At 54.6% G+C, this 55,022-nt stretch carries 62 protein-coding genes (2 of these 62 cut by a window edge); 23 read left to right on the top strand and 39 right to left on the bottom strand.

What is annotated here, in order from left to right:
- The 8 genes from BMW84_RS03560 to BMW84_RS03525 form a co-directional block, all read right to left on the bottom strand.
- A protein-coding gene (locus tag BMW84_RS03560) for an acyl carrier protein (protein ID WP_019911228.1) crosses the window boundary here: on the bottom strand, positions 1-86 show its 5' end (the start). 148 nt of this gene lie to the left of the window's left edge; only the first 86 of its 234 coding nucleotides appear in the window; its start codon is at positions 84-86; its stop codon lies beyond the left edge, outside the window.
- Positions 87-208: 122 nt separating this feature from the next.
- Positions 209-958: a 3-oxoacyl-ACP reductase FabG gene (gene fabG, locus BMW84_RS03555; RefSeq protein WP_091064526.1), complete on the bottom strand. Its 750-nt coding sequence runs from the start codon at positions 956-958 to the stop codon at positions 209-211.
- Between the two features lie 31 nt (positions 959-989).
- Positions 990-1,931: an ACP S-malonyltransferase gene (gene fabD / locus BMW84_RS03550; protein ID WP_091064525.1), complete on the bottom strand. Its 942-nt coding sequence runs from the start codon at positions 1,929-1,931 to the stop codon at positions 990-992.
- 78 nt (positions 1,932-2,009) lie between these two features.
- The gene (locus BMW84_RS03545) at positions 2,010-2,999 is read right to left on the bottom strand and encodes a beta-ketoacyl-ACP synthase III (protein ID WP_139209583.1); all 990 of its coding nucleotides are present in this window, start codon (positions 2,997-2,999) and stop codon (positions 2,010-2,012) included.
- A gap of 8 nt (positions 3,000-3,007) precedes the next feature.
- Entirely contained in the window at positions 3,008-3,997 is a 990-nt protein-coding gene (gene plsX, locus BMW84_RS03540) for a phosphate acyltransferase PlsX (protein WP_091068023.1), read from the bottom strand.
- A complete protein-coding gene (gene fapR / locus BMW84_RS03535; RefSeq protein ID WP_091064520.1) occupies positions 3,981-4,577 on the bottom strand; it encodes a transcription factor FapR in 597 nt (198 codons plus the stop codon). Before fapR ends, plsX begins: the two co-directional genes overlap by 17 nt.
- 482 nt (positions 4,578-5,059) lie before the next feature.
- A complete protein-coding gene (gene rpmF, locus BMW84_RS03530; RefSeq protein ID WP_090574082.1) occupies positions 5,060-5,233 on the bottom strand; it encodes a 50S ribosomal protein L32 in 174 nt (57 codons plus the stop codon).
- Between the two features lie 54 nt (positions 5,234-5,287).
- Positions 5,288-5,809: a YceD family protein gene (locus BMW84_RS03525; protein ID WP_091064517.1), complete on the bottom strand. Its 522-nt coding sequence runs from the start codon at positions 5,807-5,809 to the stop codon at positions 5,288-5,290.
- Between the two features lie 206 nt (positions 5,810-6,015).
- On the opposite strand from BMW84_RS03525, the gene BMW84_RS03520 reads away from it, so the two are divergent.
- The gene (locus BMW84_RS03520; protein ID WP_091064514.1) at positions 6,016-7,254 is read left to right on the top strand and encodes a nucleotidyltransferase; all 1,239 of its coding nucleotides are present in this window, start codon (positions 6,016-6,018) and stop codon (positions 7,252-7,254) included.
- Here BMW84_RS03520 and BMW84_RS03515 read toward each other — a convergent pair.
- The gene (locus BMW84_RS03515; protein WP_175498752.1) at positions 7,244-8,272 is read right to left on the bottom strand and encodes a SepM family pheromone-processing serine protease; all 1,029 of its coding nucleotides are present in this window, start codon (positions 8,270-8,272) and stop codon (positions 7,244-7,246) included. The genes BMW84_RS03520 and BMW84_RS03515 overlap by 11 nt on opposite strands.
- 152 nt (positions 8,273-8,424) lie before the next feature.
- Here BMW84_RS03515 and BMW84_RS03510 point away from each other — a divergent pair, with 152 nt between their 5' ends.
- Positions 8,425-9,681, top strand: coding sequence for a nucleoside recognition domain-containing protein (locus tag BMW84_RS03510; RefSeq protein ID WP_091064511.1), 1,257 nt, complete (start codon positions 8,425-8,427; stop codon positions 9,679-9,681).
- Here the strand turns inward: BMW84_RS03510 and coaD are convergent.
- The 8 genes from coaD to BMW84_RS03470 form a co-directional block, all read right to left on the bottom strand.
- Positions 9,653-10,171, bottom strand: coding sequence for a pantetheine-phosphate adenylyltransferase (gene coaD, locus BMW84_RS03505; RefSeq protein ID WP_091064508.1), 519 nt, complete (start codon positions 10,169-10,171; stop codon positions 9,653-9,655). The genes BMW84_RS03510 and coaD overlap by 29 nt on opposite strands.
- The gene (gene rsmD / locus BMW84_RS03500; RefSeq protein WP_091068019.1) at positions 10,155-10,754 is read right to left on the bottom strand and encodes a 16S rRNA (guanine(966)-N(2))-methyltransferase RsmD; all 600 of its coding nucleotides are present in this window, start codon (positions 10,752-10,754) and stop codon (positions 10,155-10,157) included. Before rsmD ends, coaD begins: the two co-directional genes overlap by 17 nt.
- A gap of 428 nt (positions 10,755-11,182) precedes the next feature.
- Positions 11,183-11,491, bottom strand: a complete 309-nt coding sequence (locus tag BMW84_RS03490; protein WP_091064505.1) for a hypothetical protein — start codon at positions 11,489-11,491, stop codon at positions 11,183-11,185.
- Positions 11,492-11,660: 169 nt separating this feature from the next.
- On the bottom strand, positions 11,661-11,753 hold the full coding sequence (locus BMW84_RS25000) for a YjcZ family sporulation protein (protein WP_254772930.1): 93 nt from the start codon (positions 11,751-11,753) through the stop codon (positions 11,661-11,663).
- Positions 11,754-11,953: 200 nt separating this feature from the next.
- Complete coding sequence (locus BMW84_RS03485; RefSeq protein WP_091064504.1) at positions 11,954-12,376, bottom strand: hypothetical protein; 423 nt, start codon at positions 12,374-12,376, stop codon at positions 11,954-11,956.
- Between the two features lie 97 nt (positions 12,377-12,473).
- Positions 12,474-12,755: a holin gene (locus tag BMW84_RS03480; RefSeq protein WP_175498658.1), complete on the bottom strand. Its 282-nt coding sequence runs from the start codon at positions 12,753-12,755 to the stop codon at positions 12,474-12,476.
- Between the two features lie 6 nt (positions 12,756-12,761).
- On the bottom strand, positions 12,762-13,568 hold the full coding sequence (locus tag BMW84_RS03475) for a glucosaminidase domain-containing protein (protein WP_091064502.1): 807 nt from the start codon (positions 13,566-13,568) through the stop codon (positions 12,762-12,764).
- Between the two features lie 247 nt (positions 13,569-13,815).
- Positions 13,816-15,456: a diguanylate cyclase domain-containing protein gene (locus BMW84_RS03470; RefSeq protein WP_175498657.1), complete on the bottom strand. Its 1,641-nt coding sequence runs from the start codon at positions 15,454-15,456 to the stop codon at positions 13,816-13,818.
- A gap of 138 nt (positions 15,457-15,594) precedes the next feature.
- On the opposite strand from BMW84_RS03470, the gene BMW84_RS03465 reads away from it, so the two are divergent.
- The 3 genes from BMW84_RS03465 to BMW84_RS03455 all read left to right on the top strand — a co-directional run bounded on the left by BMW84_RS03465 (position 15,595) and on the right by BMW84_RS03455 (position 17,494).
- Positions 15,595-15,879, top strand: coding sequence for a hypothetical protein (locus tag BMW84_RS03465; RefSeq protein ID WP_091064498.1), 285 nt, complete (start codon positions 15,595-15,597; stop codon positions 15,877-15,879).
- Positions 15,880-16,055: 176 nt separating this feature from the next.
- A complete protein-coding gene (locus BMW84_RS03460) occupies positions 16,056-16,433 on the top strand; it encodes a PilZ domain-containing protein (protein WP_091064497.1) in 378 nt (125 codons plus the stop codon).
- 179 nt (positions 16,434-16,612) lie between these two features.
- The gene (locus BMW84_RS03455) at positions 16,613-17,494 is read left to right on the top strand and encodes a sulfurtransferase (RefSeq protein WP_091064495.1); all 882 of its coding nucleotides are present in this window, start codon (positions 16,613-16,615) and stop codon (positions 17,492-17,494) included.
- Positions 17,495-17,591: 97 nt separating this feature from the next.
- Here the strand turns inward: BMW84_RS03455 and BMW84_RS03450 are convergent, their stop codons facing one another.
- The 3 genes from BMW84_RS03450 to BMW84_RS03440 form a co-directional block, all read right to left on the bottom strand.
- The gene (locus tag BMW84_RS03450) at positions 17,592-18,335 is read right to left on the bottom strand and encodes an N-acetylmuramoyl-L-alanine amidase (protein ID WP_091064492.1); all 744 of its coding nucleotides are present in this window, start codon (positions 18,333-18,335) and stop codon (positions 17,592-17,594) included.
- Positions 18,336-18,347: 12 nt separating this feature from the next.
- A complete protein-coding gene (locus BMW84_RS03445; RefSeq protein ID WP_175498656.1) occupies positions 18,348-20,072 on the bottom strand; it encodes a vWA domain-containing protein in 1,725 nt (574 codons plus the stop codon).
- Positions 20,073-20,329: 257 nt separating this feature from the next.
- Entirely contained in the window at positions 20,330-21,004 is a 675-nt protein-coding gene (locus BMW84_RS03440) for a stalk domain-containing protein (protein WP_254772852.1), read from the bottom strand.
- A 166-nt stretch (positions 21,005-21,170) separates the two neighbouring features.
- Between BMW84_RS03440 and BMW84_RS03435 the strand changes: the two genes are divergently transcribed.
- Positions 21,171-22,427 carry an MFS transporter gene (locus BMW84_RS03435; RefSeq protein WP_091064488.1) on the top strand — a complete coding sequence of 419 codons (1,257 nt, stop codon included), beginning with the start codon at positions 21,171-21,173 and terminating at the stop codon, positions 22,425-22,427.
- A 33-nt stretch (positions 22,428-22,460) separates the two neighbouring features.
- Positions 22,461-22,820 carry an MmcQ/YjbR family DNA-binding protein gene (locus tag BMW84_RS03430; RefSeq protein ID WP_091064486.1) on the top strand — a complete coding sequence of 120 codons (360 nt, stop codon included), beginning with the start codon at positions 22,461-22,463 and terminating at the stop codon, positions 22,818-22,820.
- A gap of 97 nt (positions 22,821-22,917) precedes the next feature.
- On the opposite strand, the gene BMW84_RS03425 is transcribed toward BMW84_RS03430, so the two are convergent.
- The gene (locus BMW84_RS03425) at positions 22,918-23,667 is read right to left on the bottom strand and encodes an SDR family NAD(P)-dependent oxidoreductase (protein ID WP_091064483.1); all 750 of its coding nucleotides are present in this window, start codon (positions 23,665-23,667) and stop codon (positions 22,918-22,920) included.
- Between the two features lie 273 nt (positions 23,668-23,940).
- Here BMW84_RS03425 and BMW84_RS03420 point away from each other — a divergent pair, with 273 nt between their 5' ends.
- Positions 23,941-24,537, top strand: a complete 597-nt coding sequence (locus BMW84_RS03420; RefSeq protein WP_091064481.1) for a TetR/AcrR family transcriptional regulator — start codon at positions 23,941-23,943, stop codon at positions 24,535-24,537.
- 48 nt (positions 24,538-24,585) lie between these two features.
- On the opposite strand, the gene BMW84_RS03415 is transcribed toward BMW84_RS03420, so the two are convergent.
- From BMW84_RS03415 to BMW84_RS03365, 11 genes are all read right to left on the bottom strand, one after another.
- Positions 24,586-25,596 carry a LacI family DNA-binding transcriptional regulator gene (locus BMW84_RS03415; RefSeq protein WP_091064478.1) on the bottom strand — a complete coding sequence of 337 codons (1,011 nt, stop codon included), beginning with the start codon at positions 25,594-25,596 and terminating at the stop codon, positions 24,586-24,588.
- 4 nt (positions 25,597-25,600) lie between these two features.
- Positions 25,601-26,464: an amidohydrolase family protein gene (locus BMW84_RS03410; protein ID WP_254772851.1), complete on the bottom strand. Its 864-nt coding sequence runs from the start codon at positions 26,462-26,464 to the stop codon at positions 25,601-25,603.
- A 390-nt stretch (positions 26,465-26,854) separates the two neighbouring features.
- On the bottom strand, positions 26,855-27,946 hold the full coding sequence (locus BMW84_RS03405; protein ID WP_091064473.1) for a GerAB/ArcD/ProY family transporter: 1,092 nt from the start codon (positions 27,944-27,946) through the stop codon (positions 26,855-26,857).
- Positions 27,947-27,958: 12 nt separating this feature from the next.
- Positions 27,959-28,183: a hypothetical protein gene (locus BMW84_RS03400; protein ID WP_091064471.1), complete on the bottom strand. Its 225-nt coding sequence runs from the start codon at positions 28,181-28,183 to the stop codon at positions 27,959-27,961.
- An 11-nt stretch (positions 28,184-28,194) separates the two neighbouring features.
- Entirely contained in the window at positions 28,195-29,412 is a 1,218-nt protein-coding gene (locus tag BMW84_RS03395) for a Ger(x)C family spore germination protein (RefSeq protein ID WP_091064468.1), read from the bottom strand.
- Complete coding sequence (locus BMW84_RS03390) at positions 29,412-31,022, bottom strand: spore germination protein (protein WP_254772850.1); 1,611 nt, start codon at positions 31,020-31,022, stop codon at positions 29,412-29,414. The genes BMW84_RS03395 and BMW84_RS03390 overlap by 1 nt, the downstream gene beginning before the upstream one ends.
- A gap of 145 nt (positions 31,023-31,167) precedes the next feature.
- Positions 31,168-32,073: a class I SAM-dependent methyltransferase gene (locus tag BMW84_RS03385; protein ID WP_091064466.1), complete on the bottom strand. Its 906-nt coding sequence runs from the start codon at positions 32,071-32,073 to the stop codon at positions 31,168-31,170.
- An 86-nt stretch (positions 32,074-32,159) separates the two neighbouring features.
- Positions 32,160-32,561, bottom strand: coding sequence for an Rrf2 family transcriptional regulator (locus BMW84_RS03380; RefSeq protein ID WP_091064464.1), 402 nt, complete (start codon positions 32,559-32,561; stop codon positions 32,160-32,162).
- Between the two features lie 126 nt (positions 32,562-32,687).
- Positions 32,688-33,644 carry an ABC transporter substrate-binding protein gene (locus BMW84_RS03375; RefSeq protein WP_091068007.1) on the bottom strand — a complete coding sequence of 319 codons (957 nt, stop codon included), beginning with the start codon at positions 33,642-33,644 and terminating at the stop codon, positions 32,688-32,690.
- A 118-nt stretch (positions 33,645-33,762) separates the two neighbouring features.
- Positions 33,763-34,344 carry an LOG family protein gene (locus BMW84_RS03370; protein WP_091064461.1) on the bottom strand — a complete coding sequence of 194 codons (582 nt, stop codon included), beginning with the start codon at positions 34,342-34,344 and terminating at the stop codon, positions 33,763-33,765.
- On the bottom strand, positions 34,341-35,060 hold the full coding sequence (locus tag BMW84_RS03365; RefSeq protein ID WP_091064458.1) for an MBL fold metallo-hydrolase: 720 nt from the start codon (positions 35,058-35,060) through the stop codon (positions 34,341-34,343). The genes BMW84_RS03370 and BMW84_RS03365 overlap by 4 nt, the downstream gene beginning before the upstream one ends.
- A gap of 103 nt (positions 35,061-35,163) precedes the next feature.
- Here BMW84_RS03365 and BMW84_RS03360 point away from each other — a divergent pair, with 103 nt between their 5' ends.
- The gene (locus BMW84_RS03360) at positions 35,164-35,865 is read left to right on the top strand and encodes a DinB family protein (RefSeq protein ID WP_091064456.1); all 702 of its coding nucleotides are present in this window, start codon (positions 35,164-35,166) and stop codon (positions 35,863-35,865) included.
- Between the two features lie 91 nt (positions 35,866-35,956).
- Here the strand turns inward: BMW84_RS03360 and BMW84_RS03355 are convergent, their stop codons facing one another.
- A complete protein-coding gene (locus BMW84_RS03355) occupies positions 35,957-36,292 on the bottom strand; it encodes an antibiotic biosynthesis monooxygenase (RefSeq protein ID WP_091064453.1) in 336 nt (111 codons plus the stop codon).
- A gap of 212 nt (positions 36,293-36,504) precedes the next feature.
- Here BMW84_RS03355 and BMW84_RS03350 point away from each other — a divergent pair, with 212 nt between their 5' ends.
- The 3 genes from BMW84_RS03350 to BMW84_RS03340 all read left to right on the top strand — a co-directional run bounded on the left by BMW84_RS03350 (position 36,505) and on the right by BMW84_RS03340 (position 39,597).
- Positions 36,505-37,479 carry an iron-hydroxamate ABC transporter substrate-binding protein gene (locus BMW84_RS03350; protein WP_091064452.1) on the top strand — a complete coding sequence of 325 codons (975 nt, stop codon included), beginning with the start codon at positions 36,505-36,507 and terminating at the stop codon, positions 37,477-37,479.
- A 103-nt stretch (positions 37,480-37,582) separates the two neighbouring features.
- Positions 37,583-38,593: a FecCD family ABC transporter permease gene (locus tag BMW84_RS03345; protein ID WP_091064450.1), complete on the top strand. Its 1,011-nt coding sequence runs from the start codon at positions 37,583-37,585 to the stop codon at positions 38,591-38,593.
- A complete protein-coding gene (locus tag BMW84_RS03340) occupies positions 38,590-39,597 on the top strand; it encodes a FecCD family ABC transporter permease (RefSeq protein ID WP_091064449.1) in 1,008 nt (335 codons plus the stop codon). The genes BMW84_RS03345 and BMW84_RS03340 overlap by 4 nt, the downstream gene beginning before the upstream one ends.
- Before the next feature lie 80 nt (positions 39,598-39,677).
- Here the strand turns inward: BMW84_RS03340 and BMW84_RS03335 are convergent, their stop codons facing one another.
- The gene (locus tag BMW84_RS03335; RefSeq protein ID WP_091064446.1) at positions 39,678-40,418 is read right to left on the bottom strand and encodes an SDR family NAD(P)-dependent oxidoreductase; all 741 of its coding nucleotides are present in this window, start codon (positions 40,416-40,418) and stop codon (positions 39,678-39,680) included.
- 134 nt (positions 40,419-40,552) lie between these two features.
- Between BMW84_RS03335 and BMW84_RS03330 the strand changes: the two genes are divergently transcribed.
- Positions 40,553-41,446, top strand: a complete 894-nt coding sequence (locus tag BMW84_RS03330; protein ID WP_091064444.1) for a LysR family transcriptional regulator — start codon at positions 40,553-40,555, stop codon at positions 41,444-41,446.
- On the opposite strand, the gene BMW84_RS03325 is transcribed toward BMW84_RS03330, so the two are convergent.
- Positions 41,439-41,885, bottom strand: a complete 447-nt coding sequence (locus tag BMW84_RS03325; protein WP_091064441.1) for an Lrp/AsnC family transcriptional regulator — start codon at positions 41,883-41,885, stop codon at positions 41,439-41,441. The two genes, BMW84_RS03330 and BMW84_RS03325, sit on opposite strands and share 8 nt — an antisense overlap.
- A 129-nt stretch (positions 41,886-42,014) precedes the next feature.
- Here BMW84_RS03325 and BMW84_RS03320 point away from each other — a divergent pair, with 129 nt between their 5' ends.
- The 6 genes from BMW84_RS03320 (at position 42,015) to BMW84_RS03295 (ending at position 48,379) form a co-directional block, all read left to right on the top strand.
- Positions 42,015-42,770: an MBL fold metallo-hydrolase gene (locus BMW84_RS03320; RefSeq protein ID WP_091064439.1), complete on the top strand. Its 756-nt coding sequence runs from the start codon at positions 42,015-42,017 to the stop codon at positions 42,768-42,770.
- A gap of 219 nt (positions 42,771-42,989) precedes the next feature.
- Positions 42,990-44,000, top strand: coding sequence for a lysylphosphatidylglycerol synthase domain-containing protein (locus BMW84_RS03315; RefSeq protein ID WP_091064437.1), 1,011 nt, complete (start codon positions 42,990-42,992; stop codon positions 43,998-44,000).
- Positions 43,990-45,192 (top strand): glycosyltransferase family 4 protein, encoded by a 1,203-nt coding sequence (locus BMW84_RS03310; RefSeq protein ID WP_091064434.1) that lies wholly within the window; start codon positions 43,990-43,992, stop codon positions 45,190-45,192. Before BMW84_RS03315 ends, BMW84_RS03310 begins: the two co-directional genes overlap by 11 nt.
- 142 nt (positions 45,193-45,334) lie before the next feature.
- The gene (locus BMW84_RS03305; RefSeq protein WP_091064432.1) at positions 45,335-46,462 is read left to right on the top strand and encodes a tyrosine-protein phosphatase; all 1,128 of its coding nucleotides are present in this window, start codon (positions 45,335-45,337) and stop codon (positions 46,460-46,462) included.
- A 461-nt stretch (positions 46,463-46,923) separates the two neighbouring features.
- On the top strand, positions 46,924-47,946 hold the full coding sequence (gene trpS, locus BMW84_RS03300) for a tryptophan--tRNA ligase (protein ID WP_091064431.1): 1,023 nt from the start codon (positions 46,924-46,926) through the stop codon (positions 47,944-47,946).
- Positions 47,930-48,379 carry an aminoacyl-tRNA deacylase gene (locus tag BMW84_RS03295; RefSeq protein WP_091064428.1) on the top strand — a complete coding sequence of 150 codons (450 nt, stop codon included), beginning with the start codon at positions 47,930-47,932 and terminating at the stop codon, positions 48,377-48,379. The genes trpS and BMW84_RS03295 overlap by 17 nt, the downstream gene beginning before the upstream one ends.
- A gap of 72 nt (positions 48,380-48,451) precedes the next feature.
- On the opposite strand, the gene BMW84_RS03290 is transcribed toward BMW84_RS03295, so the two are convergent.
- From BMW84_RS03290 to BMW84_RS03280, 3 genes are all read right to left on the bottom strand, one after another.
- Positions 48,452-49,684 (bottom strand): aminopeptidase, encoded by a 1,233-nt coding sequence (locus BMW84_RS03290; RefSeq protein ID WP_091064426.1) that lies wholly within the window; start codon positions 49,682-49,684, stop codon positions 48,452-48,454.
- An 86-nt stretch (positions 49,685-49,770) separates the two neighbouring features.
- Positions 49,771-50,121 (bottom strand): hypothetical protein, encoded by a 351-nt coding sequence (locus BMW84_RS03285; RefSeq protein ID WP_091064424.1) that lies wholly within the window; start codon positions 50,119-50,121, stop codon positions 49,771-49,773.
- A gap of 75 nt (positions 50,122-50,196) precedes the next feature.
- Positions 50,197-50,964 carry an exodeoxyribonuclease III gene (locus tag BMW84_RS03280; protein ID WP_091064421.1) on the bottom strand — a complete coding sequence of 256 codons (768 nt, stop codon included), beginning with the start codon at positions 50,962-50,964 and terminating at the stop codon, positions 50,197-50,199.
- A 132-nt stretch (positions 50,965-51,096) separates the two neighbouring features.
- Between BMW84_RS03280 and BMW84_RS03275 the strand changes: the two genes are divergently transcribed.
- Together BMW84_RS03275 and BMW84_RS25200 are read left to right on the top strand one after the other, a co-directional pair.
- Positions 51,097-52,233, top strand: coding sequence for an MFS transporter (locus BMW84_RS03275; RefSeq protein ID WP_091064420.1), 1,137 nt, complete (start codon positions 51,097-51,099; stop codon positions 52,231-52,233).
- A gap of 44 nt (positions 52,234-52,277) precedes the next feature.
- Positions 52,278-53,243 (top strand): SRPBCC domain-containing protein, encoded by a 966-nt coding sequence (locus BMW84_RS25200; RefSeq protein WP_368086699.1) that lies wholly within the window; start codon positions 52,278-52,280, stop codon positions 53,241-53,243.
- Positions 53,244-53,275: 32 nt separating this feature from the next.
- Here the strand turns inward: BMW84_RS25200 and BMW84_RS03260 are convergent, their stop codons facing one another.
- Positions 53,276-53,854, bottom strand: coding sequence for a TetR family transcriptional regulator (locus BMW84_RS03260; protein WP_091064418.1), 579 nt, complete (start codon positions 53,852-53,854; stop codon positions 53,276-53,278).
- A 160-nt stretch (positions 53,855-54,014) separates the two neighbouring features.
- Between BMW84_RS03260 and BMW84_RS03255 the strand changes: the two genes are divergently transcribed.
- Both BMW84_RS03255 and BMW84_RS03250 read left to right on the top strand, forming a co-directional pair.
- The gene (locus BMW84_RS03255; RefSeq protein WP_091064415.1) at positions 54,015-54,857 is read left to right on the top strand and encodes an SDR family oxidoreductase; all 843 of its coding nucleotides are present in this window, start codon (positions 54,015-54,017) and stop codon (positions 54,855-54,857) included.
- Positions 54,858-54,966: 109 nt separating this feature from the next.
- On the top strand, positions 54,967-55,022 hold the start of the coding sequence (locus BMW84_RS03250; RefSeq protein ID WP_091064414.1) for a phosphotransferase. Its footprint extends 751 nt past the window's final position; the window shows 56 of its 807 coding nt (coding positions 1-56); it begins with the start codon at positions 54,967-54,969; its stop codon lies beyond the right edge, outside the window.

Raw genomic sequence — 55,022 nt, 5'->3', positions numbered from 1 at the left:
AAAGACGCTTCTAATGTTACCTCAGCCTCATCGGCACCCAAGCGGTCGATGACAATGCGTTTTACACGCTCCAATACATCGGACATCCGGTTCACCTCCTCTTTTGGTATTATACGAGATATGAAGTCAAAATACCATAGAGCGCAAAAAACGCTTTCCGGAGCTTCACTCTCTCCCCCCGCAACCCTTTTTTACAAATGCTGTGGAGTTACATGTACATGCCGCCGTCTACGTGAAGCGTCTGGCCGGTCATGTATGCCGCCCCTTCCGAGGCCAGAAAAACTACCGAGTTCGCAATGTCCTCCGGCCGCCCAAGCCGGGCTAAGGGAATTCCCTTTTCCAGCTCGCCGCGGACTTCATCGGACAACTGACGGGTCATATCGGTATCAATGAACCCCGGTGCCACGCAATTGACGGTAATGCCTCTGGAAGCCAGCTCGCGCGAGGCGGATTTCGTCAAACCGAAAATCCCCGCTTTGGCTGCGGCATAATTGGCTTGGCCTGCATTGCCGATTGCGCCTACCACCGACGAAATGTTGATGATCCGGCCGTAGCGCTGTTTCATCATTGGTCGCGTGGCGGCTTTCAGGCAGTTGAACACGCCTTTCAGATTCGTTTCGATCACCTGATCGAACTCTTCTTCTTTCATGCGCATGATGAGGTTGTCGCGCGTAATGCCCGCATTGTTGACGAGTATATCAATTTTGCCCCACTTCGCGATGACTTCCTTCACCAGCTGCTCGGCTTCCGCGCTGCTGCCCACATTGCCCTGCAGGGCGATGCCTTCCGCACCGAGCTCGGCGATCCGATCCACCGTCTCCTGCGCGGCTGCCGCGCTTCCCGCATAATTGACGGCCACGTTCACGCCTTGCTCGGCAAGCGCGAGCGCGATGGCGCGGCCGATGCCGCGCGATCCGCCGGTCACCAGGGCGACCTGGCCTTTAAGTGATGAGAACATGCAGTTTCTCCTTTCGCATCTCAGCCCATTATTATTCGTTCGCGGCCGCTTCGTCAAGCGCCTGCAGGCTTGCCAGACTGTTGACGTTGATCACTTTGACGGTTTTGTCGATCTTGCGGATCAGGCCTGCCAGCACACTGCCGGATCCGATCTCCACGAACGTATCGACGCCTGCGGCAATCAACCGCTCCACAGAATCCTGCCAGAGCACCGGCGAATACACTTGCTTCACGAGCAGGCTGCGAATCTCTTCCGGATCGGTAACCGGCTCCGCTGTCACATTCACGACCACGGGCACGGATGGCGCGCGGAAGGTCACTTTTTGCAGTTCAGCTTCGAGACGCACCGCCGCTTCTTTCATCAGCGAAGAATGGAACGGACCGCTGACTTCAAGCGGGATCGCCCGTTTGCCGCCGGCTTCCTTTACGCGTTCGACAACGGCATTTACGCCTTCCGCCGAGCCCGAAACGACGATTTGTCCCGGGCAGTTGACGTTAGCCAGCTCTACCGGCGTGCCGGCAGCGGCAATATCGCTGCACAGTGCGGCAAGCGCATCGCGCTCCGCCCCAAGTACTGCCGCCATTGCGCCTTGTCCGCCCGGCACCGCTTCTTCCATGAAGCGTCCGCGCAGGCGCACCAGACGAACGGCGTCTTCGTATTCGAGCACGCCGGCGGCAACCAGCGCGCTGTATTCGCCAAGGCTGTGGCCAGCTACATAAGCGGGCGTTAGTCCGTGCCCCTTCAGCGCCTCCAAATAAGCTACGCTGGCGGTAAGCAGCGCAGGCTGCGTATTTGCGGTCTGCTTCAGATCGCTGTCCGGTCCTTCAAACACAAGCCGGCTCAGCTCAAAACCAAGCGCCGCGTCGCCTTTTTCAAAGATTTCCCGGCTTTGCGGAAGCGCGTCGTAAACATCCTTGCCCATTCCGACGGCTTGAGCGCCTTGGCCCGGAAACACAAATGCGATTGTACCCATTGAGTATATACCCCTTCCACTAAACGTAAACGGTCGGACCGCGCGAAAACATCCGTACGCGGGCCGTTTCCGGCCAAATTACCAGATGAGCAGCGAAGCGCCCCAGGTCAAACCGCCGCCGAAGCCGACCATCAATACCTTGTCGCCTTCCTTGATGCGTCCTTCTTCGGCTGCTTCCACCAGCGCGAGCGGGATTGATGCCGCCGAGGTGTTGGCGTATTTGTCGACATTGACGACAACCTTCTCTTCCGGCAAATCAAGCCGCTGCATAGCGGACTGGATGATGCGGATGTTCGCTTGATGCGGCACGAGCAGATCAATATCTTCTTTGCCGAAGCCGGCTTTGGTCAGCACGCGTTCGGTAGCCGTGCCCATGACGCGCACGGCAAACTTGAAGACTTCGCGGCCGTTCATGTAGATGAAGTGTTTCTTATCTTCGACGGTTTGCGCGGATGACGGCAGACGCGAGCCGCCGGCTTCAAGCTTCAGCAGGCTGCCGCCGGAGCCCTCCGCACCGAGGTCGAACGACTGGAAGCCGCGGCCTTCCGGCACTTCGCCGACGATAACCGCTCCGGCCCCGTCGCCGAAGAGCACGCAGGTGTTACGATCCGTATAATCCGTAATGCGCGACAAGGTGTCTGCGCCGATAATTAGTGCATTGTTGTACATGCCGTTTTGGATAAAGCCGGTCGCCGTTGCAAGGCTATAGACGAAGCCTGAGCAGGCCGCCGACAGGTCAAACGCCGCAGCGCCCTTGGCGCCGAGCTTATCCTGCAGAATGCAGGCCGTCGAAGGAAATGCGCTGTCCGGGGTAATCGTCGCTACAATAATCAGATCCAGATCTTCGGCTTTCATGTTGGCCGATTCCAGGGCGCGCAGCGCCGCTTCGTAGGCCAGATCAGAGGTCGCCTGTTCCGGGGCGGCGATATGCCGCTCGCGGATACCGGTCCGGGAGACAATCCATTCGTCATTCGTTTCGACCATTTTTTCCAGGTCTGCATTGGTCAATATTTTCTCGGGCACATATTTACCTGTTCCGATAATGCCCACAGAGCGCAACTGTTTCATATCGTCACTCACTTCCCGCTAATTTCCTTGGATATACTGGCCACAAGGTCCGCCTTCAGCGCAATGCGCGCTTGTCTTACCGCATTCTTAATCGCATTTCCGTCCGAGGAACCATGCCCTTTCACTACCAGGCCGCTTAAGCCCAGAAGCGGAGCTCCGCCATGTTCCTTGTAATCCAGCTTGCCCTTTAGTCCCCGCAGCTCCGGCATCAGCATGGCGGCACCGAGCTTAGTCTTTAGGGACTTGCTGAACTGCTGCTTGAGCAGAGAAAACATCGCTCCCGCCGTGCCTTCCAGCGACTTGAGCAGGATGTTGCCGGCAAAACCGTCGCAGACGAGCACATCGCAGTTACCGGTCAGCACGTCTCTAGCTTCAACGTTGCCGACAAAGTTGATGCCCGGCAGAGCTTCAAGTAGCGGATACGCTTCTTTGGTCAGCTCGTTGCCTTTGCCGGGCTCCGTGCCGACATTCAGCAGTCCGACCCGCGGATTCGCAATGCCATGCACCTTGCTGCGGTAGAGACTGCCCATCAGCGCGTACTGCGCCAGATGCTGCGGCTTGGCGTCCATGTTCGCGCCAAGGTCAAGCGCCAGAACGCCGACATCGTCGAGCGTCGGAATCATCGGCGCAAGCGCCGGACGTTCGATGCCCTCCATCCGGCCGACGACGAGCAGTCCCGTTGTCATGAGCGCGCCTGTATTCCCTGCGGAGATCATCGCCTCCGCTTCGCCTTCGCGGACCATGCGGCCGGCGACGACCATGGACGAGTCCTTCTTGCGGCGTACCGCCTTGACCGGCTCGTCCTCCGGTTCAATGACTTCGCTGGCATGGCGGATCGTCAGGTTAGACGGTCTGCCGGTCAGCAGCGGCGTCAGCTTCGCTTCATCACCGACAAGCACAATTTGCGTGTCGGTGTATTCCGCGGCTGCGGCGAGCGCCCCCTCGACATTGCTTGCGGGTGCGTTATCTCCCCCCATCGCATCAATTGCGATCAGCACTGCGGATTCCCCCTTCGCTGTATTCTTCGATTGCGGACCGGTACACGACAAAATGGCCCTGAAACACCAGTTCTTCTCCAACGTACGTAAAAACATCCACTTCCGCTTTGCCGCCCCGTCCCGCGAGCGAACGCACCTGCGCTTTCGCGATGCATTTCTCTCCGAGCCGGACCATACGCACAAACCGGATATCGGCGCTGGCCGTCAAGGCAATCTCGTCGTTGATCACCGCCACGGCAAGCGAATTGGCTTGACCAAAGACATAGTGCCCCCGGGCAATGCCGTTCCGGGAGAACACATGCTCCTCGCGGATTTCAAAAATCGAAATGCCGCTCTTGTCGAGTTGGAGGTCGACGATATCCCCGACGACTTCATCGGCAGGCAACGAGCGGACCTGATCGTAGGAATGCTCGGCCATCTGCTTCATCCGCTCGCGCAGCTCCGGAATACCCAGCTCCAGCCGGTCCAGCCGGATGGTCTGAATGCTCACCTTGAGCTGTCGTGTCAGCTCTCTGTCGGTAACGAAAGGATTGACGTCAATTATGTTCAGCAGCTGCTGCTGCCTTTCTTTCTTGGACATTCGCTCGATCGCGGCTCACCTCCGAGGCGCCTGCTATAGCAGCAACCGGCCGCAGGAAAGGCCGCTGTAAGTATAGCTCCAGACCCATAAGATATAAATTAGAACCAGGTACTAATATGTAGTATAAAGCATCCTTCGGGAAAAATAAAGCATTATATCAAGGGCAGTCCGCCGGGCACGGACAGGCCTAGTCGAAAATTGGAGGGTGTAACGGACCCAAGAGGTCTTATTTGCTGAAAAACCGCTTTTATCGGAACGCAACAGACCTGAGCGCCGCTGAGAATGTTCACCCTACCGGCGGGAAGAAGCCGGACGATAAGAAACACGGCGAAAAGAACCCCGCCGCCATTCGCCTGGACACATCATCAAAGCCCAATGCCCAACATCGGCCAGCATTCTAGAGTGTTCTCACCCGCCTACTGATAAAAAAGCGCATAAAAATAGCATCCCGCCAATGGCGGGATGCTATTCCCGAGCTCAAACTATTGTTTGATGATCTCTCTAGCTTTGTAAGTTCCGCATACTTTGCAAACGCGGTGAGACAATTTCAATTCGCCGCATTGTTCGCATTTAACCATGCCCGGAACAGCCAGTTTGAAGTGCGTACGACGTTTGTCGCGACGCGTCTTGGACGTTCTGCGTTGAGGTACTGCCATGTGTTTCCACCTCCCGATTCCCTGTTAAATCCCGCCGACACGCGGGCTTTGTTCTTAGTCGTCTTGCTTGGTAAAGAGTCCTTTCAACCCAGCGAAGCGAGGATCAATCACCGTGTTGTCGCAACTGCAGGTGCCTTCGTTCCAATTTTGTCCACATGTCTGACAAAGACCAAGACAGTCTGCCTTGCACAATACCGAATCCGGCAAGTGCAGTACGAAGTTCTCTTCCACGAAGGGAGCAAGCTCCACGACCTCATCCGAAACATAGATGAGATCTTCGTCCTCGTCATCGGGAAGAAGGGGCTGTTTCAGCCACCGGTAAGTCTCAGCAAAAGGAATATCCAGTTTCGTTCTTACTTCGGCCAGACAACGTGAGCAGAGCATTACCGCCTCACCGCGGAGTGTTCCTGCCACGTCCACCGTATCGGTGCCCGCAGGCAACGCCTTAAGGTCTACCGAAAGCGGAGATACGGACAAAATATCCTTGCGCCCTTTGACGGCCTCGCTTACATCCAAAGTGCCGTGGATGTGTTCCGGCTCGTCGGCGTTTGCTATTTTGCGAAAGTGAATCTTCATTTACGATCACTCCAAACAAACAAAAATTATTATACCTATCTTTTCCGTGTTTTGTCAACGATTTTCGTTAAGTGTTTCCGAGAATCGTTGAACCCTCACAGGCTTTCCTTCATATTGTTTCAACAGGCATGACAATTTATGATATAACTAAGCCCTAAGGTTTGCAAGCGTAGTTACATTCCATCCAAAAACGGAGTTGAGCCCTCTTGACTACAGTCGGCATTATTGCTGAATATAACCCGCTGCATAACGGGCATGTCCATCATTTTGAAGAAGCGAAGCGGCTATCCGGCGCGGATCGCGCCGTCGTCGTGATGAGCGGGCCGTTTACCCAGCGCGGCGAGCCGGCGGTGGCCGGCAAGCGAGCGCGCACCGAGATGGCGCTTCACATGGGCGCCGATCTCGTGCTGGAGCTGCCGGTGGCGTACGCCTTGCAGCCGGCAGAATGGTTCGCCTTCGGAGCCGTCTCCCTGCTGGACGCCACCGGCGTCGTGGACAGCCTCTGCTTCGGCTCCGAAGCCGGCAGCCTGGCGCAGCTGCTGCCGCTGGCCGCTTTTCTCGCTGAGGAGAGCAGCGAGCTGAAGGACGCCTTGCGCCGCCAAATGGCGGAAGGCGCAAGCTTTCCCGCCGCGTTCAGCCAGGCCGCGGCGGAAGCCTGGGCCGCTCCGGGCGAGGGCAGCCCGGAGACGGCCATGGCGGCCGAGCTGCTGCGCCAGCCGAACAACAGCCTCGGCCTGCACTACCTGATCGCGCTGCAGCGTCTCGGCAGCGCGATCAAACCGCTGACCGTGCCGCGCACCGGTGCGGGCTTCCACGATCCGCTGCGGCCCGGCTCCCCGATCGCCAGCGCCACCGCCATCCGCCGCCTGCTGCTGGAAGGCGGGTCCCCGGCGGCATACCTGCCGGCTTACAGCAGCGAGATCCTGGCCCGGGAGCAGGCGGCCGGCCGGGGACCGGTGCAGGCGGAGGATTTCGCCCCCCAGCTCCGCCATGCCCTGCTCACCCGCAGCGCCGCCGAGCTTCGCGGCCTGCTGGATGTTAACGAAGGGCTCGAGCACCGGGTGAAAAAAGTTCTCCCGGGGCTTGAGCCCTTCAGTGTGGCCGGTCTGCTGCAAGCGCTGAAAAGCAAACGCTATACGCATACCCGGCTGCAGCGTATGTTGATGCATATCCTGCTGAATCACGGCAAGGAAGAGCTGTCGCCCGCCCGCTTGGCTGAGGGCCCGGCGTATATCCGGGTACTCGGCTTCCGGGACAGCGGCCGCGAGCTGCTGAAAGCGATGAAACGGACCGCTTCGCTTCCCGTCATCACCAGCGCCGCGCGCTTTGACCATCCGCTGCTGGAGCGCGATGTCCAGGCAGCGGCGGTCCATGCTGCGGCGTATCACCCTTCCGCGTCCCGCGATTGGTTCGCGGATTATCTGGAGCCGCCGGTCATGGGGTGACCGGCAGTTCCTTCAGGTAGGCCAGCGCGTCATCCAGCGTCTTGACCTTGACCAGCTTCATGTCGGTGCCGATCTGATCGGCCTTCTTTTTCGCTTCCTCGTAATTTTTCTCCGGCACAAAAAAGATTTCCGCATGTTTGCGGTCGGCCGCGACAATCTTATGCTTCACGCCGCCGATCGCTCCGACATTGCCGTCGGCATCCATCGTTCCCGTTCCGGCGATCCGGTGGCCCTTCGTCAAATCGCCCGGCGTCAGCCGGTTATAGATCTCCAGCGTAAACATGAGGCCGGCCGACGGGCCGCCGACATCCGTACTCGCGAAGCTTACCGCTTTGCCCTTTTGCTCCGGCTCAACCTTCTGTACAGCCCCGATCATAACGCCTAACCCCGGCCGCGCCGGGCTATCTGCTTTGTCCTTGACTTCTACCAGCGCCACCTGCTCGGACAATTCCTTGTCTCCGCGGTGCAGCCGGACAGTAACCTTATCGCCGACATGGTATCCGGAGAGCAGCGTAGACAGCGCCGCGGGATCCGGCACCGTTTTTCCATCGACGCTGATGATCTTGTCGCCGGGCTTGAACTGCCCCTTGTTGGCCGTATCCGGCACGGAAAAGACGAACAGATAATCGATGACATCCGCATAAGGCACTCCCGCCGCGCGGTACGCCGATTCTACGGCCGAAGACTGCGAGCTGCTCATATAGTAGACCTGCTGGGCGGCGTATTCCTGCACCGTTTTGTCCTGAAGCCGCGTCTCCTTGCTGATGATCTCGCTGTTTGGATTAAATAACGAAGCGACCAGGAGCGCGACATTGGCGTAGCTTGCCGACACCGTCGTCATCATGAAGACGCCTTTTTCCTCCGGATCGGCATTCTCCACTTTGATCATCGGCGCAACCTCGGAGGCACTCCCCGGCTGATACACGATATATGGCGTATTCATAAAAACGGCAACATACAGGATGACGATAAACGTAAACAAATAGGCGAAGACCCGGAAGCCCGCCCGGCGTTTCATGGTTCCCAAATCCGTCCCTTCTTTCCCGGAGCCGCTGGTTTTGATTACTGCTATGGCATGAACGGCTTGCATGGCATGACGGCAGCCCTTGACGCATAAGTTGTAAACAAGCTCTGCCGTTTGTCCTAAGTTATGATGAGGTGATGCCGAACATGAATCTCTTTAAAATAAAACGGACCGCCGCAAGCGCGCTCCCGCTGCTGTCCGGCGCGCTCGCGATCCTGCTTGCCGTCTCGATTATCCTTGCGCCGGAATCCTCCTTCGCGGCCTCCCTGCAGGGCGTCAAGCTGTGGTGGACGCTGGTCTTTCCGGCGCTCCTGCCGTTTCTCATCCTCTCGGAAATGCTGTCCGCTTCCGGTTTCGTCCACGCGCTCGGCGTCCTGCTGTCACCGCTGATGACCCGGCTCTTTCGGCTGCCCGGCGCCGGAGGCTGGACGCTGGCGCTGGGTCTGACCGCCGGATTCCCGGCGGGCGCGGAGAGCGCCGCGAAGCTGCACAAGCAAGGCGGCGTTACCGCAGACGCTGCCGCCCGGCTGGCCTCGCTAGCCCACTTTGCCAGCCCCGTCACGATCGTCATCGTGATCGGGACGGGGCTGCTGCACAGCCCGGAGGCGGGCTATGTGCTGCTGGGCGTGCACTGGGCCGCCGGGCTCCTGGCGGGCGTCACGGCGGCGCGGCTGCCGCGGCAAGCCGCCCCGGCTCCGGCCGGCGGAGCCGATCCCGCAGCGCCGGGTTCAGCCGCGGCCGGCCAAACGCCGCGGGGGCGGACCCGCGCCTCGCTGCCGGCGCGCATGCACCAGGCTGCGGCGGATGCGCGGGCCGCCGACGGCCGCAGCTTCGGCAAGCTGCTGGGCGAATCCGTCACCGCCGCCGTGGCGCGGCTCATGGTCGTCGGCGGCTTCATTATCATCTTCGCCGTCGCCGTCAACATCCTCGGCGCGCTGCTGCCGCTGCTTCCTGCAGCCCTTGGCCCTGCGCTGCTGGAAATGCACCTCGGCGCAAATGCGCTGGCCGTTAGCCCGCTTCCGGCCACCACTCAGCCATCGACAAGCGCCCTCACACTCGCGCTGATGTCCGCAGCCCTCGGCTGGAGCGGCATTTGCGCCCAGCTGCAGGCGGTCACGGCGCTGCGGCCGGCGAATGCCGCGCTGCGCCCGTTCGCCGTGCAGCGCGCGCTGCATGCGCTGTACGCTTTTGCACTGACGCCGCTCTGCTGGAAGTCCTTATCCGCCGCCGGGACGCAGGCGCTACCGGCGTCCGCCGGCGCGGATGTCTCCGTCCGGACGCAAGCGGGCAATTTATGGAGCTTTATTCCCGGGCTCCTTGGGCTGCAGGCCATGCTTCTGATTGGGCTAACGCTACTCTCTGCAATCGTGTATGTTATTTACCGCCGCCGTCCAGCCGGTTGAACTTGCGCATCATCGCCTGTTCGACTTCCGGTGTGACAAAGTCGGAGACGTTGCCGCCGAAATGGGCGATTTCTTTGACCACGCTGGAGCTGAGATAGGAATATTTCGGGTTCGTCATCATGAAAATCGTCTCCGCATCGGGACTCAAGCTGTGATTGATCGATGCGTTCTGCAGTTCGTATTCAAAATCGGTTACTGTGCGGATACCGCGTACGATTACCTGCGCATCCTTTTGCCGCACGTAATTGACCAGCAGATCCCGGAAGCTGTCGACCTCGACATTGGGCAGATCCGCCGTAGCCTGCCGCAACAGTTCCGTACGTTCCTCTACTGAAAACAGCGGATTTTTGCTTAAATTGTTCAATACCGCAACGATAAGCCGGTCAAACTGCTTGCCCGCCCGCTGGATGATATCCATATGTCCCAGGGTGACGGGATCGAAGCTCCCCGGATATATGGCGACACGCTCTTTTCTAATTTGCAGGCTCATCGTTATCCTCCCCGCCGTCTTCGGCTTGTTTCGTATCATATTTATAGATGGCGACAGCGGTCTCGCCGTATACTGCCTTGCGCAGCTGGCTAAAGCCCGGAATGTCCTCCGGGTAGCCGTAACCCGATTCATGCTCCAGCACAATAAGCGCACCGGGTCTCAGCAGCCCTTTTTCAACCATCGCCAGCATCAGTTCTGCTCCATGCTTCAATCTGTAGGGCGGATCCAGAAACACCAGATCAAATGCCCGTCCCCGTTTCTCCAGCGCTCCAAGCGCGCGCGATGCATCGTTGCGGTAAACCTCTGCCTGCGCCTCCAGCTTGACCGCCTTCAGATTGGCTTTCACCGTCTCGATGCTCTTCGGCTCCATATCGACAAATACGGCCTTGTCCATCCCCCGGCTCAGCGCCTCAATGCCCAGCCCGCCTGTCCCGGCGAACAGATCCAGCGCCTCTCCGCCTTCAAAATAAGGCCCGATCATGCTGAATACCGCTTCCTTCACCTTGTCGGTCGTCGGCCTTGTCCCGTTTCCGGGTACACTGCGCAGCGGTCTGCCCTTTGCGCTTCCCGATACCACTCTCACCGTCATCACCTGCTTAATCTCTCTGTTAGTGAATTATGCCCATGTAGGCGCACAAGTCTTAGCCTATCGTACCACAATTGCCGATTGAAATAAAAAGATTGTCCAACCGATGTATAAGACCGCAAAGAGGCGGACATCCTGTAATTATCGACATCAAAAAATGTCGTAGACAACCGCGGAGCAGGCTTACGTTTCCCCATAAGCTCTTCGTCCGGTTTCTCCTCTCCCATGAAAGAGGCTCCCGAAAGGGAGCCTCGATTTTTTTTTGCCTGACCGGCATTAGCAACCTAGTCGCTTGTCGGTGCAGCGGTAAGATTCTGGATATCCTCCGAGCCAAAGAGGAGCAGTGCAATCGCAAGAACCAGCAAAATGCCTCCCGCGAATCCTTCTCCGTCGAAATCTTCCATTCAAGCCACCTCTTTGCGGACTTAATCATTGTCGTCGTTCATTTTTTTCTTCACGGCATCCATCAGATCGCTCACGGTGATCCCGCTGTTTTCATTCATAAAGCTGACGATTTTATCGACGTTGTTGTTGGCGGATCCGTTCAGCGTATTATATTTTCCGACCAGGCCGACAACAAGAGAAGCATCTCGAAACACCTGAAATGAATCCACTCTCAGTTTTCCGGTCAACAAAAGCGCGGCGACGGTCGCTTCAAGCCCTTTGTTTTTATTTAGCGCAGAGGCGGCTGAAGTACGTTTGGCGCTCGTTTTCTTTTTTCCGGGAGCGGCCATACCCTTTCTTCCTCCCCTGTCCGGTCTTCAAACAGACTTTGTGCGCCCGTAACGTATTGTATGCTGGAGAGAGAGGGGACTGTGAATGAGAAAATGCAGCTGCCGCAAAAAAAGAAAAGCGCGTTCCGCGGCGTTCGGGCCGGGACACGCGCTTTTGCAGGAACAATCCCTAGATGAAGCAGGCGCTCAGGATGATAACCAGCAGGATATAAAGAACCAGAATCGCGCCGGTAGATGTAAAGGGACTAACAACGGGGTTCACCGGACCAACGTTTGCAGGGCTGACGTAACCGCAATCTGCACCCATGAGAAATGACCTCCTTTTTGATGATCACTACACGATAGCTTATGTATCCGGGGCACAGTCAGTTTGGGCGAAATGGCATACTTTAGGGCGCGACTATTTCGTCCTGTAAAAGAAGGCATCCAGCCCGGGAACTTTAAAGGTGGATGCCTTATGGTTTAGTCTGAAACGAGAATACCGTCAAAGCTTTCCGGACCTACCCGTACGCTTCCGAGCAGGTTTGAAGATACGAATGCGGTGTACGTCAGCTGGCTGGTAATCGGCGGATTGAAGTCGTCGGCAGAGAACGAGATGACCTGCGGCGCCAGAACGCTAAGGCTAAAGGTCGATGTGGCGCTGTACACGACCGGATCCGTAGGCAGCGTACCTCTGACCACCGTCACCGTAATTCCGACAAGTGCCAGCGGCAATTGAAGGGACACGGTTCCGCTTAACAGAACCCGCGGATTGGTCGTAATGCCGGTGGTGACAAGTCCGATTTGGCCGAATAATTGCGGTGTATTGATGACAAGAATCGGAATGGCGATCGAGTTGCCGTAGCTCGCGTTCTGCGAAGTGCGGGCATCAATAAATGTGCTCATGAATCTCCCTCCTTTCTTGCTTATATGCTTAGTATATTTAGCGTGCCATGGATTGGACTGGTTGGTTATCCTCCGGCAAATGCGTAACTTTTCTGTTTTACGGCCCTTTGGTTGTACCGTCCCGCTTGTTGAATGCCAGTTCGAATAAGCCCGTCGCCGACAGTCCGGCGATCCCTCCGGCCCAGAGCCGCAACGCCAGCCCCAGATCGGTGAGCGGGAATGCCGCCGCACCGACCAGCAGCCCGATCCCCAAGCCGATGGCGGGTATGATATTGCGCGGGAGGTCAAACGTTGTTTTGACCAATTGGACAAGCGCCATGACAAATACGGACAGCACGCTGGCAAAGGTCAATACCTGATTCAGCGCTTCATTCTCCATCTTCCATCATCTCGCCTTTCCGGTAACGAGAAGTCCCGCACGGTTCAGGACCGTTAACAACCGGTAAAAGTCGTAGCTTCCGCCTGTCGGCGTATCCAGCAGGCCTGCGGCTACCGCGGCATTTACCGCCGGTTCCGCCCAGGCCGGAATCGCCGTCAGGACACTTCGGCTTTCCAGGGCCCCTAGCCGGTCCCCTATAGTTTTGATCGCCGAGCCTTGCTCCTGCACCCCGGTCTTCAAGGTATCCCGGCTGACCGTCAGGCCGGCAAGCAGCACCCGCAGTTCCGCCAGTTCCGTCTCCAGCTCCGTAAGTCTTTGCTTATCTTCCGCCGACATCTCGTCATCCTCCTTAATTTCGTCATACTGATAGAGGTTATACGTATCCATCATTTGAATCAGCTTGGCCGCATAATTCGGATCGGTCGCATAACCTGCTGCGGCAATTTCCCTCGCCGCCGTTTTTCCATCCACACCGATGGCTTTGCTGTAAAGCCCGCGGTTCCAGGAGACTCCGCCGACAAGGATCGCCGAATGATCCGCCACAGACTCGCCCCAGTTATGATAGGCCCGGAAAGCCGCAGTCACCTGGACGGCCTTTCCGTTCACGTATTCCGTTGTTCTCATGGCAATGCTTCCGGCCGGGCCGCTGCCTTTAATGCCAAAAAGGTTGCCCGCCCTGACCGTCAGCCCGCTGCTGCCAAAGCCCGATTCGAGCGCCGCCTGGGCAATCGTCAGAGAAGCCGCGATATGGCTCCGCTGCATGTCCGCCACCGCATAGGGAGCGATTTTTGCGATAAATTCGGACGCCGTCATTTCATCACATCCTTTTCCTACATTTAATGCTGCAGAATTTCGCAAGGCTTGTGCGCCTCCCTATCGCTACCTGATATAACTGCGCAACGCCGTTCGCCGGCGGAAATAAAAAGATGTCCCAAAAGGCTCAGCAGAAAAGCTGCATTGCCTAAAAACGCAAAAATGCGTTCCCCGATAACCAGAGGATCGCATCTCGCTTCTATTACTCTTACAGATTCATAACTTGTCTCTAGCACTTCATTTCCGTTTAACCTGTAGCTTCAAAGGTAATCCGGTTGTGCCCGCTTCGTTTGGAGATAAACAACGCCTCATCGGCAAGCTCAAGCACCTCGCGGATGTCCGGGCCTTCCGGCAACCATACCGCCGCACCGATGCTGCAGCCCACCTGAATGGATTTGCCGTCGATCATGTAAGGCTGATTGAGCCGCCCGATTATCCGGCTCGCCACAACCTCCGCTTCCTGCATCGGCTTGCCCGCCGATGTGCTCAGCACCACAATAAACTCATCCCCCCCGATCCTGGCGACGATTTCGTGATCGCGGATGCATCCTACTAACCGGTGAGCCGCTTCCTTCAGCAATAAATCGCCCGCAGCAAAGCCGGGTCCGTCATTCACCTTTTTAAATCCGTCGAGATCCAAATGCAGTACGCTGAGCGATGATTTATTCTGCCGCGCTTTCTGCATCCCTTGAACCAGGATGCCGTCAAGCGCTTCGCGGTTTGGAAGTCCGGTAAGCAGATCATGCAGCGTTGTATCGGTCAGCGGTATCAGCCGCAACTCCCCCCTGCCCGGCTTTCCGCCGGACAACAGGCGCAATGCGTTCCCCAGCGCTTCCAGCTCGGGCATCCGCATCGGCGGAATGCTGACCGTCTCAGGAGCGCAGGCGAGCTGTTCTGCCGAACCGGTCAAAGAAGCAAGCGCTGCGGCCAAACTCCCCCCGATCATCCGTCCCAGAAGCGCCAGAATGATCATGGCTGCAGCTCCGCACAATGCGATGAAGCGTTCCAGCCGGTACAGACCGGCAAGCACGGCCGATCGAGGTTCGCGGACGATGATGGCAACATCTTTACCTTGGTAACCGCGGTAGCCTTGGCTTAGGGCATAGCCGCTGACATAACTGTTCTGCCCGGCTTCCTCATCTGCGACCCAGCCGTTCCCCTGCTTCTTCGCTTCGGCAAGCACGTCACCGGATAGCTTGCTGCCAAGCCAGATGGTTCCGCCCTCAATCACCGCACCATCTGCGGTCCGGATGATCAGAATGTCCCGGTCGTCCGGGGTGGCCGCGGTTTTCTTCTCCCGGTTTTGCGCACTCGCTTCCCAATCGGCATCGCTGGCGTATGTATAAGCGGCAAGCACACCCGCCACTGCTCCATCGCTGCCGTACACCGGCAGGCTGATCCCGATAAAACGCGGCAGGTGTGCCGGGTTCAGGTGCAGGACGCCCGCTAAATCCGGTTGCGGCTGAACGCTTTGAATCATCGTCTGAAGCAGCCCGTCCTTGTAAATCGGCTGACTTCCGAGATCTTGTCCGGTCAGCAAATGACCGGTATCCGCGGCAACGATTCCGTCGGCCGCCCGGATATACCCTGTCCACGCAAAGTAAGGCAGGCTGCGCTGGAACGTATTCAACGCGTCTTCGATTCGGGCCGGCTCGGCAAGTCCGCGAAACACCGCCGCCTGTGACAGAAGTTCCAGCTCTCGTGCATTTGCCCAGACGTGTCGGTCCCTCTCCTCGGCCAGGGCCTGCGCGTACACCGCAAATGAACGCCCGGCGTTGTCCATCAGGGTGTCCCCATGACGATGGACGATCAGCAGCGTTAAAGCGGTCAGCAGTACAGCAATCAAAGCAAACAAGCCGGTAAAAAACGTGCGCAAATTCAGCTTCATTCCCATTCTCCTTTTATATCAATACCCTCACATCTTCTAGCAAAATTGTCATGAGTTTGCCCGGCGGCACCCTGCATGGCGGGGCGGTATAGTATACTTTTCTCATTACGTCACGTCATAATGAAGGAGTGTATCCCCATGTCCGAACAATACGAAATTTATGATGACCCGTTTAAAATGCTCATTCTTCTGGCCAACCTGGTCTCCGAAAAGCTCGGTGTACAGCTGGACTACGCCAATGTTCCCGTCTACGAAAACGATGTGTTCGCCCTCGCCCACGAGAAGTTCCTTTACAAAAAAGACGGCACCGAAATTACCTGGCTCGAATTCCTCGGCCGGGACATCTCATCTTCGCAGGATCTCAGCCGGGCGGAGTACAACAAAATGTTCGTCGATTGCATGGCTTCGCTCTACCAGTTCTAAAGCGCTACATAATTATGTATAAAAGCAAATTCTCATGTGAGCAGCCCTTTTCTTCTAGATAAGGGCTGTTTCTTTATATATCGGTTTAAATTTTCTTTTTTAAAAATGGCACTTTAGGAGATTGTTTCACGAGAGCCGTTTCGATATAATAGCAAAAAAACAAGCGGAGGTAAATGATGGAAGACTCCACCCGTAAGGAACCGTTCCGGTACGTAATGAACCAGCCGATTGAGTGCTGGCTTGAAGTTCCCCCCGGGAATGCCGGCCCCGGCGCGGGTAAATTAACGGAGGGCGTACTCTTGGACCTCAGCCGTTCGGGCTGCAAGGTCCGTACATCCCTGAATCTCCGTTTTAGTGCCGGCGATACGCCGCTGGTCATTCATTTCCGCCTGACGGGCGATATGCTCAAGCTTACCGGCAGCGTGCGTTGGGGTTGGATGTTCGGCCTTGGGCAATATCAATACGGCATTCGTCTGGATCTGGAGCCGATTGAAGAGACCCGGCTGTTAAATGAACTAGAACTATGGATGCATTCGCGGCAAGCACTGGGCTAACCGGAATTGGTTTGTCTTTATCTAAGTAATATACATAAATGATTAATACTCAGCATCACCTCTGAGGCTCTTTGGCACTCCGGCTGCCAGGGAGCCTTTTCTCAGAATTGAATTATACGGAGTCCGCTTTTTCAGCTATAATGGTTTCCATATGAAACCACGCAAAGGATGGGATCTTTATGGAAGCTACGGTTACCAAACGCTGGCTGCTTGCCAGACTTTATGATCCGGAACAGACGATTGTGGATTGCCGTTTTACACTGGGAAGCCCGGAAGCCGGCAGAAGCAGTTATGAAAAAGAACATATTCCGGGAGCCGTCTATCTGGACCTGGAACTGGATTTGTCTGCTCCCGTAGGCGAACATGGCGGACGCCATCCGCTCCCTGATCCTGAGGCGCTTGCAGCTAAGCTAGCGAAGCTCGGCATCGGCAACGATACCCGCATCGTTGCTTATGACGATGAGAGCGGCATGAACGCCGCCCGGCTGTGGTGGCTGTTGCGTTACATCGGGCACGAGCAGGTATTTATACTGGAAGGCGGGTTCAGCAGCTGGAAAGCGGAGAATTATCCGGTGACGGACTACCAGCCTGTTCGCGTGCCGAGCTCATTTGTGGCCAAGGTTCAGCCGCAGATGCTGGCTGGTGTCGCTGAGGTACGCCGGGTGTCGGAGCTGACCGCTTCGGCCGAAGCCGAGACCTCTGCAGTGGATGCCACCCCTGTCCTTCCCGTCCTGATCGACTCCCGCGCCAATGACCGCTATCGCGGGGAGAACGAAACGATGGACAAAAAGGCCGGGCATATTCCAGGCGCAGTGAACTTTTTCTGGAAAGAAACGCAAAATGCCGACGGCAGCTATAAAAGCGCCGAGCAGCTTCAAGAGCATTTTGCCGGACTGGACAAGGAACGCGAGATGATCGTCTACTGCGGCTCCGGCGTAACGGCCTGCCCGAACGTGCTGGCACTTGAAAAGGCCGGATATAAGAATGTGCGGCTGTATGCAGGGAGCTGGAGCGACTGGGTCAGTTACGGGGAGAATCCGGTGGCGACGGGAGAGGGATAGAGTTTGAGAGGTGTATATCGACAATAAAAAGGACTGAACCGGGAAAAGAGTAAGCTCCCTGGTTCAGTCCTTTTTGAGAAGGTGATGGGTCAGCAATTCAGTTTAAATAATACGAATCGAGACCTTTTTTAATCCCTTGGACAATCTTATCTTGATATGCAGCCTGGCTTAACTTCAGGTCTTCTTTACGATTGGTCATAAAACCCATTTCGATTAGCAGTACCGGCACGGTTGACCAGTTGAATCCGGTAAGATCGCTCCGAGGGATTAATCCGCGCGATGTCGCCTGCGTTTCCTTCAGCACCGCCTTGGATAGAACCTTGGTGATTTCCAGACTCTGCGCTGCAATCTTTTTCGTAGAGTCATTGTCTGTGGAAGGGTAGAGAAATGACATGCCTTGGATACTGTGATTCTCGCTTCCGTCTGCATGGAGTCTAAGGGTCAGATCAGCTCCTGCCTGATTGCATCTTGTGGCTCGCTCGCGGTTGGATATATCTACATTATTAGTGCTGCGGATCATGACAACTTCATAATCTTTCTGGAGTACTTTCTCCAGCTTCAATGCCACCTCAAGGGTAAGTTTGTACTCGGGTTTACCGGTGGCTATGCCCTGTGTGCCACTTGACACCTTAGGTTTAACAGTACGGCTTCCTGGCGCTATCGGCTCTTTTGCATTGTTTGCTTTACTTTGGTGTCCTGCATCGATGCAAATAACCGTCTTTGCTTGTGTACTGCCCTGGGATTGTGAATCTGCTGCCTTCACATTCGGAATAGTTAGTACGCTGCCTGACACCAGCGAGATTACAATCAGCATGAGGATTATTTTCCATTTTACGTGCATGTTTAACTCCTATCAATTTGGCCAAGGATTGCCGCTATATAATTTTTTGACTCCGTTATCTGTACATAAAGAACCAGGGTCTGAACGATCACGGTAGATGGAGCATTCGTCACGCCCAAAATCACTTACTTGCCAATTTCCCGAAATTCCATTTCGAACTAACGTATACGTATTCAAATCTGCCTCATAGACCTGCTTGTTATTTAGCAGCACAGGGAAAAACTTGAAAAATCTGATTTTATAGGCTCCGTCCTGTAGTGGACTTATGGAATCAACCCGATAATTCACCAAAGGATCAATAACCTTTGGCGTACCTTTAGCGTTCGCGTTGACATAATCAACCTCAATGCGTTTCTTTAAATTGTTGTAGAACTGCGACCCTTCCTGCACATCGCCTTGTACTGAAGAGAAATCCAGCAGGTTAACCGATTGGGCATAATGAACCTGATAATTGAACAAGGCATTCTCTACATCAATGGAATTACTGTCGAGTCTCCGTTTATAGGTAAGTGAAGCCGTCCGTGCTTGCCGCAGCGGAGCATTCATGTCCATTACAAATGAAAATTCTTGGCCAGGAGTAACCTTCTGAGATGGAAGATAGGTCAGCTTGTACTGCTTCACGTATCTTTGGAAGACCGTATCGTAAATGCGGCTCAGCTCAGTCTGCAGATCATCGTCAACGCTCAGGAAAAAGTGTTCTCCCCCGGTCTGCTGGGCGATATACGACAAATTGTCATCCTCTTCTCCGAAACCAATCATATAAATGGGAATCCCCAATTGCTTTGATAGATCGATTACGGATTGAACGGAGGAACCATAGTTGGAATCCTTGCCATCCGTAAACGCAATCACATATTTGGGCCCTTGCTGCTCGTTCGTATCATACAGAGCTTTTGTTAAAGAATCATACAACGCCGTCTGTCCACCATCGGAAGCTACCCCGGATAGCTTTAAACTAACTGCATTTCGGTTCGAGGTAAAAGGGATATCTGCAACAGACGGAACATAGCTGGAGAAAGACAATATCTCAAATTGTCCCTTGGCTTCTGCGGGAATATTATCGATGAACTCGATCGCTGCCAGCCGTACAAGGTCCATTTTGGAGGTGGATACCCCAGTAGTCGGCGGATCCTGCATGCTCCCGCTTTTATCTATTACCAGATTTACGCTGACCGTGTCACTGTCTTCCACAAGTGAAAGTCCCTGAACCGCCTGCCCATTTACCTTGAACATTTCCTTGCTGAGCGACATCTGTTCAATTTCCTTTTGGTATTCTTGATCAGCGAACAATGAAAAATACACATCAACTTTGCCATCTCCATAGCGGGATGAATCCACCTGGTTAACCTTAATATAAGCCGGCTCCGCCGGAACAGGTGAAGGCGATGCATCCGGCACATCGGTAGATACCGGAGCAGCCGCAGCTTCAGATGGAGAAGGATTAGCAAAGTTCCCCCGAGCCGTATCCGCTTTACCTTGCACCGCATCACTTCCATTCCTTAGCCAGGCGAAGGCGCTAACGGCCAGCAGCAATACTGCAACAATCACAAGAAACGGCATCTTCCAGCTTTTAGTATTTTGTTTTCTAACACGTTGAATCTCATTTGCAGGCACCGCATCAAGTTGCGGCAGTTTTGCCGGTTCCTTAAACTCCGATTCTCCCTCTAAAGCATATCCGCATTTTTTACAAAAAAGATCGCTTGAAGACGCCTGGGTACCACATTTCCCGCAAAACATGCTCATTCCACCCTACTCTATTTGTGGTTTCTACTTTCCTTATGAAGACACTTTATAAAACCGTATGTATTGGGCCTAATTTAGTCCACTCTATTGTTAATATCCCACCTTTCCGTATCTTTTTCATAATCTACTCACTATGGATGCCCGAACTATATATTCAACATCATACAAAATATTCCTTCATGAATTGCACTAAAACGCTTGTGCATATAAAAAGCCCGCGTTACACGCGGGCTTTTTGCATTCATCCCTATTTATTTATAATAGGAAGTCGTCAACGGAATGAATACGGAACCTCCGCTTTTCACATCGCCATGCACGAACAGCTTCTTCACTCCGGCGATATCGACCTCAATCGTGATCAGGCCGCCATCTACGGAAATATCCTGCTTTTTTAATACCGTATCCGTGTCGCTATCCTGTACCGTGAAATCTTTTATGTCCGAACCGATCGCTGCCACCTGTAGATATAGCTTCTGGTATTTTCCGTTCGGGTATAGCATAAACGAGCTACCGCGGGTGCCGCTTCCATTATCGAAAAAGACTTCTTTATAGTCCTTGCCTTTGTAGATCGTCATGTTCGGATCCTTGGTATGGTAAGGGGGTGCATTGAATCCTGCCGCGATGGATACACCCTCCGTCTGTTCACCTAAAAGAATCGTATTGTTGGTGCCGTCGAAATTCACGGTTACGCCCAGAAGATCGGATACCGCACGTACCGGCAAATAAGTGGTATCGTTATAAGAGATGGGCGTAATCACTGCGCCGCTGCTGTTCTTTAGCTGAACGGGTTGGCCGTCCACTTTGAACTTGATACCGGAATTCAGGTAAGCTTTGATCTCTTGGAGATTCGAGCCGGCGTAGACGCCGGTTCCAAGACATCCCAACATAGCCAAAGAGGTAACTGCAATTGCCGTTATTTTTTTCAATCCGCAAGCCCCTTCCTGATATTTAAAATTTAAAATGAATCAGGAAGATTATACCTATTTCCTACTTCATAGACAAGGCGAAGAGATGAGTATTGACAATCTCCACTGATTATCATTTAATAGCCTGGATCTTCTATTCTACTTAAGTCATCTTGGAGGATAACATATGGCAAAACCTTTCTTTCCCAGACTTCGGGGCAACAGCCGCGGCTGCTTGGCCTTCGAGCCCTTTTTCCTGATTCCTTACAGCATGTTCTCCACCTACGCCACGCTTTATATGTACGAGCTTGGGCTGACGGAAGTTAACATTGGCTGGATTACCACCATTGGACTGATCGTGCAGGTATTTTCTTCGTTGCTCAGCGGATTTTTAACGGATCGCTTAGGGCGTAAGCGGGCCATCTTATATTTTGACCTGCTTAGCTGGAGCGCGGCTACGTTGCTCTGGGCCATTTCGCAGAACCTGTGGTTTTTTGCAGCGGCTGTAGTCATCAACGGCTTTCAGCGCGTGCCGCATGTCGCCTTTTATTGTCTCATTGTTGAAGATACGCGGCCCGAGGACCGTACTTACGTCTTCACGTTGCTGCAATTTATCGGCGTCGTCGGAGGGTTGTTCGCTCCGCTCGGGGGTATACTGGTGGCTCATTACGGAATGGTCGAGGGGATGAGGATCATGTACGTTCTCGCCTGTCTTTTTATGACCTTTCAGTTCGTAGGCCGTCATTTAACGACACGCGAAACCGAAGCAGGCATTCAGAAACGGCTAGAAACGCGTCAGCTCGGCATGAAGCAGGTTATGGTCGAATATGGCGGCGCTTTCAGAGAATTGTCTGCCGACCGGAATCTGCTGCTCATTTTCGCCGTGTACATCCTGTTCAACTTTCAGGCCACACTGAAATCAACCTATCTTTCGCTGTATCTGGCGGACTATTTGCATTTGAACAGCGGCATCCTATCCTTGTTTCCCGCCGTTTCCTCCGTTATTATGCTGCTGACGCTGTGGATTCTGATGCCCAAAATTCCGGATGGAGGCGCCCACCGCTCTATGATGGCCGGCTTTGGGCTCTCCGCTGTATCCAATGTAATGCTGGTCGTCTATCCTTCGGCAAGCCTGTTTTGGATCGGACTCAGCACCATTCTGGCAGCCGTCGGATTAATGATCAGCTCCCCTTATCTGGAAGCCGCCGTGCAGAACGCCATCGACGATGATAAGCGGGCCAAAGTGTTCTCCATGCTGTCCGTGCTGATCCTCCTGTTCACGGCGCCCGCGGGCATTATCGGCGGATGGGCCTATAAGCTGGACCCGCGGATCCCGTTGTGGCTGGTAACCGTTGCATTTGCCGTCTCGTATCTGCTGCTGTACCTGTACCGAAAACGAACAATTCGGAATCGCAGGATCAGCAGCGAAACCCGGGCAGGATAGACTGAGGTTAGATTCCTTTAGGAGGTTCTGAAATTGACGAAAGACGAAATTATCGAATATTGCTTAACCTATGCAAGCACCTATCATGATTCCCCTTTTGATCCAACATCGACGGTCGTTCGTCATTTGGCAAACCAAAAAATGTTTGCTCTGATCTTTAACCGGGGTGGGAATTTATGCATTAATCTGAAATGCGATCCCGAAAGATCCGATTTCTACCGCAGCGCTTATGCTGAAATTACGCCCGGATATCATATGAACAAGGAACATTGGAATACCGTGATTCTGGATGGGGAGCTCTCTGAGGATGTTATCAAGGAGCTGGTCAAGCACAGCTTTGATCTGACAAGACCGAAAATAAAGGTAAAAAAGAACAACGAGGACGAAGCTTGATTTTCGGTGAGGCAGCATTTCTCAGGAGACGACGCCCTACTTCTTCCAATATGTAAAAACCCGGCTTGGAACACTGTTCCAGGCCGGGTTTTTTAAATCAAATCTGGCGCATGCCGCCATCGACAAATAACTCGATTCCGTTGATAAAGCTGCTGTCCTCCGAAGCGAGGAAGGCTACGGCACCGGCGATTTCTTCCGGTTGTCCTACACGTCCCAGAGGAATGGACTGAGCCATTTGCTGCAGGAACTGCTGCGACTCCTCTTCGCTGCCCGCAAGACCCGTCAAGCCCGGCGTATGAATGACACCTGGACTAATGGCGTTAATCCGGACTTTCCGCGACTGCAGATCCACAATCCAGCCTCTGGCAAAACTGCGGATGGCCGCTTTGGTGGCACTGTAGATGCTGAATGCCGGCATGCCCGATGAAGCCGCAGTAGAGCTCGCGAGAATGATCGAAGCGCCGTCATTGATCAGCGGCAATGCCTTTTGAACCGTAAAAATCGTTCCTTTTACATTAATGTTAAAGGTCTTCTCATAATGTTCTTCCGTAATCTCGCCCAGCGGAGCGAACTCGCCGCCACCTGCATTCACGAACAAAATATCGATTTGCTTCTGTTGGCCGCGAATTACATCATACAGATGATCCAGATCTTCCAGCCGGGACACATCGCTGCGGACACCGGTTACGTTGGAACCGATATTCGCTACAGCCGCATCCAGTTCAGCTTGACGGCGGCCGGTAATAAATACATAAGCTCCCTCGTTCACCAGCCGCTTCGCCGTTGCCAAACCAATTCCCGAGGTCCCGCCTGTAATTACTGCAACTTTACCTTGAAGTTTTGTCATTTTAATCACTCCTATTTATATTTTGAATTTATGAGAAAGGTATATTATGGAATGAACTATGTAGAGCTAATATAAGTGCTTGTTGATAACCATCTTCCGTTACCATCCTCTCTGTATCAATTATTTAGCGTACGCTAAATATATACCCACAGCCGCTCGCTGTCAATAATTATTTTAGTGATCGTTACATAAATATAAAAGCTGGCATATTGGCGTGCTTCATCGATCTGTTATAATGGGATCAGAATGAACCGGCAGTCAGGAGGCGTAGTAATGGCAAAAGGAAGACCCCGGGCTTTTGATACCGAGACCGCTTTGGATCAGGCCCTCTACCTGTTCTGGCGAAAAGGCTATGAGGGCACTTCCATCTCCGATCTTACGGAAGCAATGGGGATCAATGCTCCCAGTCTGTATAAAGCTTTTGGCAATAAAGAGCAGCTATTTATCCGGATCTTAGACCGGTATGCGGAAGGACCCGCTGCATACATGATCGAAGCTTTTCAGCAGCCGACGGCCCGCAAAATGATTGAGGCTTTGCTCTATGGCGCTGCCCGTGCAACAACCGATCCGGCGACTCCGGGCGGCTGCCTGACGATCCATGGCGCGCTCTCAACGGGAGAAGCCGGACAAACTGTCAAACACGAGTTGGACGTAAGGCGTGCAGGCGGCGAAACCGCAATGCGGGAACGTTTTAAACAGGCTCAAGCAGAAGGAGAACTTCCGGGGGACGTGGATGCAGCCGACCTGGCTGCATTTTACAGCACGATCTTCCAGGGGCTTGCTGTCCAAGGCGGTGCTGGTGCCAGCGAAACCAAGCTTCGCCGTGTGGTAGATCTGGCTCTTCAGCTCTGGCCTGGCTCAGCTCAATAACAGAAAAACCGGCCTCAAAGGTACAATCCTCTTGAGGCCGGTTTTTGTTTAGTTATTTAAATCTTTTACGGATTCGCGGGATAGAAGCTCCGGAGGAAAACGCACCGTTCGCCCGGCTCCTCCATTTAGCAGCTCGATTAATAGCTCGGCCGCGTGTGTGCCGATCCAATCGAAGCAGTGACGAACGGTGGACAATGGGGGCGTCGTATACGCCGTGAAAAAAGCCCCGTCATAGCCCATCACCGACATTTGTGCCGGAACGGGAATCGATCTGCGGTACAGCTCCAGCATCGCTCCCATCGCCATAAGGTCATTTGCGCAGCAAATGGCTGTCATCTCCGGAGCCTTCTCCAGCAGCAGCGCGGCACAACTCGATCCGCTGGCCCCGCTGAAATCTCCCGTTACTACCCAGGAAGGATCATGGATGATACCTGCGGACTCAAGCGCGTCCCGAAAACCCGCATATCGCTGCTGACAGATCGGAACCTGCTCCGGACCGTTGATGTAGCCGATAAAGCGATGACCTTGGCTGGCCAGGTATGTTCCGGCGATGCGCCCGCCTTCATAGTCATCCGATGCTACCAAAGAGCAGCGTGGACCCAAGCTGTTGCCCAGATTAACGGAAGGTATCTTTAATTTCAGCGCCTCCTTCATGAGCGGATGCTCTTTGGAGAAAGGCTGCAGAAACACGCAGCCCTCCAGGTTTCGCGATTGGACCCATTCCCGCAGGCTCCCTCCCCGATAACCAACGAACGGTACCGAGAAAATCAGCATTTCCTTACGGTAAAGACGCAATGCCTTGCGCAGCGGCGCAAAAAAATCCTCGAAATCCCGAATGGACTCCATCCCGAACTCCGGAAAAAAAACCCCGATCAGGTTGCTCCGCCGAGTCACCAGCTGTTTGGCTCCTGAATTTGGAACGTACCCAAGCTCCTCGGCTGCTTGCCGAACCTTTTCAATCATGCTCGGATGTACGCCATAACTTCCGTTTAAAGCACGCGAGACCGTGCTGACGGAGCAGCCGACCTTTTTCGCCAAATCCTTTATTGTTGCCGGCATACGATCATCCTTCTTGAGCCTGGGCCAGTATTTTTCCGGCTTCCAGCTTGCTTAGATTTTTCCCGTAGAATTTGCCGGTGCTTTTCTCCAGTTCACCGATCGCTTTCAACTGCGTCTTTGTCGCCGTTTGCGCTTGAATCAGATTCATCAGATTATCCCGGGCGATCATCTGCGCCGTTTTCGGATCGTCAAGCAGATCCAGCATGCGGTACATGGCCACAACGGCTTTCTTTTCCCCGCCCTCTAGCCCGTATCCGGAATCCGTGCTGAGCATGAACCGGTCGGGATATTTTTTCATCACCGGCACAAAGATTTCGGGATGCAGCCCGCTTTCAGGGTTAAACACGGAAAATCCGGCAAAAAAATCAGCGTATAAATTCGGGTATTTCGACAACAAGCGGTCAATCTCTTCAGGCGTGTTGTAAGCATTCATATGACCAAAAATAAAGATCGTATCCGGATGTTCGCTTAAAGCCTGTTCCAGTTTGGCTATCGGTGCTCCGTTCGGCGGATCGATATGCAGAAGTATCGGGGCTTTGTATTCGGCAATGAGATCGTAAATCTGCGGAAGATAACCATCCAGGGGATCGTTCGCTTTCCAGGCGACTTTTGATACCACCGGAGAATAAGTCGATGCCGCCGCGATCTCGCCTAACCCGAAATACCCTTTTTCCAAATTGGCCTTGATCACCTCAAGACATGCCGGATCATGAAGATCGAAGCCGGAAAAATAGGGGATGTAAAAGCCGGGGTCGCTCTGATACGCGGACCAGCTGTTCGCATCGGTCGAAACGGCACTAGGTTCGGAAACGTCTCCGAAAAGAACGACATGGCTTACCTTGGTGGATTCCCAAAAATTGTGCATCATAGCATATTTATCGTCGGATGCATCATGATTGTGGGCGTCAATCAACCCTAGATCGCCGTAAGTATCCACAAGCTGAGGAAATGTAGGCTGCTGCGTTGGCGTGCTGGAAGGCGTAGGTGCATGTGTCCCTGATGCGATGCTAACGGCAGAGTTAATAGAGCTTTCGGCATGTAACGCTTCTCTTTTGTCTTGACCGTTTAGAGATCCGGCCATGCAGCCTGTTGAAGCCAACAGGGCACAGCAGGCTCCAAATATAGCCAAGGATTTTTTAGAAGGATTCACATATGCTGCCTCCCGGAATATAGGATGGTATTTCAATCCCATATTAGCATAAAAAACCTTCCGTTATCATATTTTTTCGCAAACGTTTCCGAAATCCTCGTCTTCGCGTTACGTGGGGGTGCTCTTAAATGAATTCCGCAGCGTATCGACGACAAGGTAAATAAGCGGCAGGCAAGTGGATACCAAGAGGAAGGCCGCTTCCGCCTGGCCCGTTATTTCCAGCAGTTGCGCCGAATTAATGTTCATGAACACAGCCATAAACACCATGGCGGCGGACATCATGAACGAAAACGGCTTATGGTCGTTTAAACCCAGCAGATGCGTCATGCTCATGACCGCGATCAACAAAAACATGGAGGTTTTGAAGAACATGCTGTACAGCCAGAATACGATAAACAGCGGGTCCAGATTCTCAAAAAAGGCGCTTGCATGGATGAACCGCACGATCTCCAAAGCTGGAAACTGCAAATTCGCCGTCAACTCCGGACCGAACAACAGGATGGCCGTAATGACATTGACAAGCGTGATTCCAACCGCGGTGAAGGAAGCCCAGAAAACGGGCTTCATGACCTTATCTTGCTTTTGGATCAAAGGAAATACATACGCAATAAACGTGGTCTCGCTGAACAGAGAAGCGATGACAACGGCGCCGTCCCATGCACCGGGCAGATGGATGTCGGTCAAAAAAGCAATCGCCATATCGAGCTTCAGCTGGGGAGCGACAAATAAAGGATAGGACAATGCGCTCAGGATGCTGAAGAAAAACAGTCCCTGGGCGCACCGGAAAAGCGTCGGCGCTCCTGCCCGGACGCCTTGGCTCACGCAGATGCCAAACAGCAGGGCAATGGGCCAAAAGGGCGTGCCAATCAGATAGTTCTGTACCAGGAAACCGATCAGTTGCCGTAAAACAAACGCAGCAATAAACAGGTTAATGAAAATGTACACGCAGAACAACGGGTAATGCAGCCAACGTCCCAGGATTTCGCCGCCGTACTGGCCGAGATAACGGTCGGGCCTGCGCATGCACAATACATAGGTCCAATAACTGATTAGTAATCCGATAAGCGTACCCGCCACGATGGACACCCAAGCCGAAAAGCCGGCTGACCGGACCAGCGGACTCAGAAAGAACACGATGGTCGTCGAGAACAGAAACTGGGCAAAAAACATATATACCTGTACCAAAGTGATCGATCGCATAGAGTCCCCCTTTCACAGCTCGAAAAACAATGCTTTCTGAATCCCATAAAAGAGGTAGCGCATCATCATCGCCACACTCATCCGCTCCCGGGTCAGATATATCGCTTCTGTCGTAAACAGAAGCAGAAAGGTCATGCTCCACATCCGCCTTTTCGCGCGCTTTGAACGTTTTTGGCGCTTCATGTAGCCCTGCTCGTACCAACCAATGCATAGATAGACTGCGGCTATCAGTCCCATTCCTTTCTCCTTTACTTGGTAATATATTTCTGCCAATTTTGTTTTTGCGAAGATCCGCTCCATTTGACCGTAACGTCAATATCAGGCCGGATCTCCACGTCGCCGGCAATCTTATCCCGCCAGTCCGGCTTGATCCGCCGCCACAGCGCCGGGTGATGCCAGCGTAAATATGAACCCATTTGCAGCGGATCGGAATGCAGACCGCTGAAGTTAGCAAACGCCGAACGGATGTGTTCGCTAAGTTCATCGCCGACTTCTTGTTCCAGCTCCCGCAGCTGCACCGGGTCCGTTAAGTCTATCGAAGAATCAGTCGCCAGAATTCCAGCGCCGATCGACAAGCCCAGCGTAAAAGCAATTTCACCGTTCTTCACCACAGGTTTAATGCGGCGCTTCCCGCTCTTTAGCAGCAGAGAAACATTTTTGCCATCCTTCGGGGATATTGCGCTATAATTCAACCCGCCTTCATCCTGCAGCAACCACATTACCGCCCGGGTCTGTTCCGGACTTAACATACCGTTCAAACGGCCTTGGGTAAAAACACCTGCTCCCCCCGCTCCGAGCCAATTCGGGCCGGGTTGGCCCGATGACTGATTATCTACAGGTGCGATTTCCTTAAAGGTCAGCTCCGGAAGGAGAAAATCGCCCCCGGCGTATAAAGCGCTAAGCATGTCTTTCAATGTGATGATCAGCGTATTCTTTTCCTTGGCATAATCGGCGAGTATGACCGAAGGGAAGCGTTCGAAAATCGCCGGGATTTGGGCGAAATGCTTCGCTTGCTTCAAGGTCATGAACAAATTCCCGTTAATATGGATCAAGGGCTGCCGAGAAACGAAATCGGACAAGGCCAGAATATCTTCCCTGGATTCCGCATACTTTTTCCCGATAATTATATTTCTTAATTGGCCGAATGTAATTTTACGCGGCAGATCGGTTTGAATCTTCTGAAACGCTTCCCCAATGCTGGGACCAGTCTTGGACGTGTATGTGTAATCCTGCTGGTGTGTACTTCCACTGGCCGATCCGCCGCCGGAGCTACCGGCCATGATCTGGTTAGGCAGTGGAAAACCCAAGCTCAGTTCGACTCCTTCCTCTGTTCGGTCAAGCAGCATCACCCGGGCAAATGCACGATGATCCAGCTCCACCGAAGACCAGCAGCCGGTTAGCTGCAGCATCAGCAGTCCCGCCAGGATTCCACCCGCCGTCCGTATGCATCGGATGGATATGCGCATTATTCTTTGCCCCCATTGCCGGTATCCCAACGCCTCGGATTTGCACCCTGCCGGGTCCGGTTCCCTTTGGCGAACGGAGGCCGCAGCTTCATCTTCCACCAGGGAGCGCGGATCACCGTGTCTTTCAGACTGGCGGTGCTCAGCGGTGCGAACGGGGCCATGTAAGGATATCCGAACGAATGCAGCTCCGTCAGATGCAGGTAAATGATAATAATGCCGCAAGCAATGCCGAACATACCAAACATCCCAGCCAGAATCATGATCGGAAACCGCAGGAAGCGGAAAGCAAGACCCAAATCGAAATGCGGGATAATGAACGAGGCGATGCCCGTCATCGAGACGATTATGACCATGGCTGCCGAGACGATACCCGCCTGCACAGCTGCCGTGCCGATAATCAGTGCCCCGATGACTGAAACCGACTGGCCGATGGCCTTTGGAATACGGACCGTTGCTTCCCGGAGCGCTTCAAACGAAAGCTCCATGATGAACGCTTCCACCAGCGCAGGAAAAGGCACAACTTCGCGCGATGAAGCTACTGTAATCAGCAGATTCTCTGGAATCATATCCGGATGAAACGTAGTGATCGCCACGTAGACGGATGGAAGCAGCAGCGAGATAAACGCAAACGTATAACGGATCAGCCGGATCCAGCTTGCTGATATATACCGCTGATAATAGTCCTCCGAGGCCTGCATCAGCATCGTTACGTTCACCGGCGCCAGAAGGGCAATCGGCGTTCCGTCGACAATAAGCCCGACCCGCCCTTCGACTGCCGCTGCGCTGATGACGTCCGGACGCTCCGTATACTGCAATTGCGGAAAAGGTGAATAAGGGTTGTCTTCGATCAATTCTTCCAGATAACTGGAACCGAGTATAATATCCAGGTCGATGGCGGACAGCCGCCGCTTCATCTCGCTGACGAGTTTCGGGTCGCAGATACCTTCAACATAGACAATGGCAACGTCGGTCTGGCTGAGCTTCCCGATGCTCATCATTTCAATCTTCAGCGCGGATGTTTTCAGCTTGCGGCGAACCAGCGTCAGATTTGTCTGCAGATCTTCAATAAACGCTTCCCTTGGGCCGCGCACGACCGCTTCGTTCGGCGCTTCCTGAACTACCCGTTTCTCGTACTGCGCTGCTTTGATCGTCAGCATCCGGGGTTCGCCGGCAATAAACAGCACCGCTTCGCCCGCCAGGATCCCGCGCAGCACCTCCTGCAAAGAGCTGCAGACAGATTGCTGTACTACCGGCAAACGCTTATACACCAAGATCTCCTTGATAAATTCCTCCGGGCTGCCCACACCGTCCATCCCTACCAGCGGTATAAGCACTTGCTTCTCCACCGTTTCTTTGCTGACCATGCCGGCCAGAAAAACCAGTGTACAGCGGACGCCAGGACCTGCATCAAATGAATGAACCACCACGTCCGTCCTGGTGGCAAGCTGGGTTTGCAGCCATTTCAGGGGATCGCCGGTTCCTTCAGGCACGCCGGTTACCGGCGCTTGCAGGGCAGCCCTGGCTTGGTTTGCCGGTCGGCTGTTTTTTGATCCCAGGCCGGATAGTGAATTCCGCCGCATCTTTCTTTTCGCCCAGCGCGCGATATTCATGGTCATGACCTCCGCCGAATGTTGTCGTCTTATTTTTCCATCCAAGGTAAAAGTTATGCGCACTGCTAATGTTGCACCTTTCGTATGGGTACAAAAAAACACCGATCCGCAGATCGGTGTTTTACGCTCTCAAGTGCGATATGCCCTATATTTTGTTTGCAGCAGCCCGGCTGTACATTTGCTGTTCCCGGAGCTGAATCAGCACCTTGCCGAATCGCCCGCCTTGGCGGATGACGACTTTATTGTCGGGATAAGTTTGCTGAAGATAAGCTTTGGCTTTGTTGCGGGCTTCCTCCGTCGCCAGACCGAAATGGGCTTTCATCCCATCCATCACGTCGTCAATCGCTCCTTCAATCGTAAACTCTGCGCTTTTCGACTCGCGGGTAATGATGGACTCGTACGAATAGCCTTTTAAATACAGTAGCTGGTTTAAATAGGCCATATCCGAGCTTTCCACCGGCATCGCCTTACCGGTAAGCACCGGCAGCAGCTCGGTGCGCAAGCTATGGTCCATGCCGCCGGCCAACATACTGATATAGCAGTATCGGCTTGCGCAGCCGATCACCCGTTCGACGCTTTCCCAATCATGCACAACCGGACACATGGAGACAAACACCAGATCAAAGGCTTTGAGCCAGCCCCTGGCCTCCAAATCGATGTCCTCGAACGGTTCCTGCACAAGCTCGATTTCGCCGTTCGTGAAGCGGGCGGTATTCCGGACGAACAATTCCCCTAGCGGCCCATTCGGCTCAACTGCGGTTACCTTGGCGCCCCGGTCGGCAAAGGGTACCGCAAACCCGCCGGAAGCAGCACCGATATCCAGCACACTTAGCCCGGCAAACTCCACGCCAAGCCCCTCCAGCCAGCCGATAATCCGTTCCGCACGCTGCCGGCCGCTTTCGCTGAAGACCTCTTTGTCGAAGACCACGGCTTTATCGTCAAACGATTTGGTGGTATCCGTTCCCGTCGTCCGAAAGCGGTTACCCATCGCCTTCGGATCGTCCTTCCATGCTTGTTCCCATACCGCTGCATCAAACAAATCGCTGCCCATTTCAATTTCCCCGCTTTCGCATTTATTAATTACATAGACTTTAAAGACTTTTGATATCTATGATTAAACCGAAAAATAACGCCGCCCTACCGGGCCTTCGCCATTTTTCCGGCCAGATCAACCAGCTTCTTGTCGCGCAAATACTGCTCCATCTGCTCTTCGGCCCGTCGCATCTCTTGATCGATCAGGCATTCAGCGGAATGCTCCATCGAGCATTCAAATAACGAAGCCGTGCCCTCGATGGCATGAATAACGTCCAAAAAGGAAATATCCTCCTGGTGGCGTCTGATCCGGTACCCTCCGTTCGCCCCGGAAGCGGATTCGATCAATCCCGCTTTGACAAGCTTGGTCAGAATCTTGGACAAATACGTCGGCGATACGCCTTGCCGCTCCGCCAGCGGCTGGACACCGACGGGCTTTCCGCCTCCCGCCGCCATCAGGAATACCATGGTATGCAGCGCGTAGTTCGTAGCTTTCGAGTATTTCATCTCTGCACCTCAATTACGGACTTTATTTATCTATAATAACCGCGATTGAGCGCGATTGCAAGACTCCCGGCAACAAAACAAAAAAGCAGCCCGCGTGGCACGCAGACTGCTTTCGGTAATGCAAGATTACTTGCCCGTATAAAGCTTTGTTTTGGACAACGCCTGAATGAACGAGAACTTGCTGTACGCGGTGCCGCCTTGAGCCAGCGGATCCACCAGATTCACGTACACATTGCCGCTCTTGACCGCCTTCAGGCTTTTCCAGATCGGATTGTTCTGCAACTCTTCAAGCGCTTTCGGGTTATCCTTGTTTTCATCCGGCGAGAACTGAACGAACAGAATGTCCGGGTTCACGGCGGCAAAAGCCTCCAGCGAAATGTTCTGCTGCGCTTTGGCTTTTTGGATGACGCCCGGTACAGCGGCGCCAAGATCGGCGTAAAGCGAGCGGTTAAAGAAAACGTCCTGCGGATAAATGAATAGGTTGCCGGTACGGATGCGAAGAGCCATGACGGTCTTGCCTTTGAGCTTCGGCGCAAGCTTTTCCTTGACCGTTTTCAGCTGGCTTTGGTACTTCAGAATTTCGGCAGTCGCTTCCTTTTGTTTGCCGGTGAGCTGTGCCAGCAGCTTCAAATTGTCCATCCAATCCGTTGCGATATGGGAGACGGGAATGGTGGTCGCGATTTTTCCAAGCTTCTCGTTCGTTTCCGCCGGGAATTTGGTGCTGCTGAGGATAATAGCCGGTTTGAGCTTCAGGATAGCTTCGAAATTCGGCTCGATTTTCTCCCCGATCGGCGTTGAGCTTGCGGTGATCTTGCTGAACAGGCTTGGGAATTCGCCACCTACCGTCAGCGCCCCCTTCGGCTTGACGTTCAGCACCAGTGCATCTTCCAGCGCTTCGATCGCACCGGCGATGACGATGTTATCGGTCTTGGCGGGAACGGTGTACACCTTGCCTTTATAAGTGATCTTCTGCGTCGTCGGAGCCGCTGTTTTCGCCGCCGGTGCCGCATACGCGCTGAATGCCGAGCCAATACCTAACGCCATAATACTTGCGATTACCATACCTTTGATGCTTTTCTTCATCTCTTTTTCCACACCCCAGATCTTATTAATAATGAGAATCATTATTAATGCAATGATAAAAGGATCCAGGGGTTTTGAACATGGACTTTCTTCGAAAAAAAGATGGACGATCTGCCGCTTACGTCCGATCTTCCGTTAAGTAAGTTTTGACGGCCGGCGCAGCATAACCCGCAAATTGATCCAGGATTCCCACCGGAGTCGTATCCGTGAGGAACATGGACCGGTATTTCGCCAGCATAAATTGCTCGCGCTCCATCGTAGCAAACAGCGCCACCAAAGGATCGTAATAGTGATCGATGTTCAGCACGCCGAGCGGTTTGTCATGCAGGCCAAGCTGCCCCCACGTAAAAATCTCGAAATACTCCTCCATCGTTCCGGGGCCGCCGGGCAGCGCAATAAATCCGTCCGCCAGCTCCGCCATTTTGGCTTTGCGGCTATGCATCGAATCCACCATGATGAGTTCGGTCAGGCCCGGATGGGCGATTTCTCTTTTTTGCAGAAACTCCGGCAATACCCCGATCACCCTGCCGCCCTGCTCCAGTACGGCATCGGCCACGGCACCCATTAATCCGACATTGGCTCCCCCGTAAATCAGCGTCAGCTGACGGCGGGCCAGCTCCCGGCCGAGCGCTGCCGCGCTTTCTTGATAAACCGGCGAAGCGCCGATGCTTGAACCGCAGAATACAGCTATGGATTTCATTTGGTTTCCTCCTGCTCTATTGTCGTAATTGCATGCACTCCGCCATGATAACAAATATAAGTATCCGCGTCATAGGCCAGCAGTTGTTCCAGCGAACGCACCGCTGCCGGCAGGTCGTAGGCATACTGCGGATTGGCAACGGTGAGGCTTCCATTCTTGGCAACCGCAGCATCGCCGGCAACAACGGTCCGGTGCTGATAGAGGAACAGCGATTGATGGCCCGCGGTATGCCCGGGCGTATCCAGAATTTCGCAGCCCCCGCACCAGCTGAAACAGTCGCCGCCGCGTACGGTAACATCTACCGGACAAGGCTCTACGCTGCTGAGCGCTTCGCAGAAGGACCGGGCAGCAGCCTGCTCTTCTTCCGGCAGTACCGCCAATGAAGCCTCTGCCTGCTCCAGCCGCAGCGCTTTCTTCTCACCGGCTATGTAAGGCGCTTCATGTTCTCCGGCGATTACTTGAATCTGCGGGTATTTACCTTTGAGGGCGCCGAGCGCTCCCATGTGATCATGGTCATGATGCGTAATGAAGACCGCGGTCAGCTCTTCGCACCGCAGCCCCGCTTCTTCCATCGCCTGCTCAATCAGCGGCAGAAAGCCGGGATAACCGCAATCCACCAGTATCATGTTGCAATCGTCCCGGAGGACGACCGGATGCAGCGTATCCTCCTGTTCGCCATAACGGTATGTAAGTCCAAGGGCGATGATTTGTTGCACAGCTGTCCCTCCTTATGAACAAGCTCACGAGCAAAGGCGCTCATGTACATTATAATGGGAGATAGCGTTAGAAAAAATTACTTTTTGAGGGAGCGTAACGGATATGAATGCGGATGAACAAGCATGGTGGGGCGAAACGCATAAAGCGCTGAATGCAATCATTCTGAAGCCGCGGGAGCATGCCCGCTCCGTAGACCTGTTTCTGGACCTGCATGCCGCGGTTCACGCCTCAAGTATTTCCGGGCTCAAGGAGCCAACGCTGGATGATGATGTTTTTCATGAATTGAAGGAAAGCGTCTTCCGGACTTACCCGGTACAGCTCCCGAACACGAAGAATTCGGTGGCCTGGCACCTCTGGCATATTACCCGGATTGAAGACATGACTATGAGCATTCTTGTGGCGGACACCAGCCAGGAACTGCATTCCGGCGATTGGATCGAGAGGCTGAACACATGGTTTACGCACTCTGGAAATGAAATGAGCACGGATGAAGTTGCGGAATTGAGCGGAACCCTCCATTTGGCAGCCCTGAAAAGTTACCGTGAGGCCGTCGGCAGGCGGACCCGGGAACTCGTAAGCGGATTGGAACCCGGCGCATTTAAGGAAAAAGTGAATCCGCAGCGGATCGCCCGGCTGTTCGCCGAACATGCCGTAACGCCGGAGGCCGCTTGGCTAGCCGAATACTGGGGCAAAAAAAACATCGGCGGACTGATTCTGATGCCCGCTACCCGCCATATTTTCATGCATCTCAAAAAATGCATGCATATTAAAGAGAAGTTTGCCAAGACCTCAACTCAACTATAAACAATTACATATATAGGTATAGTCGCGCAGCCGCAGCTATGCAAAAGACAAAAGAACCGCTTCCTGCCGAAGCGGTTCTTTTGCGTGAGCGTTACAAATGGCTTTGCAAGGCAGCGGGTCCCGGCCGGCTGGTCTTTACTTCATACATGCTGACATTCATGCTGAGTATATAATCCGGCTTGCTGCCTTTGTTTTCGCGATGCCCCTGGATATGCTCCGGACTCTTTTCCCACGCTTTCCATGCTTCCTCGGACGCCCAGCGAATCATGACGACAACCTCGTCATGCTCCTTGGTGCGTGTGTTCACCATTACACTGATATCAACCAGCCCCTCCCGGCCATCCACTTTTCCCGGTTCGCTGAAACGTTCGACAATTTGCCCGGCATAGCCCTTTTCCACCACAAAAGTTCTCATCATGACCAGCATCTGCAGACACTTCCCTCTTCAAATTTGGTAGTTTCGATTATGATTCGTATTCTATTTGATAATCATTCTCAATGTCAATCGCATACTTATTCAATGGCCGACTTTTTATCCCAGCAAGATCATGGGTTTAATTTATTGACAACCGTTTCAAATGTATATATATTAAATTACAAATGAGATTGATTATCAATATTATTTGAAGGGGTCTGAAGATGAGAAAAAGATGGTTACTGCCTATCCTTATGCTGCTCGTTATTATGATGATCAGCGCCTGCGGAAACAACGCCGCAAACTCCAATACCACCGGAAATGCCGCTGCCACCGATAGCCCGGTTGCTACGGAGCCGGCTGCTGCGAACTCCGGAAATTCCGCCGAATCCGGCACGATTACATACGAATCCGAGCTTGGACCGGTCGAAGTGCCGGCTCATCCAGAGCGGATTGTCGCTTTGACCAATGCCCCAAACGTCCTGTCCCTGGACGGCACGCTGGTCGGCGTGGATGAGTGGACCAACAAAAATCCGCTGTTCACCGAGAAATTGAAAGGCGTGGAAGTGGTCTCCGAAGACAATCTGGAAAAGATCGTCGAAGTCGAACCGGACTTAATCATCGCCGACGCCAGCAGCAAAAACCTGGACAAGCTGAATGAAATTGCGCCGACCGTCGCTTTTACCTGGGGCAAGCTGGACTATCTCTCCCAGCAAGTGGCCATCGGCAAGCTCCTGAATAAGGAAGCGGAAGCCCAAGCCTGGGTAGACGACTTTAAAACACGCGCAGCCGAAGCCGGCAAAGAGATCAAAGCGAAAATCGGCGAAAACGCCACGGTATCCGTATTCGAAACCGACGCCAAAAACTTCTACGTGTTCGGCGACGCCTGGGCCCGGGGAACCGAGCTGCTGTATCAAAGCATGGGACTGAACATGCCGGAAAAAGTTAAAACCGATGTGCTTGGACCCGGCTACTACACCATGTCTCCGGAAGTGCTGAGCGATTATGCCGGGGACTATATCGTCTTGAGCCGCAGCTCTTCGGGCGACAATTCCTTCATGCAAACCGAAACATGGCAGAAGATTCCGGCCGTTAAGAACGGCCATGTGATCGAAATCGACACGGAAGCATCCACATACAGCGATCCGACTACGCTCGAATATCTGCTGAAGATCTTCAAGGATGGATTCCTGAAATAAAGATTCGTTCTTGCGAAACGGGTGAAGAAGGCCGAGATGCCTCCGCAATTGGGGTATCCTCGGTCTTCTTCGCGCCGTTATTCCCTTGAAGGAGGAAATGCACATGTCCGGCCGTCAGAAGCCCTTATCTTTATTCGTCCAAATCATCCTCAGCCTTGCCGCACTTGTAGCGGTGTTCAGCCTTGCCATGCTGCTCGGTGCAAAACAGGTTTCGTTCAGCGAGCTCTGGCTTGTCCTTACGGGCCGCGGCGGAGCCGATGACAAGATTGCCATGCTCCGCGAAATCCGCTATCCCCGCGAAGTCGCTGCCGTTCTCGTCGGGGCAGCATTATCCGTTTCCGGTGCGATCATGCAAGGCTTGACGCGAAATCCCCTCGCCGATCCCGGCCTGCTCGGCCTGACAGCCGGCTCCAGAGCGGCGCTAGCCGTGGTGATCGCTATTTTTCCCGCGCTTAATTATTTCGGCATCATGCTGGTCTGCTTCATCGGCGCCGCGCTCGGCATGCTGCTCGTTGTCGGCATCGGTGCGGTCAAAAAAGGCGGCTTGTCCCCGTTCCGCATCGTGCTTGCAGGTTCTGCAGTCTCCGCATTCCTCTACGCCGTCGCTGACGGCATCGGTCTGTTGACCAAAACCTCGAAAAACGTGACGATGTGGACCTCGGGCGGACTGATCGGAACGACCTGGGGACAGATTCAGATGATCAGCCCTGTCGTCATTGCTTGTCTTGTGATCGCCCTGCTGCTCTCCAAATCCTTGACCATTCTCAGCCTCAACGAAGAAGCGGCGGTCGGTCTCGGCCTGAATACGGCGTACGTCAAAGCCATTTTGTACATCCTTATCGTGCTGCTGGCAGGCGCTTCGGTCGCTTTGGTCGGCAATATGGCTTTCATCGGGCTGATGATTCCGCATATTGTCCGCTCGCTGTTCGGAACGGATTACCGTTCCGTCATTCCGATGTCGGCGATCTGGGGTGCCGTCTTCATGCTGATGGCCGATACGCTTGGCCGGACGCTGTACGCGCCGTTTGAAACGCCGGTGGTGGCGATTACCGCCCTCCTCGGCCTTCCGTTCTTCCTGTTCGTTGTCCGTAAAGGGGTGAAGGCACTGTCATGATAACCCATCGCCTATCGAAAAAGCTCTCGCTCCTTCTTGCCTCCATGCTCCTGCTGATCCTGGTTACGATCGTTATCGGGATCGGCATCGGCTCCGGCGCTTTGTCCTTGGGCCGCCTGTTTCAGACTCTAATCGGGCATGGCACAACAAAAGAAAATCTCCTGTTGTTCTCGATCCGTCTGCCGCGCATCATCGTTACGCTGCTCGGCGGCATGGCGCTGGCGCTTTCCGGCGCTATCCTGCAAGGCTTAACCCGCAATGATCTGGCCGATCCCGGCATCATCGGCATCAATGCCGGAGCCGGGGTGGCGATTTCGGCGTTTTTCCTGATATACCCGTTTGATCCGAAGACCTTTGCTTATGCCCTGCCGCTCGTTGCGTTCGGGGGAGCCATGCTGACCGTCGTGCTGATCTGCCTGTTCTCCTATTCCCGCGCGACGGGGCTGCAGCCGGTCAAAATCCTGCTCGTCGGCATCGGCTTTGCGCTGGCGTTCTCCGGGCTGATGATTGTGCTGATCTCGGCGGCCGATTACAAAAAGGTCGATTTCATCTCCAAATGGCTGGCCGGCACGATCTGGGGCACGGATTGGCCGTTTATCTGGGCACTGCTCCCTTGGCTTGTCGTACTGCTGCCTTATACGCTGTACAAGTCGAATACGCTGAACCTGCTGGCCACGGACGAATCGGTTGCCATCGGCGCCGGCGTCTCGCTGAACCGCGACCGGCTGCTGCTTCTGGGCGCAGCCGTTGCGCTTGCCGCCGCGGCGGTCGCCGTGACCGGCGGCATCGCTTTTGTCGGCCTGATGGCTCCGCATATCGCCAAAGCGTTGATCGGGCGGCGCCATCAGTATTTCGTTCCGCTCGCGGTGCTGATGGGCGGATGGCTGCTGCTGTTCGCCGACACCGTCGGGCGGCATCTCGTCGATCCGTCCGGCATACCGGCGGGCATTATGGTTGCTCTGATCGGCGGACCTTACTTCCTGTACTTACTATTAAAGAAATAACGCAAAAAGCCGTTCTCCGCAGCTGCCTGCCGGAGGAACGGCTTTTTTTATACTTTTCAACCGGGATAAGGGAGTACTGCCTACAACGTTTGGCCGCTGTCCACAGTGATCAGCTGGCCGGTCATTGCCTCCTGCTCCAGCGCCATGCAGATCATCGCGGCGATGTCTTCCGGCGTAGAGATGCGCTGCAGCGGCAGACGCGGAGCCAGCTTGCGCATCTGCTCTTCCCGTCCGCTCCACCAGCGCGTAGCCACTGCTCCCGGCACGATGGCATTCACCCGAATTTCAGGCGCCAGCGCATGCGCCAATGAACGCGTCAGCCCATGCACGGCTGTTTTAACGACCGCGTAAGGCAGCGAAGAACCGACGCCGGTCTGTCCGGCAATGCTGCCAAGGTTCACGATCGCGCCTCGGCCATTTTTCCTCATATAAGGGGAGACCGCCTTCGCGCAGTGGAACATCCCCTTTACGTTGACGGCAAAAAGCTCGTCCCATACTTCATCGGTCACGGCATCGAGATCCTCCATCGGGATATGGCGGGTCATGCCGGCATTGTTGACAAGCATGTCGACGGTGCCGAATTGCCGAACGACCGTCTCCACCATGGCGTGCACCTCGCCTACCCGCGACACATCGGCCTGAACCGTTATTGCCGTTCCTCCATGCTCGGCGATTTCATTTACCGTTGCTTCCGCTTCCGCGCGGGATCGCGAATAGTTGACGGCTACCCGTACGCCGCGTCTGCCCAGCTCCAGTGCCGCCGCCTTTCCGATTCCCGTACCGCCGCCGGTGATCAGCGCTACCTTATCGTTCAGTTCCATTCTGCTCCACTCCTCCATTGTTTAGGACAATTTCATTGTACTCGCAGAGGGGTATTTCGTATAATTGAATTATATGAACCTCAAGTTCAATATTATTGAACTCAGTTATTGAACTCAAAACTGGAGGCCTGGAAATGGATCTAAAAGCGATCACCACGTTCCATAAAATCGTCGCCTGCGGAAGCTTTAACCGCGCCGCCCAGGAGCTGAATTATGCCCAGTCCACGGTCACCATGCAGATCCAGAAACTCGAAAACGAGCTGGGCTTACAGCTGCTGGAACGCGGCAAGGAACTGAAGCTCACGGAAGCCGGAAGACTGTTCTATGAGCAGAGCATCGGCATTGCGGATCATGTCGAGCGTCTGCGCACCCGGATTTCGGACTTCAGCAGCGGCGAAGCCGGCCATGTCCGGCTGGGGGTGACGGAACCGACGGCGAGCTTTCGGCTGCCGGAACTGCTGCGGGTTTTCTCGGATAGGTATCCCAAAGTTCAACTCTCTCTCGAAATCTCCAGCACGCCCGTACTGGCCGAACATATTCTCAGAGGTGAACTGGATATGGCCGTAGCGACTGCGCCGGATCTGGGCGGGGAGATTATGTTCGAAGGGCTGTTCCGGGAACACTTCGTTTTGCTGCTGCCCGCAGGCCATCCGCTGGCGGAACGGGCCACCGTGGAACCCGAAGACTTAAACGGACACCGTTTGCTGATTACTTCGGCTACCTGCCCCTATCGCAGAAAGCTGGAGGCGGTGCTGAAGGACCGGGGCGTCAGCGTGGAAACCATGGAGATTGGAAGCATGTCGGCGCTGCAGTTTTATGTGGAAAAAGGTTTCGGCATCGCGCTGGCACCGCTACTCATGCTGAAGGATCTTCCCGGGGGAATGACGACCCGCCCGATCGGCGGGAGTCTCATCCATATGACGATGGGGCTTTTAAGCCGTTCCTCCGCCGTTCCGCTGCAAGGGGCCGCCCGGCGGCTGTACGCTTTTTTACAAGAGGAATGGGGGGCTGATCAACCTGTCACTTAAGCTGTTCGGTGGACAGGCTTAACTTATAATTGCCGAAGCGGAGCAGATCGTCCAGCAGCCGGTTCAGCTCGGCCATATCCGTCACCCGGACGCGGAGCCAATAGCAGCCTTCGCCGCTGACGCGGTGCATCTCCTGAACCTCCTGCCGGGACTGTACATAGCTCCGGAATGAGTGGTGGCTCTGATGCAGATTCATAAAAAAGACGATAAAGGCATGAACGGCCAGCCCGAGCTTCTCCGGCCGCCAGCGCAGCGTATATCCTTCGATCACCTGCATGTCCTGCAGCTTCCGTACGCGCGCCCCGACCGCCTGGCTCGTCAGATGAACCTGTTCGCCGATTTCTTTATGGGACCGCAGGGCATTCTCCAGCAGCAGCTCGATAATCCGCAGGTCCGTGTCATCCAGGGTAGGTTGGTTCAATCGGGCCCATCCTTTCATTTTGAAAATAAAATCCGTAAATCCCTTTCCGCGGGCGATTCCGGCAAGTTCTCCCGGCAGTTATGATGGATAAGAGCCATTATACCTGATTGACATTATACCTGAAGACAGGAAAAGGAGCATGCCCCGATGAAAATACAGCTTGTCCGTCACGCTACGTTGTGGATCGAATATGGAGGCCATACGTTTCTCGTTGATCCGATGTTCAGCGACACGGGCGCCAATCCGCCGATTATGAACTCCGGCAACGAACGGCGGAATCCGCTCCTTCCGCTGCCGGATAAAATGCAAAATTGGATCAACCCGGATGTTATTCTGGTGACGCATCTGCACCTCGACCATTGGGATGCTCCAGCCGCGCAAATACTGGCGAAGTCGCTTCCCGTCCTCTGCCAGCCCGGCGATTCGGGCGCCTTCACGGAGGCGGGATTTACGGATATCCGGGAGATCGGGGAGTCCGCGGAGTTTGGCAGCGTCACGCTCTACCGGACCGGCGGGCAGCATGGAACCGGCGAAATCGGCGCACGAATGGGACCGGTCTCGGGATTCGTGCTGCAGGCGGAAGGCGAGCCGGCTCTTTATATCGCCGGGGACACCATCTGGTGCGCGGAGGTACAGGAGGCGCTGGATACGTTCAAACCGCAGGTCGTTGTAGTTAATGCCGGAGGCGCCCGATTCACGGGATCGGATCCCATCACGATGGATGCCGCGGATGTGGCAACCGTTGCCGTTTCAGCGCCAGGCAGCCGGATCGTAGCCGTGCATATGGATGCAATCAATCACTGCCTGGTGACGCGCGAGCTGCTCCGCGAACATCTGGCCGTCGCCGGCCTGCTCTCGCGGGTCGATATCCCGGAGGATGGACAATGGATTGATCTTGAGTAAAATAATTTCCAACAATGCCCTCAAGCCTAGATGCTTGGGGGTGTTTGGTATACATATATATCCATTATAACGACTCTTCCCCATTCGGCTTTAAGTTTCATCCATGCGAAATCCGGCTACAATGAAAGTAGTCAGATTTAATAAAACTCGGTTCTCCGGTTTACAATCCGGACCTATAATCAAACAGATATGCAAACTCTCATCAAGGAGCGATGCAAGATGGCGGCTGCACGAAAATGGGCTCCGACCGTTCTGAAAGCCGTCCTTATCGCGGCAATCATCATTTTTGTGCTGCGCAGCGTCCCGTTGAAAGCGGCGGATATTACGGACTTTCTAATTCATGCCAGCGGTAACTTCTACCTTTCCATCGTCGTGTTCGCGATCTTTCTGATGCTCCAGGCGAGCATCTGGGTGCTGATCGTCAATGCGGCATCCAGCGGCGCCAGTGCGTTGACCGGGAAATGGACAGGAAAAATCGGGCTGCTGCCCGGATTGAGCATTTTCGTAAACTCGCAATTTGCCAAATACATTCCCGGCGGAATCTGGAATTATGCCGGACGGATCATGCTGGCTTCCCGTGCCGGCATTCCGCTGGATGCCCAATTTGCGGCGATTGTCTATGAAAATATTTTATTATTCTCGGCCGCGCTAACCTTCGCCCTGATGCTTGCGGTCACGCTGCACTTCGAGACGGTTCCCCTTCTGCTCGCCGCCTCCCTTCTCCTCCTGTTCACCTATTTCTTCTATCCGCGCATGACCGCCGGGGCACGCGGCATATTCATTAGAGTATCCCGTTTGAAGGTGCTGAAGCGGCCGCTGGAGAAATTGACCAAGCCCTTCGGCCAAATCGGGACCGTACGTTCTGAAGTCCTGCTTACGCGCAACCAGTTCTTCGGCTATCTCGGCTGCTTTATTGCCAACCATTTTATTATGGGCATCGGCTTCTGGCTGCTGGTCAACAGCTTTGGCGCAGGACGGATTAGCATCATTTATGCCGCAGGCACGTTCGCGACGTCCTGGCTGATCGGCTCGTTTAGTCCCCTGCCGGGCGGACTCGGCGTGCGGGAAGGGTTCCTAGTCTACTTTCTGTCGCTGAAGCTGGGAAGCGAGGCGGCGCTGCAAATTTCGGTGATCGCTCGTCTGTGGAATGTGCTGGCGGAAGTGCTCTTCTGGGCGTTCATTCAAACAGCTACCCAATTCAGGAAAAGGGTGAAATCCTATGGATCCTAAAAAAATCCTGCTCGTCGCCGGCGTGTTCCCTCCCGGAATCGGCGGAATGCAAAACTATTACTATAATCTGGCCGTTCATACCAAACACGAAATGACCGTTCTTGCTTCGGAATATGCGGATAGCGAAGCTTTTGACCGCAAACAGAAGTTTAAAATCGTGCGCGGGGCGTTTCTTCGGAACGAAAAGGCCGATTTGCGCAGCTGGGGGCGCCTGTTCCGCTCCGTCCGGAAAATGCTGAAGCAGGACGAACCCGATGTGACCGTCTATGGCTATGTGCTGATCGGCTTTATCGGTCTGCTGCTGCGTTACATTTCCGGCCGTCCTTACGTCGTTTCTACGCATGGCATGGATCTGCTGATGTTCCGGCGGTTTCCCGGGCTCAATCAGATCGTGAAGCTGATCCTGCGCAAGGCAGACGGCATTATGGCGAACAGCGAATTCACGAAAAAGCTGCTGGGCGATTACGGCGTTGATCCGCGCAAGATCGGAATCGTGTACCCCGGCGTCGAAAGCCACTTTAACCGGCAGCCGAAGGATCAGGAGCTGGTGCGCCGGTACGGACTTGAGGGCAAATATGTGATCCTGTCTGTCGGCCGGCTGGTCACGCGGAAGGGACAAGACCGGGTCATCGCAGCCATGCCGGAAATTCTGGAGCAAATCCCGAACGCCGTCTATTTGATCGTCGGCGACGGGCCGGACCGCAAGCGGCTGGAGCAGCTTGCGAAGGATAACGGCGTCGAAGGCGCCGTCATCTTCGCCGGGAGCGTCAGCGGCAGCGACCGGCTGAACGCGTTCTATAATCTGGGCGACCAGTTCATTATGGCCTGCCGCCAGCTTACCAAAGGCGATGCCGAGGGCTTCGGCATCGTGTACCTGGAGGCCGCGTCCGCCGGCATCCCGGTCATTGCGGGCCGTTCGGGCGGGGCGACCGAAGCCGTGCTGGACGGAGTGACGGGGCTGCTAGCCGATCCGGAATCGCCGGCGGACATCGCCGCGCAGATTATCCGCTTCCAGACGGACCCGGCCCTCCGCGCACGGCTGACGGAAGCCGGCTACAAGCGGGCAAAAACGGAATTCCAGCACGGCAATGTCGCCGAGACTTTTGACGTGTATATCAGCCGGCTGTGCAGCCGTACCGCCCCTTCCCGGAAACGGGCGGAAGAACCGGCCATCGGTAAGCTGCGGCCTTAACGAACTAGGATAATCATAAACTGTCTTGTATAAATATGAAATATAACGCGAATTTTACACATTCATGCGTTAATGTTAATACAGTCCCCCTATACTTACTCCTTGGGATAAGCACTTCACTTACCGGGAGGATAACTATCAAATGTCGTACAAAAAAGTATCCATTGCCTTACTGTCCGTGTCCATCGTCTTCGGTGCAGCCGTACAAAGCTCCGTGTTCGCCGCACCTGCCGCCGCCAGCTCACAGGTCAAAAAAGTCGGCCAGTTCACCGCAGCCAGCGTAGAGCGCAACGCCGCGAACCAATTGATTATTCGCTGGAAGAGCAGCGCCGATCTGGGCGCCGTAAAAATTTACTGGAGCACCTCTCCGGACAACATCGAAAAAACCGGCAAGCTGCTGACCATGACCCACTCCAGCTACAACGGGTATGTCGCCGCCGATCCGAAGCCGGATGCCCGCGTTTATTTTCTGATCAAAAGCGCCGGCGGCGCCAAAATCACAACCGCCGAACGGAAAGTCAATCTTCAAGGCGCATACAACTTCCGTGACCTGGGCGGCTATAAAACGACCGACGGAAAAACCGTGAAATGGGGCAAGCTGTACCGCGCTGAAGAGCTTGGCCGCCTGACCGCAAGCGACCTGAGCTATATCCAGGCCATGGGCATCAAGACTAATGTCGATTACCGGACGGATGCCGAAGTCGCCGCCCTTGCCGATCCGGTGCTGAAAGGCATGGAATATGTCCGCACGGATGCCGGAAATGCCGGCAGCGCCGCCGATCTGAATGCCATGATCGCTTCCGGGCTGATGAAGGACGAAGCTTCCGCCGTGGCAATGATGGCCGGCTTCAATAAACAAATGGTCGATGCGCCTAAATTCTACATCCAGCTGATGGAGCTGCTGAACGATCCAAGCCATATGGCGCTTGTGCAGCACTGCACCGCCGGTAAAGACCGCACCGGTCTCGGCTCTGCGATCATTCTTCTGACGCTTGGCGTCGACGAAGAAACGGTCATGAACGACTACCTGCTGAGCAACGTATACCGCGCCGAGGCGAACAAAGCAGCCATCGCCGCGCTCAAAACGAAGATCCAGGATGAAAATGTGGTCGCCGCCGTCACTGCGATGATGGGCGTGCAAAAAGAATTTTTACAGGCCGCATTGGACGAGATGAAGGCGAAATACGGCTCGATTGACGGCTTTTTGGAAAAAGGCCTCGGCATCACCAAGCAGGAACGCGCCAAGCTGAAGGCAATGTACACCGAATAACGGATTGACAGCGGCCTGCCGGCAGAGGTAGTATACAGCTATATCCGAAACAATGTTGAACAAGTGTAAGTAGGCCTATGATCGTGGATTTCAGAGAGCCGGTGGTTGCTGCGAACCGGTGTCCGGCATAGGGCTGAATGGACTTGGGAGTTGCGTTTCCGAACCTCCGCTGACCCGGAGCACTAGGAGACTGCCGGGAAATCCCGCCGTTATCACGGGAGCGGTATCGAGCTGAGCTTACCTTAACAGACAGTCTCCGCACCGTAACTGACGACCGGTCAGACGCTTGCACATTGGCGTTGTACACGGTTATTAAGGTGGCATAAACGATAACTTCGTCCTTAGGGGCGAAGTTTTTTTATATTCTGCGAAGGGGGTGATGGCCATGGAGGATGGTTGGTGGCGACCTGAAAATGACGTTTTGCCCAGACCCATTCAATTACCTTATTGGAGGAATGAACATGAATCAGGAACGTGTATTAACCGGAGACCGGGTTACCGGCAAACTCCATCTCGGCCATTACGCCGGAAGCCTTCAGAGCCGCGTGGCGCTACAGGAGCAATATGAATCCTTTGTTTTTCTGGCGGATGTTCAGGCGTTGACCACCCATTTCGAGCGCCCGGAGCTAATCCGCAGCCATATCCGCGAAATTGCGCTCGATTATCTGGCCGCGGGCATCGATCCCGAGAAATCAACGATCTATATCCAGTCGCTGATTCCCGAGATTGCCGAGCTGACGGTCTTCTTCTCGATGTTCGTCACCGTCAATGCCCTGCGCCATAATCCTACAGTCAAAGCCGAGTCCAAAAATCAGGGGCTGGACGAATTGTATTACGGCTTCCTCGGCTATCCGGTAAGCCAGGCTGCGGACATCGCCATTCTCAAGGCGACGCTCATTCCAGTCGGCGAAGATCAGATCCCCCATCTGGAGCTGGCACGCAAGACGGTGCGGCGGTTCAACGAGCTGTACCGGCCGGTGCTGCCCGAGCCGCGCGAGCTGATCAGCGATACGCCAAGGCTGGTCGGAACGGACGGCAACGCCAAGATGAGTAAAAGCCTCGGGAATGTCATCATGCTGGATTCCACCGCCGAGGAGCTTCGCCATAAAATCAAACGCGCGGCTACTGATCCGGCCCGTATCCATAAAAACGATCCCGGTCATCCGGAAGTCTGCCCGATCTATGCATACCATCAAGCCTTCCTGCCTTCCGGCACGCCGGAAATCCGCGAAGCCTGCGAGCGCGGCACAATGGGCTGCACGGCGTGCAAGGAACGGATTACCGCCGGTCTTGAAACGCTGCTCGGACCGATGCGTGAGCGGCGCGCCTACTATGCCGCCCGGCCGCAGCTCGTCGGCGACATCCTGCAAAGCGGCACCCGCCGTGCCCGCAGTATCGCGCGGGAAACGATGCGCGAGGTGCGCGAGGCGATGGAAATGGACTATTTCCGGAAGGAGACGGGTAGCCATGTTAACCTTGCCTGAGCTAACGCGAATGCTTAACGAATCCGGCTGCCGGTTCGAACTCATCGCCCATGACTTTCCGATCCGCTCTACCGCGGATGCGGCGAGCCTGTTTCCGCTCCGGCAATCGGCGCCGACGCTGATCCTTCAGACGGAACGCGGCTTGATCGCCTGTATCTCCGGCTATGCGCGCGGCCGGCTCGATCTTGCCGCGCTAAAGCGGACCTTCGGCTATTCTAGCCTGAAACTGGCCCCGGCAACTCGGGTCCTCGCTGAGACCGGCTATGTGCCGGGCGCCGTATCCATGATCGGCCACGGGTTGCCTTGCCTATTCGATAATCGCTTGCTGGAGCACGGCTTCATCTACGGCGGCAGCGGCGACGAGCTGCATACGCTCAAGATCGCCCCTGCCGATGTTGCGCGAATGAATACGATCATCGGCGTACTCGAATAGATCCGCTGCCCTGGCGAGATCGCCCACAAAAAGAAAAGGCTGCGCCGGATGGCGTAGCCTTTAAAGTACTGCTTACAATGCCCAGTTGCCCTTGCGGAACACAGGCTCTACGGTGCCGTCAGGCAAAATCCCGTCGATGTCCAGCTCGGCGGAGCCGATCATGAAATCGACGTGGGTCAAGCTGACATTCGCGCCGCGCGCCAGCAGCTCTTCGCTGCTCAAACCGACGCCGCCCTCAATGTTGACCGGGTACGCGCTGCCCAGCGCAAAATGGCAGGAGGCGTTCTCGTCGATGCCGGTGTTGTAGAACACCCGGTTCATCCGGGAGATCGGCGAATCATGCGGCACCAGCGCCACTTCGCCGAGGTAAGACGCGCCGTCGTCGGTCTCCAGCAGCGAAGCCAGATGCTCGCGTCCGGACACGGCGTCGTATTCCACAACCTTGCCGTCTTTGAACGTAAAGGTGATGCCGTCCACCAGCCGGCCGTTCAGATTCAGCGGCAGCGTGCTCGACACGGTCCCGTTCACACCGGCGCGATGGGGCATGGAATAGACCTCTTCGGTCGGCATGTTGGCGATAAAATAGACGCCGTTCGCGTTCTCTCCGCCCGCGCTTTTCCAGATATGGCCTTCCGGCAGCTCCACATGCAGATCCGTGCCCGGCGCGCGGTAATGCAGCGCTTTGTAGCGCTTCGCATTCAGCCGGTCCTGACCGACCTTGAGCGCCGCAACATGCTCCTTCCACGCCTCCACGGGATCGCCGTCGCCGACGCGGTTCATCTGGAACACCGCTTCCCACATCGCGTCGATCCGCTGCTCTTCCGGCAGGTCGGCATATACCTTATCGGCATACGCCTTCGTCGGCGCCTTGATCAGCGACCAGCTGATTTTGTTGTTTCGCGTGTAGTTCTGGTATTTGCGGCGGGCGATGGCTGCCGCCTTCACGGCGGTCGCTACCTTGCCCGATTCAATGCCGCGGAACAGCTCCGGATCGGGAACCTTGATGGACAATACCGCCCCGCCCTCTTCGGCAAAACCTTCGAGCATGTCTGCATGCCACTGCGGATAATAGCCAAAGCTGTCTTCGGGGGCTTTTTCATAACGGATGCGGGTGACCGTCTCGTCGTCCCAATCCACCATGACGTATTTGGCTCCGGCTTCGTATGCCTTGCTTACGATCAGGCGGGTCAGCTGCACGGTCTCCAGGGGAGCGTTCACCATCAGTACCTGGCCGGGCTGTACGTTGACGCCGACCTTGACGACCAGCTCGGCGTATTTTTCCAGCAATGTGTCAAAATCTTTCATTTTACTTATCCTCCGTGTCGTTAGTCGCAACCTTTCCTATTGTAGCGCAAAACGCGGGAAGTTGCGATCCGGATGCGGGACAGGTGTTATGGATGACGCTCCACCTGCAGCAGCGTCACGGTCTTCAAAACATACGTATGCCGGATTTTGTTTTCGTCGATGACTTTGAGCTTGGCCAGACTGGCCACCTTGCCGGGATCTGCCTTGGAGACCAGCCGCCATACCTCCGGATCGGACAAGGTTTTGTAAAGCAGCTCGTCGTCGTACTCCTTGCGCTGCTGCGTCACCAGCTTGACCCGGTAACCGCCGAATACGGCTTCGCTCTCCCCCTGCTCGTTCATGCCGGCCAAAATTTCCTGGCGCAATGCAGCCAGCTCCTGCTCCAGTTCCTTTTGCTTTGCCTTAAGCTTATAGTACTGCTGGACCTGTTTATCCATCGCGGTGTACACGCTCCTCTCGGAACATGTATATGCGCCGGGCGGGGCAGACATGGCAACGATATGCAACACTTCCTATGCCGGATCGTTCAGCTCCAGCACCACCGGACAATGGTCGCTGCCCAGAATATGACAGTCCATTCCCGCTTCCTGAATAAATGGAGCCAGCCGTTCCGAGGCCAGAAAATAGTCGATGCGCCAGCCCACATTGCGCTCGCGGATCTTCGGCATATAGGACCACCATGTATAGGCGCCTTCCTTATCCGGATACAGATGCCGGAACGTATCGATGAAGCCGGCGCCCAGCAGCTCGGTCATCTTGCCGCGCTCTTCATCCGTGAAGCCGGAGTTGCCGCGGTTCGACCGGGCATTCTTGATGTCGATCTCCTGATGCGCCACGTTCAGGTCGCCGCAGACGACGACCGGCTTCAGCTTGTCCAGCGCGAGCAGATAGTCGCGGAACCGGTCCTCCCAATCCATGCGGTACTCCAGCCGCGACAGATCACGTTTGGCATTCGGCGTATAGACATTCACCAGGTAAAAACCGGCGAATTCCAAAGTAATGATCCGTCCTTCGTCCTGCGTCTCCTCGCCAAAGCCGACGCCGTAACGCACGGACAGCGGTTTGATCTTGGTGAAGACGGCTGTGCCGGAGTAGCCTTTTTTCAGCGCATAATTCCAGTATTCTTCATAGATACCGCCATGTTCCATGGCGATCTGGCCTTCCTGCAGCTTCGTCTCCTGCACGCAGAAGATATCGGCGTCCGCTTCCTTGAAATAATCGTTAAACCCTTTGCTCACGCAAGCGCGCAGCCCGTTGACATTCCACGATACCAGTTTCATCCTTCTCCGTCCTCTCCATAAACGCATGACTGCTATCCAGTGTACCATAAACCGTGCGCGGGCGAATCGGGAGTCTGTGGTACAATAAGGAGGATTGTTTTAATTGACCTTATATGTAAGGAGCACCGCAACATGAACACGTCATTTTTGTTGAAAGGATTTAATTTCATCTATTTTGCTTTGCTCGCCATGTTTATTCCGTTTCTGCCGGTCTATCTGGATAATCAAGGCCTCAGTCCCGCCAAAATCGGCTTCATCATCGGAACCGGCGGCGTTGTGACCATCATCGCCCAGCCCCTCTGGGGCATGATCAGCGACCGGACGAAGACGATCCGCAAAGTCCTGCTGCTCTTGCTTGTTTGTTCCGCTGTGCTCGGTTATCTGCTGTATGCATCAGCGAGTTATACTATGCTTGTCATCTTCGCCATGCTGCTCTATTTCGTATTGATGCCGATCGATCCCCTGACCGAGAGCCTCAACTTCCGCATTGCCGAAAGCGAAGGGATCAGCTACGGTTCGATCCGTACCTATGGCGCGCTGGGCTACGGCGTGATGGCGCTGCTGACCGGGTATGTACTTGTCTATTTCGGCGCGCATGGGCTTGGCCTGCTGTTCGCCGCAAGCAGCATGCTGGGACTGTTGCTCTGCTGGAAAATGCCCGATGCGCCCGTCGCCGGCAAGCCCGTCACATTAAACAGCCTCAAGCAGTTTCTGGCGAACCGGCAGACGCTCCTGTTCCTGCTCCTGATCTTCGTCAGCTCCGTCCCGGCGCGGATGAACGATACCTTTCTCGGGGTGTACATTCTGGAGCTGGGCGGCAAATCGCAGCTCGTGGGGCAATCCTTTTTCATTGCAGCAGCCAGCGAAATCGTCGTGTTCGCACTCAGCTACCGCTGGCTGCGCAGCGGCAAGGAGCTGATCACGATCACCATTGCCGGTGCGTTTTATTTTATTCGCTTTTTCCTGTCGGCCTGGATCAGCGATCCGCATCTGCTGGCCTACCTGCAAGTGCTGCAGCTCCTGACCTTCCCGGTGTTCTATTCAGCGGCGATCCAGTATCTGTACAGCATCGTTCCTGCCGAATGGCGGGCCACGGGCCAAACCGTTCTGGCTTTGCTGTTCTTCGGCGTCTCCGGTATCCTGTCCTCTTACGCGGGCGGCCTGCTGTACAACGCTTTTGGCGGCCAAACGATGTATTTCTGCATCGCGGCGTTATCGCTGGCCGGAACGCTGTTCGGGTTCGGGTTGCACCGGAGATACGTTGCATAAACTCAGATTTCGGTCTACAACCACTCACTTAAGGAGGGTACGCCATGACAACGAATATCGGCGACAACGAAGTGGTGAACTCGCGGACATTTGCTTTTTCCCGGAAGCAGGTCTTTGAAGCCTGGACAACCCCCGAACGTCTTGCCCGCTGGTGGGGACCGCTGGGATTCAGCAGCACCTTCCAGGAATTCGACCCTAGGCCCGGCGGTGAATGGCGGTTTGTCATGCACGGTCCTGACGGTACGGACTATCCCAATCGCAGCATGTTTGAGGAGATCGTTCCGTACGAGCGAATTGTGCTTAGGCACCTGAACGCTCCGCCTTTCCAGATCACGGCAACTTTCGCGGAAGCGGACGGCAAGACGTTATTAACATTTCGCCAGACGTTTGAGCAAATATCGTTCGTGAAGCAAAACCGTGAATTTTTGAATTCCGCCAATGAACAGAATTTAGACCGTTTGGAAGCTCTGCTTGCCGAATTAAAGGGTAATTTCATGGAGCAATATGCTGCTGTAATCGGGGAATATCAAAGCGCGTTGAAAAAGTACTCCATCCCCCAGCTGCGCTATAAATCGGCGCCGGACGTCTGGTCGCTCGGCCAGATGTACGATCATCTGATTCTCGCGGCGCTGGACTACCTGGACCAAGTGGAGCGCTGCGCGTCAGCAGCGGAAGAGCAGCCTGAAGGTAAAACGGCAGGCGGAGCCGCGCTGTTCGAAGCGGGCGCTTTCCCGGACATCCGCATCCGTCTTCCGGACGGTCCGGAGAATACGCCGGATAATTCACGGGGTACCGATGAATTGAGGGATGGTCTCGATGTAGTGCTGAAGAGGATGGCCGAATGGGAATCCCGGCTTTCGGAGGTTAACCACAACCTAAAGGTCAAACATGACGGGTTCGGCTGGCTGAACGCCCAGGAATGGTTTCAAATGATCGGCATGCATTTCCGGCACCATTTGCGGCAGAAATCCGAGCTCGAACAGAAGTACACAGATGCGGACCAAAATTAAAAAGCATTAAAAAAGCCCCTTCCGTTGAACGATCAACGTTGGGGGCTGTTTGGCGCGGCCAGCAGCGTTACGGCTTTGGCAACGGAGGTTTTTAAAGCCTCCAGATCCTTTAAGGCGTCCGGATCGAGCGAAGGTCCAAAGGGATTTACCGCGCTATAGGCCGTGGCGATTGACATCATGGCGGTCAGCAGAAAATTCGCCGGCAGCGCCGCACTGATTTTTCCGGTGTTCTGTGCCTCAAGGATCTTCTGCAGCTTCTTGTCGTGCAGGACATCCCGGTCACGGAGATTCAGCGAATTCTGCTCCAGCGTAAACCACATGAGCAGCCGCATCACTTTCGGATGCGCCATGGCAAAATCGAAAACGCCGGACGCGAATCCGGATAGATCCTCCGCATTGAAGGTGCCGACTTCAAAAGCATACTCCAAATTTTTCTCCAGTACGGTCGTAAACAGCGTTTCTTTATTGCCAAAATAAATGTAAATCAAATTCTTATTGCAGCCGGCCGTTTTCGCGATGCGGTCTACCCGCGCTCCGGCGATGCCGAAGGCGGAAAATTCCTCCATGGCGGCGTTCAGTATCGCTTCCCGTGAAGCTTCGGCATTTCTCATGACAATCATCCTCTTATTAGGTTCTCCGTGTTTGAAGCCTACTCAACAGTATACCATTTCAAATCCATGCTTGACTAACCGTTTAGATACAATTATATTTAACTAACCGGTTAGTTATTATTTTGCTGATCGATATTTTATCCGAAAGAAGGAATGGATCATGGCACAAAAAACATGGCTGATTACAGGAATCAGCAGCGGATTCGGCCGGCATATGGCGGAGCAGCTGCTGGAACGCGGGGACCGGGTCGCAGGAACTGTACGAAATTTGATGGCTGTCGAGGATCTGAAGATGCAATATGGCGATCTTCTGTGGGTTGCCCAATTGGATGTAACTGAAATCCCGGCTGTTTATGCGGTTGTTGATCAGGCGTTTAAGGAGCTTGGCAACATTGATGTTGTCGTCAGCAACGCCGGGTATGGGTTGTTCGGCGCCGCGGAAGAATTGACGGTGGAACAGATCACCCATCAGATCGACACCAATCTTAGCGGCTCCATCCATCTGATACGCGCCTCCCTGCCCCATCTGCGTGCCCAGAACGGCGGACGCATCATTCAGCTATCCACCGTAGGCGGTCAAACGGCATTTCCGGGCGGTTCGCTGTACCATGCCACGAAATGGGGCATCGAAGGGTTTGCGGACGCGGTCTCGGCAGAGGTTGCTCCGTTTAATATCGGCGTAACGATCGTCGAACCGGGTGGCGCACGCACGAACTTCCGTTATCAAAGCTCTAAAATCGGCCCGAAAATCGATGCTTACGATAGTTCTCCGGCATCCCACATCCGGCGCATCCTCGATGAGCGAACCAGCGAATCCATCGGCGATCCGGCTAAAATGGCCGCGGCCATCATCGACAGTGCCGATCAGCATCCCGCGCCAAAGCGCATCACCTTAGGCAGCGACGCCTACCAGGTGATTCATCAGGCGTTGACCGCGCGTCTCGCTGCCTTGGAAGCCCAGAAAGAGCTGGCGTTTTCGACGGATTTTCCTAGCGGACAATAAAACCTCATCCTGATCGGCCTTATTAGTTATAAATGTTTATGAACTTCTCAGCTGCAGTGGTCCTGGGCTATAATGGCGGAAAACAAGTTACTAAGAAGGGGGGATCCATTTGAACTACGAAGAGGAAGAAGTGCTCGAAGGCGGCAACGTTAATCATGTGGTCCG

Origin of the sequence: Paenibacillus sp. NFR01 (assembly GCF_900111565.1) — a bacterium.
GTDB lineage: Bacteria > Bacillota > Bacilli > Paenibacillales > Paenibacillaceae > Paenibacillus_AQ.
The sequence above is the reverse complement of the archived record's forward strand: the minus strand, read 5'-3'. Positions and strand labels throughout refer to the sequence as shown.

Excerpts from the sequence above, each read along its gene's own strand:
- BMW84_RS03325 (WP_091064441.1), bottom strand. The coding sequence starts at position 41,885 with ATGAAAGGATGGGCCCGATTGAACCAACCTACCCTGGATGACACGGAC.
- BMW84_RS03295 (WP_091064428.1), top strand. The coding sequence starts at position 47,930 with ATGTTAACCTTGCCTGAGCTAACGCGAATGCTTAACGAATCCGGCTGC.
- BMW84_RS03260 (WP_091064418.1), bottom strand. The coding sequence starts at position 53,854 with ATGAGAAATGCCGAAGCTTCACGGGAAGCGATACTGAACGCCGCCATG.
- fabD (WP_091064525.1), bottom strand. The coding sequence starts at position 1,931 with ATGGGTACAATCGCATTTGTGTTTCCGGGCCAAGGCGCTCAAGCCGTC.
- BMW84_RS03490 (WP_091064505.1), bottom strand. The coding sequence starts at position 11,491 with ATGGCCGCTCCCGGAAAAAAGAAAACGAGCGCCAAACGTACTTCAGCC.
- BMW84_RS03345 (WP_091064450.1), top strand. The coding sequence starts at position 37,583 with ATGTCCGGCCGTCAGAAGCCCTTATCTTTATTCGTCCAAATCATCCTC.
- trpS (WP_091064431.1), top strand. The coding sequence starts at position 46,924 with ATGAATCAGGAACGTGTATTAACCGGAGACCGGGTTACCGGCAAACTC.
- BMW84_RS03465 (WP_091064498.1), top strand. The coding sequence starts at position 15,595 with ATGTCCGAACAATACGAAATTTATGATGACCCGTTTAAAATGCTCATT.
- BMW84_RS03470 (WP_175498657.1), bottom strand. The coding sequence starts at position 15,456 with ATGAAGCTGAATTTGCGCACGTTTTTTACCGGCTTGTTTGCTTTGATT.
- BMW84_RS03400 (WP_091064471.1), bottom strand. The coding sequence starts at position 28,183 with ATGGGACTGATAGCCGCAGTCTATCTATGCATTGGTTGGTACGAGCAG.
- BMW84_RS03545 (WP_139209583.1), bottom strand. The coding sequence starts at position 2,999 with ATGAAACAGTTGCGCTCTGTGGGCATTATCGGAACAGGTAAATATGTG.
- BMW84_RS03340 (WP_091064449.1), top strand. The coding sequence starts at position 38,590 with ATGATAACCCATCGCCTATCGAAAAAGCTCTCGCTCCTTCTTGCCTCC.
- BMW84_RS03315 (WP_091064437.1), top strand. The coding sequence starts at position 42,990 with ATGGCGGCTGCACGAAAATGGGCTCCGACCGTTCTGAAAGCCGTCCTT.
- BMW84_RS03285 (WP_091064424.1), bottom strand. The coding sequence starts at position 50,121 with ATGGATAAACAGGTCCAGCAGTACTATAAGCTTAAGGCAAAGCAAAAG.
- fabG (WP_091064526.1), bottom strand. The coding sequence starts at position 958 with ATGTTCTCATCACTTAAAGGCCAGGTCGCCCTGGTGACCGGCGGATCG.
- BMW84_RS03415 (WP_091064478.1), bottom strand. The coding sequence starts at position 25,596 with ATGCCGGCAACAATAAAGGATTTGGCGAAAAAGGTCGGCTGCTCCGTC.
- BMW84_RS03360 (WP_091064456.1), top strand. The coding sequence starts at position 35,164 with ATGAATGCGGATGAACAAGCATGGTGGGGCGAAACGCATAAAGCGCTG.
- BMW84_RS03350 (WP_091064452.1), top strand. The coding sequence starts at position 36,505 with ATGAGAAAAAGATGGTTACTGCCTATCCTTATGCTGCTCGTTATTATG.
- BMW84_RS03455 (WP_091064495.1), top strand. The coding sequence starts at position 16,613 with ATGGAAGCTACGGTTACCAAACGCTGGCTGCTTGCCAGACTTTATGAT.
- BMW84_RS03425 (WP_091064483.1), bottom strand. The coding sequence starts at position 23,667 with ATGACAAAACTTCAAGGTAAAGTTGCAGTAATTACAGGCGGGACCTCG.
- BMW84_RS03515 (WP_175498752.1), bottom strand. The coding sequence starts at position 8,272 with ATGAAACGCCGGGCGGGCTTCCGGGTCTTCGCCTATTTGTTTACGTTT.
- BMW84_RS03320 (WP_091064439.1), top strand. The coding sequence starts at position 42,015 with ATGAAAATACAGCTTGTCCGTCACGCTACGTTGTGGATCGAATATGGA.
- BMW84_RS03290 (WP_091064426.1), bottom strand. The coding sequence starts at position 49,684 with ATGAAAGATTTTGACACATTGCTGGAAAAATACGCCGAGCTGGTCGTC.
- BMW84_RS03370 (WP_091064461.1), bottom strand. The coding sequence starts at position 34,344 with ATGAAATCCATAGCTGTATTCTGCGGTTCAAGCATCGGCGCTTCGCCG.
- BMW84_RS03385 (WP_091064466.1), bottom strand. The coding sequence starts at position 32,073 with ATGGGCAGCGATTTGTTTGATGCAGCGGTATGGGAACAAGCATGGAAG.
- BMW84_RS25200 (WP_368086699.1), top strand. The coding sequence starts at position 52,278 with ATGACAACGAATATCGGCGACAACGAAGTGGTGAACTCGCGGACATTT.
- BMW84_RS03330 (WP_091064444.1), top strand. The coding sequence starts at position 40,553 with ATGGATCTAAAAGCGATCACCACGTTCCATAAAATCGTCGCCTGCGGA.
- BMW84_RS03435 (WP_091064488.1), top strand. The coding sequence starts at position 21,171 with ATGGCAAAACCTTTCTTTCCCAGACTTCGGGGCAACAGCCGCGGCTGC.
- BMW84_RS03420 (WP_091064481.1), top strand. The coding sequence starts at position 23,941 with ATGGCAAAAGGAAGACCCCGGGCTTTTGATACCGAGACCGCTTTGGAT.
- BMW84_RS03255 (WP_091064415.1), top strand. The coding sequence starts at position 54,015 with ATGGCACAAAAAACATGGCTGATTACAGGAATCAGCAGCGGATTCGGC.
- BMW84_RS03305 (WP_091064432.1), top strand. The coding sequence starts at position 45,335 with ATGTCGTACAAAAAAGTATCCATTGCCTTACTGTCCGTGTCCATCGTC.
- BMW84_RS03380 (WP_091064464.1), bottom strand. The coding sequence starts at position 32,561 with ATGAAATACTCGAAAGCTACGAACTACGCGCTGCATACCATGGTATTC.
- BMW84_RS03510 (WP_091064511.1), top strand. The coding sequence starts at position 8,425 with ATGAATCTCTTTAAAATAAAACGGACCGCCGCAAGCGCGCTCCCGCTG.
- BMW84_RS03275 (WP_091064420.1), top strand. The coding sequence starts at position 51,097 with ATGAACACGTCATTTTTGTTGAAAGGATTTAATTTCATCTATTTTGCT.
- BMW84_RS03335 (WP_091064446.1), bottom strand. The coding sequence starts at position 40,418 with ATGGAACTGAACGATAAGGTAGCGCTGATCACCGGCGGCGGTACGGGA.
- BMW84_RS03405 (WP_091064473.1), bottom strand. The coding sequence starts at position 27,946 with ATGCGATCGATCACTTTGGTACAGGTATATATGTTTTTTGCCCAGTTT.
- BMW84_RS03460 (WP_091064497.1), top strand. The coding sequence starts at position 16,056 with ATGGAAGACTCCACCCGTAAGGAACCGTTCCGGTACGTAATGAACCAG.
- BMW84_RS03450 (WP_091064492.1), bottom strand. The coding sequence starts at position 18,335 with ATGCACGTAAAATGGAAAATAATCCTCATGCTGATTGTAATCTCGCTG.
- BMW84_RS03445 (WP_175498656.1), bottom strand. The coding sequence starts at position 20,072 with ATGTTTTGCGGGAAATGTGGTACCCAGGCGTCTTCAAGCGATCTTTTT.
- coaD (WP_091064508.1), bottom strand. The coding sequence starts at position 10,171 with ATGAGCCTGCAAATTAGAAAAGAGCGTGTCGCCATATATCCGGGGAGC.
- BMW84_RS03480 (WP_175498658.1), bottom strand. The coding sequence starts at position 12,755 with ATGGAGAATGAAGCGCTGAATCAGGTATTGACCTTTGCCAGCGTGCTG.
- BMW84_RS03390 (WP_254772850.1), bottom strand. The coding sequence starts at position 31,022 with ATGAATATCGCGCGCTGGGCGAAAAGAAAGATGCGGCGGAATTCACTA.
- BMW84_RS03485 (WP_091064504.1), bottom strand. The coding sequence starts at position 12,376 with ATGAGCACATTTATTGATGCCCGCACTTCGCAGAACGCGAGCTACGGC.
- BMW84_RS03395 (WP_091064468.1), bottom strand. The coding sequence starts at position 29,412 with ATGCGCATATCCATCCGATGCATACGGACGGCGGGTGGAATCCTGGCG.
- BMW84_RS03410 (WP_254772851.1), bottom strand. The coding sequence starts at position 26,464 with ATGATGCACAATTTTTGGGAATCCACCAAGGTAAGCCATGTCGTTCTT.
- rpmF (WP_090574082.1), bottom strand. The coding sequence starts at position 5,233 with ATGGCAGTACCTCAACGCAGAACGTCCAAGACGCGTCGCGACAAACGT.
- BMW84_RS03310 (WP_091064434.1), top strand. The coding sequence starts at position 43,990 with ATGGATCCTAAAAAAATCCTGCTCGTCGCCGGCGTGTTCCCTCCCGGA.
- BMW84_RS03475 (WP_091064502.1), bottom strand. The coding sequence starts at position 13,568 with ATGACGGCGTCCGAATTTATCGCAAAAATCGCTCCCTATGCGGTGGCG.
- fapR (WP_091064520.1), bottom strand. The coding sequence starts at position 4,577 with ATGTCCAAGAAAGAAAGGCAGCAGCAGCTGCTGAACATAATTGACGTC.
- BMW84_RS03525 (WP_091064517.1), bottom strand. The coding sequence starts at position 5,809 with ATGAAGATTCACTTTCGCAAAATAGCAAACGCCGACGAGCCGGAACAC.
- BMW84_RS03280 (WP_091064421.1), bottom strand. The coding sequence starts at position 50,964 with ATGAAACTGGTATCGTGGAATGTCAACGGGCTGCGCGCTTGCGTGAGC.
- BMW84_RS03375 (WP_091068007.1), bottom strand. The coding sequence starts at position 33,644 with ATGAAGAAAAGCATCAAAGGTATGGTAATCGCAAGTATTATGGCGTTA.
- BMW84_RS03355 (WP_091064453.1), bottom strand. The coding sequence starts at position 36,292 with ATGCTGGTCATGATGAGAACTTTTGTGGTGGAAAAGGGCTATGCCGGG.